Source organism: Allosphingosinicella sp., assembly GCF_036387615.1.
Taxonomy (GTDB): Bacteria; Pseudomonadota; Alphaproteobacteria; order Sphingomonadales; family Sphingomonadaceae; genus Allosphingosinicella.
This window is the reverse complement of the sequence record NZ_DASVTH010000001.1, coordinates 1-45,135: the sequence shown is the minus strand read 5'-3', so window position 1 is coordinate 45,135 and position 45,135 is coordinate 1. Positions and strand designations below refer to the sequence as shown.

General features: G+C 64.9%; 38 protein-coding genes and 1 pseudogene. 10 read left to right on the top strand and 29 right to left on the bottom strand.

Features of this window, described 5'->3' with window-relative positions:
* Positions 1-532: hypothetical protein (locus tag VF631_RS00195; RefSeq protein ID WP_431848239.1), on the bottom strand; the 532-nt coding region annotated here is incomplete at its 3' end.
* Positions 533-740: 208 nt separating this feature from the next.
* On the opposite strand from VF631_RS00195, the gene VF631_RS00190 reads away from it, so the two are divergent.
* Genes VF631_RS00190 through VF631_RS00175 form a run of 4 tightly spaced genes read left to right on the top strand, consistent with a single transcriptional unit; the run spans position 741 to position 4,338 of the window.
* Positions 741-1,448 carry a methyltransferase domain-containing protein gene (locus VF631_RS00190; RefSeq protein WP_431848238.1) on the top strand — a complete coding sequence of 236 codons (708 nt, stop codon included), beginning with the start codon at positions 741-743 and terminating at the stop codon, positions 1,446-1,448.
* A gap of 33 nt (positions 1,449-1,481) precedes the next feature.
* A complete protein-coding gene (locus VF631_RS00185; RefSeq protein WP_431848237.1) occupies positions 1,482-2,525 on the top strand; it encodes a dehydrogenase in 1,044 nt (347 codons plus the stop codon).
* Entirely contained in the window at positions 2,513-3,112 is a 600-nt protein-coding gene (locus VF631_RS00180; protein WP_431848236.1) for a D-sedoheptulose 7-phosphate isomerase, read from the top strand. Before VF631_RS00185 ends, VF631_RS00180 begins: the two co-directional genes overlap by 13 nt.
* Positions 3,109-4,338 carry an HAD-IIIA family hydrolase gene (locus tag VF631_RS00175; RefSeq protein WP_431848235.1) on the top strand — a complete coding sequence of 410 codons (1,230 nt, stop codon included), beginning with the start codon at positions 3,109-3,111 and terminating at the stop codon, positions 4,336-4,338. Before VF631_RS00180 ends, VF631_RS00175 begins: the two co-directional genes overlap by 4 nt.
* Here VF631_RS00175 and VF631_RS00170 read toward each other — a convergent pair.
* The 11 genes from VF631_RS00170 to rfbA all read right to left on the bottom strand — a co-directional run bounded on the left by VF631_RS00170 (position 4,335) and on the right by rfbA (position 15,683).
* Positions 4,335-5,567, bottom strand: coding sequence for a glycosyltransferase family 4 protein (locus VF631_RS00170; protein WP_431848234.1), 1,233 nt, complete (start codon positions 5,565-5,567; stop codon positions 4,335-4,337). The genes VF631_RS00175 and VF631_RS00170 overlap by 4 nt on opposite strands.
* Positions 5,568-5,652: 85 nt before the next feature.
* Positions 5,653-6,540 carry an FkbM family methyltransferase gene (locus VF631_RS00165; protein ID WP_431848233.1) on the bottom strand — a complete coding sequence of 296 codons (888 nt, stop codon included), beginning with the start codon at positions 6,538-6,540 and terminating at the stop codon, positions 5,653-5,655.
* Positions 6,541-6,562: 22 nt separating this feature from the next.
* A complete protein-coding gene (locus VF631_RS00160) occupies positions 6,563-7,741 on the bottom strand; it encodes a glycosyltransferase (protein ID WP_431848232.1) in 1,179 nt (392 codons plus the stop codon).
* Between the two features lie 13 nt (positions 7,742-7,754).
* On the bottom strand, positions 7,755-8,729 hold the full coding sequence (locus VF631_RS00155) for a class I SAM-dependent methyltransferase (RefSeq protein WP_431848231.1): 975 nt from the start codon (positions 8,727-8,729) through the stop codon (positions 7,755-7,757).
* A 6-nt stretch (positions 8,730-8,735) separates the two neighbouring features.
* Complete coding sequence (locus VF631_RS00150; protein ID WP_431848230.1) at positions 8,736-9,638, bottom strand: glycosyltransferase; 903 nt, start codon at positions 9,636-9,638, stop codon at positions 8,736-8,738.
* 11 nt (positions 9,639-9,649) lie between these two features.
* A complete protein-coding gene (locus tag VF631_RS00145) occupies positions 9,650-10,882 on the bottom strand; it encodes a glycosyltransferase (protein WP_431848229.1) in 1,233 nt (410 codons plus the stop codon).
* A gap of 255 nt (positions 10,883-11,137) precedes the next feature.
* Positions 11,138-12,208 carry an EpsG family protein gene (locus tag VF631_RS00140; RefSeq protein WP_431848228.1) on the bottom strand — a complete coding sequence of 357 codons (1,071 nt, stop codon included), beginning with the start codon at positions 12,206-12,208 and terminating at the stop codon, positions 11,138-11,140.
* Positions 12,209-12,266: 58 nt separating this feature from the next.
* A complete protein-coding gene (gene rfbD / locus VF631_RS00135) occupies positions 12,267-13,220 on the bottom strand; it encodes a dTDP-4-dehydrorhamnose reductase (RefSeq protein WP_431848227.1) in 954 nt (317 codons plus the stop codon).
* A complete protein-coding gene (gene rfbB, locus VF631_RS00130) occupies positions 13,178-14,248 on the bottom strand; it encodes a dTDP-glucose 4,6-dehydratase (protein WP_431848226.1) in 1,071 nt (356 codons plus the stop codon). The genes rfbD and rfbB overlap by 43 nt, the downstream gene beginning before the upstream one ends.
* Positions 14,245-14,808 carry a dTDP-4-dehydrorhamnose 3,5-epimerase gene (gene rfbC / locus VF631_RS00125; RefSeq protein WP_431848225.1) on the bottom strand — a complete coding sequence of 188 codons (564 nt, stop codon included), beginning with the start codon at positions 14,806-14,808 and terminating at the stop codon, positions 14,245-14,247. Before rfbC ends, rfbB begins: the two co-directional genes overlap by 4 nt.
* On the bottom strand, positions 14,805-15,683 hold the full coding sequence (rfbA, locus tag VF631_RS00120; protein WP_431848224.1) for a glucose-1-phosphate thymidylyltransferase RfbA: 879 nt from the start codon (positions 15,681-15,683) through the stop codon (positions 14,805-14,807). The genes rfbC and rfbA overlap by 4 nt, the downstream gene beginning before the upstream one ends.
* Positions 15,684-15,857: 174 nt before the next feature.
* Here rfbA and VF631_RS00115 point away from each other — a divergent pair, with 174 nt between their 5' ends.
* Positions 15,858-17,003 carry a glycosyltransferase family 4 protein gene (locus VF631_RS00115; RefSeq protein WP_431848223.1) on the top strand — a complete coding sequence of 382 codons (1,146 nt, stop codon included), beginning with the start codon at positions 15,858-15,860 and terminating at the stop codon, positions 17,001-17,003.
* On the opposite strand, the gene VF631_RS00110 is transcribed toward VF631_RS00115, so the two are convergent.
* Genes VF631_RS00110 through VF631_RS00090 form a run of 5 tightly spaced genes read right to left on the bottom strand, consistent with a single transcriptional unit; the run spans position 16,992 to position 23,462 of the window.
* Positions 16,992-18,353 (bottom strand): O-antigen ligase family protein, encoded by a 1,362-nt coding sequence (locus VF631_RS00110; protein WP_431848221.1) that lies wholly within the window; start codon positions 18,351-18,353, stop codon positions 16,992-16,994. The two genes, VF631_RS00115 and VF631_RS00110, sit on opposite strands and share 12 nt — an antisense overlap.
* Entirely contained in the window at positions 18,350-19,585 is a 1,236-nt protein-coding gene (locus VF631_RS00105) for a hypothetical protein (RefSeq protein ID WP_431848220.1), read from the bottom strand. Before VF631_RS00105 ends, VF631_RS00110 begins: the two co-directional genes overlap by 4 nt.
* On the bottom strand, positions 19,572-21,803 hold the full coding sequence (locus tag VF631_RS00100) for a GumC family protein (protein ID WP_431848219.1): 2,232 nt from the start codon (positions 21,801-21,803) through the stop codon (positions 19,572-19,574). The genes VF631_RS00105 and VF631_RS00100 overlap by 14 nt, the downstream gene beginning before the upstream one ends.
* A gap of 20 nt (positions 21,804-21,823) precedes the next feature.
* A complete protein-coding gene (locus tag VF631_RS00095) occupies positions 21,824-22,690 on the bottom strand; it encodes a polysaccharide biosynthesis/export family protein (protein WP_431848218.1) in 867 nt (288 codons plus the stop codon).
* A complete protein-coding gene (locus tag VF631_RS00090) occupies positions 22,662-23,462 on the bottom strand; it encodes a metallophosphoesterase family protein (protein WP_431848217.1) in 801 nt (266 codons plus the stop codon). Before VF631_RS00090 ends, VF631_RS00095 begins: the two co-directional genes overlap by 29 nt.
* Positions 23,463-23,810: 348 nt before the next feature.
* On the opposite strand from VF631_RS00090, the gene VF631_RS00085 reads away from it, so the two are divergent.
* The 5 genes from VF631_RS00085 to VF631_RS00065 are packed head-to-tail and all read left to right on the top strand — an operon-like array spanning position 23,811 to position 32,106.
* Entirely contained in the window at positions 23,811-25,919 is a 2,109-nt protein-coding gene (locus VF631_RS00085; protein ID WP_431848216.1) for an autotransporter assembly complex protein TamA, read from the top strand.
* Positions 25,919-30,151, top strand: a complete 4,233-nt coding sequence (locus VF631_RS00080) for a translocation/assembly module TamB domain-containing protein (RefSeq protein WP_431848215.1) — start codon at positions 25,919-25,921, stop codon at positions 30,149-30,151. Before VF631_RS00085 ends, VF631_RS00080 begins: the two co-directional genes overlap by 1 nt.
* A 31-nt stretch (positions 30,152-30,182) precedes the next feature.
* Entirely contained in the window at positions 30,183-30,560 is a 378-nt protein-coding gene (locus tag VF631_RS00075) for a hypothetical protein (protein WP_431848214.1), read from the top strand.
* Positions 30,561-30,598: 38 nt separating this feature from the next.
* Positions 30,599-31,618: a J domain-containing protein gene (locus VF631_RS00070; RefSeq protein ID WP_431848213.1), complete on the top strand. Its 1,020-nt coding sequence runs from the start codon at positions 30,599-30,601 to the stop codon at positions 31,616-31,618.
* The gene (locus VF631_RS00065) at positions 31,615-32,106 is read left to right on the top strand and encodes a hypothetical protein (protein WP_431848212.1); all 492 of its coding nucleotides are present in this window, start codon (positions 31,615-31,617) and stop codon (positions 32,104-32,106) included. Before VF631_RS00070 ends, VF631_RS00065 begins: the two co-directional genes overlap by 4 nt.
* Here the strand turns inward: VF631_RS00065 and VF631_RS00060 are convergent, their stop codons facing one another.
* The 12 genes and pseudogenes from VF631_RS00060 to VF631_RS00005 all read right to left on the bottom strand — a co-directional run.
* Complete coding sequence (locus tag VF631_RS00060; RefSeq protein WP_431848211.1) at positions 32,107-33,027, bottom strand: HpcH/HpaI aldolase/citrate lyase family protein; 921 nt, start codon at positions 33,025-33,027, stop codon at positions 32,107-32,109.
* Positions 33,024-34,136 carry a cysteine protease StiP domain-containing protein gene (locus VF631_RS00055; RefSeq protein ID WP_431848210.1) on the bottom strand — a complete coding sequence of 371 codons (1,113 nt, stop codon included), beginning with the start codon at positions 34,134-34,136 and terminating at the stop codon, positions 33,024-33,026. The genes VF631_RS00060 and VF631_RS00055 overlap by 4 nt, the downstream gene beginning before the upstream one ends.
* Entirely contained in the window at positions 34,126-34,875 is a 750-nt protein-coding gene (locus VF631_RS00050; protein WP_431848242.1) for a hypothetical protein, read from the bottom strand. Before VF631_RS00050 ends, VF631_RS00055 begins: the two co-directional genes overlap by 11 nt.
* Positions 34,872-35,990: a phosphoribosyltransferase domain-containing protein gene (locus VF631_RS00045; protein WP_431848209.1), complete on the bottom strand. Its 1,119-nt coding sequence runs from the start codon at positions 35,988-35,990 to the stop codon at positions 34,872-34,874. The genes VF631_RS00050 and VF631_RS00045 overlap by 4 nt, the downstream gene beginning before the upstream one ends.
* A complete protein-coding gene (locus VF631_RS00040; protein WP_431848208.1) occupies positions 35,984-37,156 on the bottom strand; it encodes a trypsin-like peptidase domain-containing protein in 1,173 nt (390 codons plus the stop codon). Before VF631_RS00040 ends, VF631_RS00045 begins: the two co-directional genes overlap by 7 nt.
* 36 nt (positions 37,157-37,192) lie before the next feature.
* Positions 37,193-37,768, bottom strand: coding sequence for a TerD family protein (locus VF631_RS00035; RefSeq protein WP_431848207.1), 576 nt, complete (start codon positions 37,766-37,768; stop codon positions 37,193-37,195).
* A 35-nt stretch (positions 37,769-37,803) separates the two neighbouring features.
* Positions 37,804-38,382: a TerD family protein gene (locus VF631_RS00030; protein WP_431848206.1), complete on the bottom strand. Its 579-nt coding sequence runs from the start codon at positions 38,380-38,382 to the stop codon at positions 37,804-37,806.
* Between the two features lie 24 nt (positions 38,383-38,406).
* Positions 38,407-39,474 carry a DUF475 domain-containing protein gene (locus VF631_RS00025; protein WP_431848241.1) on the bottom strand — a complete coding sequence of 356 codons (1,068 nt, stop codon included), beginning with the start codon at positions 39,472-39,474 and terminating at the stop codon, positions 38,407-38,409.
* Between the two features lie 13 nt (positions 39,475-39,487).
* On the bottom strand, positions 39,488-40,672 hold the full coding sequence (locus VF631_RS00020; RefSeq protein ID WP_431848240.1) for a TerD family protein: 1,185 nt from the start codon (positions 40,670-40,672) through the stop codon (positions 39,488-39,490).
* A 43-nt stretch (positions 40,673-40,715) separates the two neighbouring features.
* The gene (locus VF631_RS00015) at positions 40,716-41,297 is read right to left on the bottom strand and encodes a TerD family protein (RefSeq protein ID WP_431848205.1); all 582 of its coding nucleotides are present in this window, start codon (positions 41,295-41,297) and stop codon (positions 40,716-40,718) included.
* Between the two features lie 213 nt (positions 41,298-41,510).
* Complete coding sequence (locus tag VF631_RS00010) at positions 41,511-43,799, bottom strand: vWA domain-containing protein (RefSeq protein ID WP_431848204.1); 2,289 nt, start codon at positions 43,797-43,799, stop codon at positions 41,511-41,513.
* Between the two features lie 177 nt (positions 43,800-43,976).
* Positions 43,977-45,135, bottom strand: a pseudogene (locus VF631_RS00005) (glycosyl transferase family 1); the annotation flags it as partial.

Below are 45,135 nucleotides of genomic sequence, written 5' to 3'. Positions count from 1 at the left end.
GGGACGGATCAAGGGGCCCAAGCACGTAACCGGCAGCGACTACCAACGCGAGTAACAGAAAGCTCCGGATTGGATGCTGGTATAGCTGTGCCAGCACGAAATGGCCGCCGGCACGGAACACCATGCCTTGGGCCGTAAGGCGCGCGCTGGCGAACGCGATGGCGACGATGCTGAGCACATCCCAGGGCTGCGTCAGCCCGAACAAGCGGGACGCAGTGACGTAGGCCAAGATCAGGAAAACGGCTGCGGCCACATGCAGCGCACCCTGTACCTGAAGCACGTAGCGCGACAAGGCCCGCAGACCGTGCCCAGACGCAAATCGCTCCGGCGCGAGACGCACAACCGAAGCCTCAAGGCCGCCCGCACACACGATGGCCGTTATCATGGCCGTCGCAAGCGCAATCGAGTAGGTTCCGAACGCGCTCGCCCCAAGGTTGCGCGACAGGAAAAGGTTCGCGAGCACGCCGCCCGCCATGCCGCCCATGGACAGCAGCAGCGACACCCCGCCGCCGACGAGCAACCTCCTGAACATGAACCTGCTAACTCGATTTTGGTTTGCGGTCTGTTAGCGAATGGATGCCTGCGAGGCCAGCGCCTTGCCAGGATACCTGCTTCTTTGATAACGGCTGCCGCGAGCCAGCTTTGAGCGCTCGACCGTGGACGCTGGCGCCGGGTGTCGCGCTCCACTTTCCGGAGCTACGTCAAATATGCGGGAATGCAGCAAATCCATCGAACGACGCTTGTCCGATTCCAATTACATCAGGAAGTACTTCGTAGGTTCGGGCATCGACATTGGCGGGAAGCCCGACCCGCTGGCGCTCTACACGGAATTATTTCCGCTGATGGATTCGGTGCGGGTCTGGGATTGGGAAGACGGCGACGCTCAGTTCATGGCGGGTGTGGACGATCAAAGCTTTGATTTCGTCTTCGCCAGCCACTGCCTTGAGCATTTGGTCGACCCGCGGGAGGGGCTGCGCAACTGGATGCGCATCGTAAAGCCTGGCGGGCACCTCATCATCAACGTACCCGACGAAGACATGTACGAGCAGGGTATATTCCCTTCTACCTTCAACCGCGACCACAAGTGGACGTTCACCATCTTCAAGTCGCGCTCCTGGAGCGACCGCTCGATCAACCTCGCCGAGCTTGTGGCGGGGCTCGGCGAGGCGGCGGACGTGCGCAAGCTCGAGATGATCGATGCCGCATATCGGCATCAACTGCCGCGGTTCGACCAAACGCTGAGCCCGGTCGCCGAAGCCGCCATCGAACTTGTGATCCGCAGGCGACCGGCTGAGGAGATCGCGGCCGGCGGCCGGCTGCCGACGGGCAAGCAGCCGGATCCCAGCCTGCGGCTACACTTCAATCAATATCGCGCGGATCAGGCGACGTTGCGTGCTGCGAACGGTGACGCTCCGCCTTTCACCAATGATGGGGAGTTGAAGGCTTAATCCCTTGAGTGTGGGCTTTCTTCAAGGAACCGCATGATGAGAGCCGAAGCTAGGATTGTGCGGGCACGCGCCCCGCTTCGCCTGGGCCTTGCCGGCGGCGGGACCGACGTCGCGCCATATTGCGAGGAGCATGGCGGCGCGATCCTGAACATCACCATTCAGCGCTACGCTTATGCGTTCGTGACCGAGCGCAAGGACGACCAAGTCTGTTTCCGGTCCAGCGACCTTGATGTCACCGAACTGGAGGGCGCCTCTCCGCAGGTTGACGATAGCGGGCCTACGGCATTGTTGCGCGGGGTTTACAATCGGATAGTGCGCCAATTCCGGAATGGCTGTCCCTTGCCGGTCACCATCACAACTCAGGCCGACGCCCCTCCCGGTTCCGGCCTTGGCACCTCGTCAGCTATCGTGGTCGCGCTGGTGGACGCTTTTCGGGCGTTTCTCGAACTCCCGCTTAGTCCCTACGACGTTGCACGCCTCGCCTTCGAGATCGAGCGGCAGGACCTCGGGCTGGCCGGTGGTCGGCAGGATCAATACGCAGCGGCATTCGGCGGCGCCAACTTCATCGAGTTCCTGCCAGGCGAGCGCGTGATCGTGAACCCGCTTCGCCTCCGTCGCGGCGTCCTCGACGAGCTTGAAGCATCGATGGTCACCTGCTTCACCGGCCAGTCACGTCAGTCCAGCCGCATCATTGACGAGCAGGTCAGGCGCGTTACGTCCGGCCAGGACGACGTGGTAGCCGCGATGCATCAACTGAAAGCAGACGCGCTCGACATGAAGATTGCCCTGTTGCGGGGCGACATCGGCGGCATGGCGAACGTCCTGCGACGCTCCTGGGAGGCGAAGAAACGAACAGCGTCGGCGATCAGCAACGCTGATATCGATCAACTCTTCGAATTCGCGCTGGATCAGGGAGCGTTGGCGGGCAAGGTCTCGGGTGCGGGCGGCGGCGGGTTCGTGATGCTTCTCGCCACGCCCGAAGCTCGCCCTGCCTTGCTTCGGTCGCTGCGCGCGCGTGGGATGGCCGCGGAAGCCGTTCAGTTCACCGACAAAGGATGTGAAACGTGGACACCCTAGAATTGGAGCAAGAAACGGCTTTCCTGAACGAGAGCATTTCCACCCTGACAGCTGCCCGCAACAGCCCGGATTTCCTACAGTCCGTGCATGATATTGCCCGAGTGATCACCACCTGCTTTCGCGACGGGGGCAAGCTCCTGCTGGCGGGTAATGGCGGCAGCGCCGGAGACGCCCAGCATATCGCCGGCGAGTTCCTTTCGCGGCTGAATTTTGACCGAGCTCCCCTGCCGGCGATCGCGCTCACCACGGACACGTCCGTGCTGACCGCCATTGGAAACGATTACGGATACCAGGACGTGTTCAAGCGCCAGGTGTTGGGGCTGGGCCGACCCGGCGACGTTTTCATCGGTATTTCCACTTCCGGGCGATCGCCGAACGTGGTCGGCGCCATGCACGCCGCGCGCGAGTTGGGACTGATCACAGTGGGCTTCCTCGGCGAGGATCCGCGGGACATGGGCCCGCTATGTGATCTGATCCTCAAGGCACCTTCCGGCAGCACGCCGCTGATCCAGCAGATCCACATTGTAGCCGCGCACCTGATTTGCGGCCGGGTGGAACGGGACCTGTTCGAACCCGCCGCTCGATGACGGCGCCGCGTGTCGACCAGGCCGTCATACTCGTGGGCGGCCTGGGAACGCGCCTCGGCAACCTGACGGCGAACGCTCCCAAGCCGCTGCTGGAAATCGGCGGTCGTCCTTTTCTGGACTATTTGCTGTTCGAACTTGCCCGTCACGGCTGCCGCGAGGTGCTGCTGCTGGCGCAGTTCGAAGCCGATCAAGTCGCGGAATACGCCGCCCGAAGCGGGGTCGTAGCTCACTTCGGGCTGGACGTGGACGTGCTCGTGGAGCCGGAACGAGCCGGAACCGGTGGCGCGATCTGGCATGCGCGAGACCGACTCCGCGACCGCTTCTACCTGCTGAACGGCGATAGCTGGCTCCAGTGTAACATACTGGCCTTGCAGCATCTCGTCACTTCACCAGAAGCGGAGACGAACTGGGCTGCCGCACTGTCGTTGCGCCAAGTTCCCGACGTGCGTCGCTATGGCAAGGTGTCGCTGGCAGGCGCGCACGTGACGGAGTTCGGCGAAAAGGACCCCCACGGGCGCGAGGGGCTGATCAACGGCGGCATGGGCCTGCTTTCCCGCCGTATACTCGACGACCTCAAGCCGAATTGCTCCCTGGAGTTCGACGTCTTCCCACGCTTGGCAGAAACGGGCCGGCTGTACGGGATCGTGGTCTCCGAAGGCTACTTCGTCGACATCGGCACGCCCGATACGCTGGAAGATGCCCGACGCGACCTGCCCGAACAGTTTCGCCGTCCCGCTCTCTTCCTGGACAGGGACGGCGTGCTGAATGCGGACCACGGCTATGTCGGCTCGCCCGAGCGCTTCGAATGGCTGCCGGGGGCGCGGCAGGCGATCCGCCAGGCCAATGATCGCGGTTGGCTCGTCTTCGTTGTCTCCAATCAGGCTGGAGTCGCTCGCGGCTTTTATGGCGAGGAGCACGTGAAGGCTCTGCATGCTCACATGCAGACGGAACTCGCGCGCGAGGGAGCGCATGTGGACGATTTTCGCTATTGCCCGTTTCACCCGGACGGCTCGGTCGAGGCCTATGCGAGGGTATCCGACTGGCGAAAGCCTGCCCCTGGCATGATCGAGGACCTAATCAGGTCCTGGCCCGTAGACCGCGGCCGCTCGCTCTTGGTCGGGGATCAGCCGAGCGACATCGAGGCAGCCAGACGCGCCGACCTTCCTGGTCATCTTTACAACAGCCGCGAACCACTCGACGAGTTTATCAAGGCTCTGTTGCGCTAAGCGGCTCGGCCCCGTTTGCGGGCCAGAGTGTCGAGTACGATGTCCTCATAGCCGCGGGCATAATCGGCAATGAGCCGAGGGAGCTTGAGCTGTGCTCGCCTGCGCCGTTCCCCTTCGACCACCGGGGAATATGTCTCCGCCACGGTCGCCATGTGCCGGGCGAGTGTCACCGTGTCGTCGGGGTCGAAGAAGTGGCCATGCTCGGGCGCCTGCTCCCGAAAGACAGGAATATCAGACAGGATGATCGTCTTCCCGAGCATCCGCGCCTCAGCGACCGTTAGCCCCCAACCCTCGAAGCGCGACGCGCTCATCACCGCCACGCAATGCTGCATCAGCGTGACTGTATCGGGATACGGGATCAACCCGAGCACATGAAGCCGGTCAGCGACGCCCACGGCGTCGGCGTGCTGCATCAGCTCGTCGAAATGATTCGGCCGGCGCGGGTCATGGGTCTTGCCGGTTGAGACCACATGGGGACAGCGGCCCTCCCGCGAAAGGATCGCCATAGCTTCGACAATAGCGCCGTGATTTTTGTGTACCCAGAACTGGTTGGGTACGTAGAGGAAGTGTTCCGGTAATTTATACCGCTCGCGAACCTGGCCAAACTCCTCTTCGCTGCGTTGCCCAACCGGCTCCGACGGAATGATCGGTAGCGGCGCGGCTTTAGCCGTCGCTTCGGGAAAAAAGCGCCGGTAATCCTCGGCGACTGTGAAGCTTGGCATCATCACCGTGTCATATTGATTGAGGACCCGGCCGGTGCCGGCGTGCATCCGCTGGAAGGCAGCTTCGGGATAGAGTTTCTTCCAAGCGATATAGCCAAAATCGGCGATCTGCCCGATCGTCGGAGTCCGAGCGCGGCGGCCGAGAGAGTCGCAGTGGGAAAAGACCTCAACACCGTTGGCGCGCAGCCACCGGTCCATCAGGATGTCATTGCCCAGCAACCACTTATTTGCCCTCCGCACCAGATAGGTGCGATCGGCATGGTCCACGAGCCGCGTTCGCAACACCGGCGTCGCTGGAAGCTGGGAGAACAGCGACTCCGGCGTCCGCTGGCTTGCGATCAGAATAACCTCAATCCTGGGCTGCGGCAGAGACTTCAGGGCGTGAAGGAGGTTTCCAATCCCATTCACCCCGCCGATCCACAGATCATCAGCGAAAGAAAATTCGATACCGACGCGGACCATTCTGTTGATGCCCTTATCTGGAAGTATCCGCGCGACGCGCGTCACAGGCCTACTTAGGGGTCGAAATCGAGCCCGTTCTTTGCACAAGTGTCACTCAGGAGCAGCTATTTGCGGCTGAGCATGAGGCGTGTCAGGTCAGGAAGTCCTGAAGCCCGCTCCTCTCAAACTGCTCCTGCGTGCAAAGCAGGTTGTTCCAGTTATGCCCCCCCATGGGCAGGATCTTTTCACTGCGACGGAGTCCTGCCTGCTCGTCGATCCCAAACTTTAAATAGCTGAAGCGCTGGAGAATGTCGTCCAGCTGGGCGCCGACCGCATCGTCCAGAACTTCGATCAGCATCGCCGGCCTTGTTTTTTCGAAAATGCCGCTCATGCCTCTCAGCACCGCGGGCTCATGACCCTCCACATCGATCTTCAACAAGTCGGGAGTGGCCAACCCGGCCTCGGCGACGAACTCGTCAAGGCGAACCACGTCGACCAAGCTCTTGCTGACATTCTCCGGCACGAAGTCCGGCTCGAGAGACGCGGAATAGGAGTGCGTCCCGACTGAGTCGTAAATTGGGAGCACGCCCTGCCGATCCGAAACAGCCTTCCTTTCAAGCCTGATGCGAAAACGATTTAGCTCTATATTCTCGTTCAACCGGCCGTAGATGCGTTGAACCGGCTCAAACGAGACAACCTCCGCGGTCTTGTTCACGGACCGTGCCGTTAAGCTGTAAACTCCGGTATTCGCGCCGATGTCGACGATGCAGTTTGCGGTACGCGCCAAGCACGCCCAGATACGTAAGGATTGAGCTTCCCAGCTGTTGCCGAAGCCCGCCCAAAAGAGCTCATTCTCGACGATGAAGCCGTGGCTCATCAGCTTGAAGCTTGCCCCAGGCCCCACCTGCACGTCGAACTCGCCCCTGAAGCCCAGATGTCGATAGACGCTCTCCGGCAAAGAGACCCGGCTACGAATCATCTGGAATGCCCGCCGCTTCAAGGGGAGCGCATCGTAAATTTTATGTGCGATGGCTTTCAAGCTTAGCTCCTGCGAACAACTCTTATATGCTCTGGGCCTGTTGCGGTTGAGCACGATCACGCGCCGGATCGGTTTCGATCATCAGTTCCAGGTAGCGGTTCGATGTGGTGGCCTTGCCCGAGATCTCCTCGGCTCGGCCCTTCAAGGCATTTGCGGACGATGATTCTCCAAGAGCCTCCAGCATGGCGTCAGCCAGCGCCTGAACATCGCCGCATGGCACGAGCCGTCCAAAGCGACCACCATCAAGAATCTCGCGTGGGCCAGCTTCGCAGTCCGTGCTGACCACCGGTAGACCGCAATACATAGCCTCGACCAACACGTTGCCGAAGCCCTCATAATCTGAAGAAAGCACGAACAGCTGTGCGGAAGCATAGAAAGGCCAAGGGTCGGTATGAAAACCCGGCATCATGACGCGTTCGCTTATCCCGAGTTTAGCCGCTAGCTCCTCAAGATCCTCGCGCAGATCACCTTCGCCCAAAATCATCAAGCTCGCGGGCCGCTGCTGGTTGAGTAGCGCGATGGCCCGAATAAGAAGAGCGTGATTCTTCTGTGCCTTCAGCGTTCCCACCGTGATGATTCGGGCGCCTCCACCGGCCGGCCAGAGCGCCTCTACCTCCGCCGTAGCAACCGGCACCACGCCCGGAGCTTCGATCGGATTGTAGATGACCTGAAAAGCCGACCGGTCCATTCCCGAAAATCGAGCCATGTCCTCGGCCGCGTCTCGCGAAACCAGGATGCGAGCGTCAGCAAGTGGGTAGAACAGCCGAATCGTCCAGACCAGCAGTTGGAAGACTGCCCGGTTCGCCGCAGGGTAGTGCTTGGACAGCGCGGCATGATCACTGGTGACCATGCGCGCCTTGGATCGGGCAAGCCGGTGCGCGATGATGCCGATCACCGTCAATGGCCACATCGATACTTGAAGCGCATGCGGTCTCCGCGCGCGCAAGTACCGGATGAGCGGTGTGATCGCGGAGCGAATTCGGGCAGCCTTGAGATCCACGACGTGTACGGGAGCGGGCACCAGAGCCAATAACTCCCCTTTGGCTTCCATCAGCACCAAATCGACATCATGGCCAGCGGCCAGAAAGTCGCGGACGAGCTGGAGCGCCACTCGTTCCGCTCCTCCGCCGCGCATATCGGGCAGCAGAAAGGCGACGCGCCTGGATTGGCTCGCCGGCCACTGCTGGTCAGATTGCTTCATCAACAAGAAGCGTTCAGCCGCGTTTGACGCCGCGCACCACGGCCGACGTGGTGTCGCCCATCGTCATGAGGTCCGCATAGGTCACGCGCGCGCCGTTCCGTTCGAACATCTGGGCCACCGCGCGGACGCGCTGGGGATTGTCATATTCCGGCGAATATTGGTCGAAGGTGTCGAGCACGACCCATTCGCGCAGCTGCTCGGGCGTCAGGCCGCGGGGCAGTGTGCCTCGTATGTCGCAGATCGGCACGAAGCGGGTGAGCGCATGCAATCCCACTCCATCGAGCCGCTGGCTCAGGCGGATCAGGCGGTCGGCGTGGCGTTCGATGAGCCCGAGCAGCCTGTCGTGCGGCATGCGCTTGGTGATCGGCCGCAGCAAATATTTGGCGTGGAGCTTCGTCCAGAAGCCCTTGATCGGGTAGAAGTCGACGACGATCTCGCCGCCCGGCTTGGCCTTGGCGATCAGCGCCCGGACGGAAGCCTCGAAATCGGGCGTGTGCTGGAGAACGCCCATGCAGAACACCTTGTCGAACGCGCCGTCCGAGAACGGCAGCTCGTAGATGCTCGCCTGGAAAAGGCGAAGCCGGTCGCCGCCGATCTTGGCATTATTGGCAAGGTTCGCCTCGACTGCGCTCGAATAGTCAACCGACCAGAGCCGCGCCTGTGTTTGTTCCAGAACCACCCGGCTGAACCGGCCGGCGCCTGACCCGACTTCCAGCACATCCTGCCCGGCCATGGCTTCGGGGCTCCAGCCGGTCGCCTGGAAGAAGCGATCCTCGCTGAGCTTCAGCCCCTCTTCGGGCCTGTCCATCTGAGTGGCGGAAAAGGCGTTCCACTGCTTGCCGAAATTCTCGGTGTAATTGCTCGGCTCGCAAATGCGGGGAATGCCGTTCACAATCGGGAACACCTGGCCCTGCTCATCCTCCAGCAGGTTCCCAGCCGCCGGGCGAAGCTCCAGGCCTGAAGCCGGATTGATGATCGATATCGGCATCAGCTGTCAGGCGTTGAAATCTTGGCCGACCTGGCCTTTGAGGCCACGAAGGATTGCCTTGCGGACCAATTTGCTGCGACTTCCCACCGCAAAGGACAGGCCTTCCCTAATGCCATTGCGGGCCGTGACTCGGCCAAGCGCGGCGCCAATCGCCAGCAAGTTCCGCAAAGCGGGCCGGTTGAAGTAGCGGCGATTGATGATCATCGTATTCTTTATATAATAATAGACCTTCGCCTCGCTAAGCGGCCGCGCCGCCACGGCCGGATGGTAATGATGCGCGTCGAGGTGCGACAGGACCTTGCCGACCTTGCGCAGGCGCATCTGGTAATCGACCTCGTCGCCGAAGATGAAATATCCGGTTTCGACATTTCCGATTTTGCGAATAGCCTCAGCCGAGATCAGTGTGCCGTTGAAGAGGTGGGCAAAGCCGTAGGTCCCTTCGGACGCCCGCCCGCGAAGGGCAGTCAGATGGGTGATCTTGCGCGGCCATGTGAAAACCGCGGGAAGATTGTCCCGATCGAGCGCGGGCTGAGGAAAGACGAACTCGTCGGGATCGGTTTCGCTCAGCACCATCGATGAGATGCAAGCGACGTCGTCCGTCATCTTCTCGGTAAGTCGCTCGAGCGCCGTCGCAGCCGGGAAGCCGTCATCGTCCATCAGCCAGACCGCGTCATATCCCTGCTCCAACATGTAGGCGACTGCGCGGTTGAAGCCGCCTGCGCCCCCAAGATTGGCCTGAGTGATGAAGTCGATCCCTCGCCGGAGAAGCATCTCCTCCGTATCGTCCGTGCTGCTGTTGTTGATTACGACCAGCCCTTCAGGAGGGCGCGTCTGGGCGAGAATATGATCGATGCAGCGCTCCAGCAACTTGGAGCGATTGTAGGTGACGATCGCAGCGAGAACTTTCATGGCCATTTTGCTCAGGCAGCTTTGGATATCGGCGTTTCGGAGGACAGCGTCCGATAGATGCGGCCGTAGCGCTTCACCCCCTCTTCCAGCGAGAATCCGAAGCTCTCGCCCCGGATGCGGCCGCGCTGATCCGGTCCAAGCGCCAGCACCTGTTGAACGGCTGAGAGGAGGGTTCCCTCATCGAAGTCGGGCACCACAACCGACCCGTTGCGGCTGAACTCGATGATCTCGTCCATGTCTCCGACGCCGGCATTGGCAATCACCGGTACCCCGCATGCAAACAGCTCGGCCAGCTTGGTCGGCGAGCAGCCGGCCTTTGACTGAGTCGCCCGGATGAAGACCACGGACAGATTGGCCAGCCCGATATATTCGGGAACATGCGCGCGATCGACCGAAGCGAAGCGGATGGCATCCGCCGACACCCCAGCCGCTATGCGAGCCTGCTCAACATCGGCGGCGCTATTATTCGTCAGGAACAGGAATTTGGCATCGGGACGAAGCCGCTGCAGAGCCGCGAAAAGCTTGAACATCTCCGGCACGAGATAATCGTATCCGATGCTGCCGAGGTAGAGCAGGACGGGGCCAGCGCCCAGGTCGAGCTCGCGCCGACGCCTCTCGACCGCGGCCCGGTCAACCTTGTCCGGATCGAAATGGCTGAAATCTGCGCAGCACGGGATGATGTGGTAGCGGGAGCGATCACCACCCACGGCTTCGGGGTACCAGCTCGTCAGGATGTCCGCCGCCTTGTCGGTCAACGTCACGATCTCGTCCGCGGCGCCGAGATAATGCGGCTCGCGCCGCTTGAGATGTCGGTAGACGAACTTGAAGGGCTTCTTCTCCAACCCGACGTCAGCCCAGAAATCACGAAAGTCCACGAGCAGCTTGGCGCCGAATTCCCGCTTCAGGCGCACCGCCAGCTCGAGCGGCAGATAGGCGCGAACGTGGATCAAGCTCTGGCCCTCAGCTCGCATGACCGAGCGGGCGAGCTTGTACATGCGCCACAGCACCATGAATGAGGAGACGAGCGGCGGTCTGTTGGCATAGGGTACATGGGACCAACGGATACCCGCCGCTTCGAACAGCGCGCGATATTTGGCCATCAGCGCGGGCCGCCCAGGTTTCTCGGCGCTGACGATGTGGATCTTGTGCCCCTCCCGGCCCAGACCGAGCAGATACGGGGCGACCTGCGCTTGGCCGATATGATCGGTGATCCCGTCCTGGGTGAGATAGATTACATGCGCCATTTCGATACTCTGCGGGCTGCGATCGCAATAATGCCCGTGCTGAAAATTTCCTGTCGAGATTTCGCGCTGGTGTGGCCGGACGGCAGGTTTCCACTGCGTGGGAAACCCCTTTTAGTCAAGGCTGCCGGGGTGTCGCCTAAATCGCTCAGGAGCGCGTTCGACCGGCGGAGAAGTCCTGACTCTTGTTCCTCTCGGTGTCCGCGCGCATCTCCCTCCGATGGGCATTCACTGCTGAGCACGTCAACAACGCTGCATCTAAGCCACCGCGTCTTCCGTAAGGAGATACGCCTTGTACGGGATCCAGAACTGCGCATGCTTCGCATAGTTAAGCCAGACGAACTGCACCGCGGCCGAATAGGCGATTACGAGCAACGCAAGCTGGCCGTTGGCTCCCCCCTTGACCGGAAAGGCGTAGGCAAGGCGCGACAGCACAAAAAGCTGAAGCGGGATCAGGTAGAGCGCGACCCGATCGACCGCGGTTGACGATTCCAGCACAAACAGCAGCGCTAGGGAACCAAGGGCTGCATAGGAGAACATCCGCCAGAGTTTCTCCTCAGCGGGACTCAGCCCGAACCGCTTGCTGAAAAGCAGAAATACGAAGGCGGGAACTACATTCATGGCGATCCGGACACCGGCGCCTTCAGACTCATAGGCAGCCACCTCGTAATTCGAGATCAGGCGATCAACAGAGCTTTGCAAAAGCGCGTAATAGAGCACTATGCCGAGGAGCAAGATCAGAAGAGCGGCCGGGCCGCGTTTCTGAACGACGGAAAGCCCGACCAGAGGAAGAATCACGATTGCGCTCTTATGAAAGAGGGCCGCTAGGACGACGTAGAGCCCAAATCGAAAGATCGAATGCTTGTGGATAGTCGCCAATCCCGCGAGCAGAATGGCAATTGCAACCGCCTGCCTCGTATAACCCATCCCCACCACAATGACGAAATAAGGCACTGCGACAACAAGAACGAGCCAGGGATTGGGCTGTTGCCGCGCAAACTTAACTAAGCCCCAGGTGAACAGTACTGCGCAGGACAGGTTCACGAACCAAATGCCAGCCCCGATCTGCTGCGCAACCCAATTAAGAAGGGTGTAACCGGGATCCTGATAGAATAAGACGTCAGCGAGCTTGTTATGTCGGATTTCGTCGTAGATTTCGATATAGTTCAGCCAATCTCCGCCAACCTCGAAGCGCAAACCGATCATCAGAGCGACGAACAGGGCCGCTAACATCAGCAAGGGCCCGCCCTGGTAAGCGCGGTTAACGCGACGGCGGGATTCGAGCGCGCCGGCCGCGCAAAGGGAGAATAAAAGCCAATAGGGAAGCACGATCGCTCCGTTCCGGAATCTGGGCGGTGCTGCGCGCGAGGGCGCATTTGTTGTGTTCTTAGCGGCTTGTGCCTTCTCGGTCCAGATGGCGACGGGCAGCGATACCGGCGAGAACGGGCGGCAGGGCACGTTGCCAGCCGGGAGCTTCGAACTCGAACGCTGCTTTGAAGTCGGTGCTGTCCAATGCGGAGTGAAGGGGGCGCTTCGCCAACACCGGATAATCCGCGTTTGGAATCGGCGCAACGCGGGCTGTAGGCAGGCCAAGACGTGCCGCCTCGGCAAAGATGCCGCGCGCCAGCTCCGCCCAGCTAGCCACGTCGGCACCCGCCAAGTGCATCGTTCGCCCTAACCCGGCGTCCGATCCGCGGTCCCAGCTCGTTGCAACGGCCAGTAAGCCGTCGGCGAGGTCGATCACGGATGTGGGGGTTCCATACTGGTCGTCAACGACGCGCACCGAAGCTTGCTTCGCAGCGAGTTGAAGCATTGTGCTCACGAATCCGCCGCCAAATGGACCGTAAACCCACGACGTACGAACGATCAGGTGATCAGGTGCGGCCGCCCGCACCCGTTCCTCACCCTGCAGCTTCGATCGGCCATAAACGTTAAGCGGATCCGCCGAGTCCTCCGCGTGGTATGCCCGCCCAGCTCTCCCGTTGAACACGTAATCAGTTGAGACGTGGAGTATGCGCGCGGCCACGCGGCGAGCCGCCTCAGCCACCTCACCGGCTCCCTCTGCGTTCACCTGGAAGGCGCGTTCCGGCTCCTGCTCGGCCTTGTCTACCGCGGTATAGGCTGAAGCGTTGATCACTACGTCCGCACCCGCTTGACGGATTGCGGCAGCAGCGCTGCCCGGTCGCTCCAAGTCCAGCTCCGGCCGGCCAAGTGCGACCACCTGAAGGCCCCGCTGGGAAGCACCCCGTTCGGCCAAACTTCGAGCGAGCTGACCGCTCCGACCGACGATGACAAGCTTCACTCGCTGATGCCCAGACGGACCCCCGCATGGCGCTCGCATCGCAACGGACCCCACCACCACTCGTTTGCGAGATACCAGGCGATCGTCTCCCTAATCCCGCTTTCGAACGTACCGCTGGCACTCCACCCCAGCTCCCGTTCGATTTTACACGGATCGATCGCGTAGCGCCGGTCGTGTCCAGGCCGGTCTGCAACAAAGCTGATCAGGTCGCGCCGGCTACCAAGGCCTTGCCGCGGCCGCTTCTCGTCAAGGATATCACAAATTGTCCGCACCACTGCGAGATTGCTGCGCTCGGCTCGTCCCCCGATATTGTAACTCTCCCCAATCTGGCCGCGCATCAGTACCAGCTCCAGCGCTTGTGCATGATCTTCGACGCAGAGCCAGTCACGAACGTTCGCGCCATTGCCGTAAACCGGCAGCGCCTGCTCTTCGAGGGCGTTCAGGATAATCAACGGAATCAGCTTGTCAGGAAATTGGTAAGGTCCGTAACTGTTGGAGGAATTGGATATAACCACGGGGAGACCATAGGTCTGGTGCCATGCGCGGGCGAGGTGATCCGACGCCGCTTTGGACGCGGAATATGGTGAGGAGGGCGCGTAAGGCGACGCTTCCGTGAAGGCGCCGGATTCGAATGGGAGGTCGCCGTACACTTCGTCCGTCGACACATGGTGGAATCGGAAGCTTGCCTGGTTCGCCCCACCCAACTCACGCCAATAAGCGAGGGCTGCGTCGAGAAGGCTGAAGGTGCCGACCACATTGGTTTGCAGAAACACAGCTGGGCCGTCGATAGAACGATCAACGTGTGTTTCGGCGGCAAGATGCATGACGCGCCCGACCCGCTCCGTTCGCAGGATGTCGAGCATTCCGTTTCGATCGCAGATGTCGCCTTTGTAAAAGCGGTAGTTCGGGTTGACGTTGCAGTCCCGGACTGAATCAAGGTTGCCGGCATATGTCAGCTTATCGACGTTTACGACGCGGTAGCCGTTTCGGATGAGGTGCCTGCAAACCGCGCTTCCGATGAAGCCCGCACCCCCAGTGACCATAACCGTCAGCTTGGTTTCGCTCATTGCCAAGACGCCGGCAGTTCGGCATCTCCAAACAGCGGAGCGTCGCTGTCCTTACTGGAAAGGACGAGTTCGTCCCGACCGATCGGCCAATCGATCCCGATCGCCGGATCATCGAAGCGGATGGAGCGCTCCAGATCTGGCCGATAGGGCGCCGACACCTTGTACTGCACCTCGCTGCCATCCTCCAGCGTAACGAAGCCGTGCGCGAATCCGGCGGGGATGAATACCTGATTCCAATTCTGGGCGGACAGTATCAGACCGGTCCACCGTCCAAAGGTCGGCGAACCGAGCCGCAGGTCGACGGCCACATCGAATACGGAGCCGCGGCTGGCCCTGACCAGTCTTGCCTGTGCGGCCGGCGGCAGTTGGTAGTGCAACCCGCGCAGCACCCCAGAGCGGGATGAATAAGAGTGGTTGTCCTGCACCCAATCGACATGAACTCCTGCCGCGGCGAACAAAGAGCCGCTCCACGTTTCGGAGAAGAAGCCGCGCTCATCCCAATGGCGTTCCGGCCTGATTTCCAGGACGCTCGGCAAAGTAAGCCCGCGCACCTCGATCATCGCCCAATCTCTCGGGTTCGGCGGCGCAGGTAATCAGAATATTGCGTGTCGCCGAGGCTGTCGGCCCGGCGGAGGAGGTCGCCCGGCACCAGCCAGCCCTGCTCAAGTCCGATCTCTTCGAGGCACATGATCTTGAGCCCCTGCCGGTGCTCGATCGTTCGTACAAAGGACGACGCATCGTGAAGGCTGTCGTGAGTGCCGGTGTCGAGCCAGGTATAGCCTGAGCCAAGGCGGCAGACGTGAAGGTCGCCGCGGTCAAGATATGCGCTGTTGACGTCGGTGATTTCCAGCTCCCCTCGTGACGAGGGACGAACCGACGCTGCTATGTCGAGCACGTCGTTATCGTAGAAATAGAGGCCGGTCACCGCCCAGTTTGACTTAGGCCGGCGTGGCTTTTCCTCAATCGCAAGTGCTCGGCCTGTGTCGCAGTCGAATGAGATGACGCCGTAACGGCTCGGATCTTCGATGGGATAGGCGAAGACCGTGGCGCCGACGTTTCGTTCTGCCGCTTGCCTGCACAATTCGGGCAGCCCGGCACCGTAGAAGATATTGTCGCCTAGAATCAGCACGACCGAACTCTTCCCCACATGGTCGCGCCCGATCAGGAAGGCCTCGGCCAGACCCCCGGGGCGCGGCTGCTCGGCGTAGCTCAGCGTGATGCCGAAGAACGAGCCATCGCCGAGCAGAAGCTTGAAGCGTGGCAGGTCTGAGGGCGTGGAAATGACCAGGATCTCCCTGATGCCGGCCTGCATCAGTACGCCAAGAGGGTAGTAGATCATCGGCTTGTCATAGACCGGGAGCAATTGCTTCGAGATGGCGAGTGTGGCCGGGTACAGCCGACTCCCGTTACCGCCGGCCAAGATAATGCCTTTCATGTGCCGTCCCTTACGCCGCACCTAAGCCCGCGCTCGCCACGAGCTGACGTAGGGAGCAGGGCTGGGTCTATGGCCCGCAACTACCAGGCGCAATGTCTCTGGCAGGTAGAAAGGGCAGGACAAAGCGACTTGGCGCGCTATGGCCTGCGCACGCTTTCTCCCGCCATGGCCCCAATGCCCGTACCTCAGCCTAACATCCTCATCTCGATCAACGCCTCCTGGAACATCGTCAACTTCCGCAGGGGCTTGGTCGCGGGCCTGCAGGAAGCAGGATTTCGGGTGTCCGCGATCGCGCCGCCGGATTCGTTCACCGCCGCCGTCCGGGAACTCGGCGTCGATTTCCACCCCATCGAAATGGACAAGCAGGGCACCTCACCGGCGCGCGATCTGGCGCTTTACTTGCGCTACCGGGCCTTGCTCGGCCGCCTCCGCCCCGACGTTTTTCTCGGCTACACAATCAAGCCGAACATCTACGGCTCGCTCGCCGCCCACGCGCACGGCATACCCGTCATCAACAATGTCGCGGGCCTCGGCGTCACCTTCATGCGGCCCGGCGCCTTGAACCGGCTCGTCCGAACAATGTACAAGACTGCGCTCAGGCGCTCCCACCACGTTTTCTTCCAGAATCCCGACGACCGAGCGATCTTTACGGGAGCCGGGATCGTGCCGGAGCGAAAGACCAGCCTGCTGCCCGGCTCAGGCATCGATCTTGGCCGATTTGCGCCCGGCGCCGAGCGGCGGGCCCAGGGCCGTAGCTTCACCTTTCTCCTCGTCTCCCGCCTGCTCTGGGCCAAGGGGGTAGGCGAGTATGTCGCCGCGGCCGAGCGGTTGCGCGCCCGATCACCAGGACTGCGTTTCCAGATCGCTGGCATCTTGGAACCGGGCCGAAGCGGCGCCGTGCCGGCAGCCGAGTTGCAGCGGTGGCAGGAGCAAGGTACCATCGAATATCTCGGCGCTCTTACCGACGTTCGACCCGCAATGATCGACGCGGACTGCGTTGTCCTGCCGAGCTACTATCCCGAAGGTACACCGCGCTCGTTGCTGGAAGCCGCAGCAATGGGGAAGCCGTTGATTACCTGCGACGTTCCTGGCTGCCGCGAAATCGTGCATGATGGCGCCAACGGCTTTCTATGCAGGCCGCGCGACGTGAACGACCTCATATCCGCAATCGAACGAATTGTTGCTCTGGAGCCGGATGCGCTCGCGCGCATGGGAGAGAATAGTCGGAACGAGGCCGAGCAGCGCTTTGATGAGCAGATCGTCGTGCGCCGCTACATCGCCGCGGTCGATGCAGCCTTGGGCACCCGATCACGCCGATAGGTGTCGCGCCTGCTTTTCCGGAGGGCTTTGCTCGCCACGACGGCTCCGGGGACGTGGATTGGCCATGATCGCGCAACACATTGCGAACAGGGCGGAAATCGCCGCCGTTCTGATGGGGTAGTCGACGATGCTGTGGATCAGGATTGCAGCCGTCGCGATGCTCGCGGCGCGGGCGAAGTGATCCGGTTCGTCGCTCCGCCACGCCAGCGATAAGCGCCAGGACCACCAGATCAGAAAGAGCAATAAGAGGGGGACGGATAGCAGACCCGTTTCCAGGAACAGCTCCAGGTAATCGCTGTGGGCACGGTTGATGTAGGTCTGCTCGACGCGTGCCGGGTCCTCGTAGGTGCGATAGATCTCGATGAAAGTGCCCAGGCCCGAGCCGAACGGCAGATGCTCCTGGGCCGCCTTCGCCGTCACGAGAAAGGTCGTGTAGCGTGAGAATTGGGAGCTTTTCGCCTCGGTTGTGGTGAGATTGTTTCCAAGCGGCGTGCTGAGCGGAATGGCAAGGGCGGCGGCCGTGGCAAGCAGCATCAGGCCCGCAGCCCAGCCGGGCAGCTTGCGCTTCCCCAGCCACAACATGACGATGCTGGCGGCAATGACCGGGATCGCGATGCCGAAGCCCGCAAGCGACCCGTTCAAGGCGAGGCCAACCAGCAGGATCATCAAGACCCCGATCAGGATGACGAGCAGCCCCGACGTTCGCTTGGAAAAGCCGCCTTTGCCTCGCGAGGCCAGATACAGGGCGGAAAGGAACGGAATGGTGGATACCAGCAAGGTGGCTTGATGATTGGCGTTGGCGAAAAAGCCGACGCCGGCGCCGTAATTCGTGACCTGGTAAAAATACCAGCTAGCATCCGCGACCTGCAGCGCTCCGACGGCGGCCGAGACCACGGCGACAGCGATAATGGTCCAGGCGAGCCAGGTGAGGCGAAAGGCACCGAGCTTGGCGACCAAGAGCAGCATCGCGACCGCCGGGATGAGCCACAGCCCGGCCGCCAACGTAGAGCCGGCGGAAAGCGAGATCGGCAGCCACGGCAGCGGCTCCCCGAGCAGTCGATAGCCGGCAGCGATCCGTTCGCGTCCGCCAAGCTCGGTCCACAGGCTGGGCGGCATCGGCACGAGCTGAACGACCACCACGAGCAGCATGAGCACGACGAGCGCAATCAGCTGGCGGGCGGGCGTATCGATCGGGGTGCGCCGCTGCGCCGACAAGCTCCACGCGATCAGCGCAAGCCCGACAAGTTGGAGCAGCAGGTTGGCCCAGATCCCGGCGGCGCTCGCCCCACCGAGCAGCAGGCAGAGAAGGAGATATACGGGCGCGGCGGCGAGGCGCAGATTGTGGCTCATGAAGCGCGCCGCACCTGGAGGTCCGAGATGATGATGCTGTGCGCGGCTGGCAGCTCCGCGGTCGTGCCTTTCAGCTTCAGCCATTGCGCCGGACAGCCCGCCGGCACGTCGAACGGCAGGTTGAGGCGCTTGGGACTGTAGCTGAGATTGCTCAAGGCGAATGTCGCGACTTCGGTCTTGCTCCGCGCGCACGCCAAGGTCCACGAAACCACGCCGCCGCCCTTGGGGCTGGATCCGGACACGGTGAGCGACAGGACGTGGCGTCCGGGGGCGAGTTGGAGCAACTGGCTCGCCAGTTCGGCATCGGCGCGGCCATAATAATCGACCTGAAGCGCCGGCTGCTTGGTCGGCTCCGCCACGCCAGCACCGCTTTCCGAGAAGCGCCAGTTGAACGGCGCCGGACCGGGCGCGCGGCGGAATGCCCCGTCATAGACGCCGTAGCTCAAGGCTTCGGCGCCGAGCCCCGCAAAGCGCGACCACAAGCTTCTCGCGCGAGCGATCTCCCCCTTCTCGACAAGGGTCGCCAGCAGCAAGTTCTGCCATTCCGGCGTCTCCCCACGCGCGCCGCTGCTCGGAGCGGTGCCAGCGAGGCGCATCACCGCGTCGATCTCACCCTTTGCCGCAAGATGCGCCAGGACCTGCTCGCGGATCTTGGGATCGGGTTCGAGCGCCCGGATGAGGGCAGGAGCAGTCTTTGGATCCGCAGCGTAGCGCGCAAGCTCGGGAACCAGCAGGCGAGACGCCTCCGGCACCAGGCGGGAGATCACGGCGATCTCCGAAGCGGCTTCGTCGACTCGGCCGGCTCGCAAAACCTGGTCGAGGTAGATCAGGCGGCCGACGCGCGAGCGCGGATGGCGGCGCCGCGCTTCTGCGATCAAGGGGCCGGCAGCAGCCGGATTTTTCCCGGCAAGCTCCGCAAGCGCCGCAAACAAGAAGGGCTCCTGGGCGAGCGGCTCCTTTCTGAAGGCGGCGAGAACGCGATCGTAAGTGGCGGCGCTGACCGGCCCCTGACGCGCACGAAATTCAGCGGTGGCCAAGGTGAAGGCCACGCCCGGATCATTGGGCAGGATCGCCGCCGCCGCAGCGGGGTTGCGTCGCGCGAGCGCTTCGGACACCGCCGCCCGGACGCTCAGCCAACCCAGAAAGATCGCCCCAAGCGATATCAGGACGATCTTTGGAAGTCTGCGCCAGTCGAAGGCCTCCCCGCCGGCGCGGCGCCTACGCGTCTTCACGATGCGAAATGAGCCGGATTTCACGCTCGCGGCTGCCGATCCCGCCATATTTGTACGGCTCGTAGCCATAGCCATAGCCATAGCCATGGGACTGGTGACGGAACTTGGTCAGCACCGCGCCGACGATGTGGCTGCCCGAGGCTCGGAGACGGTTCACCGCTTCGACCGCAGCCTTGGTCCGGGTCTTGCCACTCTCGATCACCATCAGCGTACCGCGGCACACGGCGCCGAGCAGCGGAGCGTCGGCGAGCCCGAGAACCGGCGGGCCATCGACGATGACCATGTCGAACTCGTTCGCGGCCTCGGCGATGAGCGCCTTAAGCCGCGGTGAGGCCAGCAATTCCGCTGGATTGGGCGGAAGTGGACCGCAGGGGAGAAGCCACAGATTGTCGCTCTCCGTCTTCAGCACGTGATCGCGCAGCGGCTCGTGGTTCGTGAGCAGCTTGGAAAGGCCATCGAGACGGTCCACGGCGGCGACAAAGGCGGGCTTGCGCAGGTCGGCGTCGATAAGCAGCACATTGTTGCCGAGCCTGGCAAAGTTTTGTGCAAGCGCCAGCGTGGTGCTCGATTTGCCCTCGGCCGCGCGCGTGCTGGTGATCAGCAGCGTCTTGGGCGCGCCACTGTCCGTCGTGAACTGAAGCGACGTGCGCAGCGAGAAATAGGCTTCCGAAACCGGCGAGGACTGATCCTTCAGTTCCTCCGCCACGGATTCCTGGCCCTGCTTCTTCGGGATCGCCCCAAGCGCCGCGAGCTTCAGCTTGTCGCGGACATCGTCTGGCGTCTTGACCGTGTCGTTGATGAACTCAAGCGCCAGCGCCGCGCCGAGGCCGGCCAACAGACCAAGAGCCAGGCCGATCGCTAAATTCAACATCAGGTTCGGCTTGAAAGGCGCGCCCGGCACTTCGGCACGGTCTACGACCGAAACCAGATTCTTGCCGACCCCACCGGCGACGCCGACTTCCTTGTAGCGTTGAAGCAGCGCGTCATAAAGTGAGCGGTTGGTGTCCACCTCGCGCTGGAGGATGCTGTATTGGATGCTGCGGCCGCGCAGGTTCAGCACCGCCCCCTTGAGTTGATTGACCTTCGCCTGGATGGATCGCTCCGCGGCTGCGGCCGCCTGGTAGTTTGCGAGCAGTTCGTTGTTGCGGCTGCCGGTCACCTGGCTCGTCTCGCGACTGATCTGACGGCCAAGCTCGTCAATTCGCGAGCGCAGCGCCAGCATGTCCGGATATTCCGGCCGGAAGCGGCTCAGCTTGTCCTGGTACTCGGCCTCTAGCGCCGCCCGCTGCGCGCGCAGCGGCGACGTGCTTTCGGTCACGGCAGTCGTGGGGCCGACCGCACGGGACTGGCGGTAAGTCTGCTCGGCGGCGATCCGCTTCGTTTGCGCGTCAGCCAGTGCGGTGTTCAAGGCAGCAAGCGAGGCGCCCTGAAGGGAACCGGCATCACCGGAGGCGCCCACCTCAGTGGTGCCGAGGTTGATAATGCCCTGCTGCTGCGCGTACGTAACCAGTTGTCGCTCCGACCGCTCGAGATCTCGGCGAACGTTCGCGATTTGGCGTTCGAGGAACGAACGCGCGTAGGAGGACGCCTCGTAGCGACGCTCCAGATTCGAATTGATGAAATTATCGGCGAAGCTGTTCGTCACCTGAGCTGCCAACTCTGGGCTTGGCGACGTGAAGGTGATGTTGACGAGCCGGCTGAGAGGGACGGGATCAACCGCAAAGCCGCTCATCATCATGCCGGTCGCGATCTTGAGCTTGGTCGCCCGATCGGCTTCGCCCGGGATGACATCCTCATTGCCGGGCAGATTGAGTTCCTGCGCGACGCGTTGAGCCAGCGTGCGGCTCTTGAGCAGACCATATTGCGTGGCCAGGAACTCGCGGTCGTTCGGGACGACGGCCTGACCTTTCTGATTGTCCAGGATCTCCACCGACGGCGGATTGATCTCCAGGACTGCCCTCGCCTTGTAAAGCGGGGTGGTCAGAAGGGTGATGATAATCGCGCCGGCCAACCCGACGGCCACCGAGCCGAGGATCAGCCAGCGCCACTCGTTGACGATACGCAAGATCGTCTGCAGGTTGAGGTCCAGACCACCGCCGGATTCCTGCTCTGGCGCAGGCTGCGCCCAATTTCCCGGAAACGCCAGGGGGCCCCCGCCGTTGGGCGCGAGTGGCCAAATCGGCTGGGCGCCGGCGGGCTGGATGTCGTTCTTGCTCATAAACTCTCGGGTTCGCCGTATCAGCCAAAGGGCCGGAACAGGCCGATGAGGGGAAGGGTGGACAGGACCTCGCGCTGAATCGCCTTCACGTTGGATCCGTCAACCACCACGATGTCTCCGGTGTAGATACGGGGGTCCTCCATCTCGCCGCGCCGGATGCTGGTAAGATCGAAGGCGGCGGCCATGCGCTTGCCGCCGATCTGGCGGAAAACGGCGACGCGTCGCGGGTTGGCGTTCTCGTCGGTTCCCTTGGCGAGCGCGATCACCTGCATCAAGGTCGTGGGTCCCGTCACCGGGAACACGCCCGGATTGCGAACCGAACCGTCGACAGTGACGTTGCGCCGGGTGGATGACTTGATGCCGACGCTGACGTCGGGCTTTTGCAGATACTTGGCCCCAAGCTGTTGAGTTAGGCGCTGATCCAACTCCGCCGTCGTCATGTCGACCGCTTTGACGTTACCCAGCAACGGCACCGCGATGTTGCCGGTCAAGTCTACCTCAAACTCACCGGAAAGGTCGGGCACCTGGAAGACACTGACCTTCACCGTATCGAGCGGCGCGATCTTGTAATCCTCTTCGAGCGTAGCGACTGCAGGCGTGTCCGGCGCACCGAAGTTCTCGACATTGTACTGCACGGGGCCGCCGCGCCCCCCCACGCACCCGGCGACCAACACAAGGCCAATCAGGCCGCCGCCCGGACGGGCCAGCGCGCGCAGAAAGCTCCGGGCAACACCAGTGAAGGTGGCAGTCAGTTTTGGGCTGGTCACCATGAATTCCCTATTGAAATCAAACACACTGCCCATTGTTCGGACGCCCTTACCCTGAACTGAACGATAAAGCGAGACGTCCCGAAGCTGGTCAGGCCGCGAAAGATGCAGCGGACGCACCTGCCTCGCCCGCTTCGGCGCGCATGAACCACCGCCTCTCTTCCTCGATTGCGATCGCGGTAAGTATCCCGCTTTGATATGCGCCCGTGTCGATACCGATGCGGTTCGGCCGCTCCTCTACGTCCCTTACGATGGTGTGGCCATGCACGACGACGAAGCCATGCTCTTTCGCGTCCCCCAGAAAAGGCTCGCGTATCCAGCGCAGGTCCTTTCGCTCCTGATCGTCGAGCCCGACGCCGGGGCGAATCCCGGCATGGACGAACAGATACTCGCCAAATCGAAAGGTGTCCGCGAAGCTCCTGAGGAACTCGCGATGCGCGCGGGGCACCTTGTTGCGTACCAGTTCAATCGCCCGGCGCTCGTCCGTCTGCCTCAGCTGTTCGGGATCGATGCCATAGCTCTGCGCGCACTCCGCCCCGCCGAACTTCAGCCAGGCAGGCAATACCCCGAGCTTGCCGGAAAGGATATCGAGCAGCACCTCCTCATGGTTGCCGCTCAGGAAAACCAGCTCGGCTGACGGATTTCGATAGGTGCGCAGCCGTTCGATCACGCCAGCGGAGTCCGGGCCGCGGTCGATCAGGTCGCCCAGGAAGATGATGAAGGTGCGGCCTGCAGGCTGAGCCGCCATGTCGTCCTCGATCTTCGCCAGCAGGATGTCGAGGAGGTCGAGCCGGCCGTGAATGTCGCCGACCGCGTAGGCTCGGCAACCTTTCTTCCCGCGCGGCAAGCCGCTGCCCGCCGAAACCAGACCTAGTTTCTTTAGAAAACTCATCGAAAGACCTTCTTACAAGCCGGACTGCCACCCAGCCGCTCCTTATGCCTTTAAAATAAGGCCGTTCGTCGCCCGTTTCGACCAATCGCGACACTGGTCCGATCAAACCCACCGAAGCGCCCCGGAACTGCCGAGGCCCCGGCACGTGCGTCACGGCAACCTCATTGCTCAATCGCCGATCTTTGCGGCGGGACTGAGGCTCGGGAGTGTTGCGCGAACGCATCACGGTGATGCCGGAGCGCTCTTTGGATGGCGAACGCCTTTTAAAGTCGATGTTTTCGGATCAATGCTGAGACTGGTAACAAGCGGGCAACGAATTTGATCGGATCAGGCAGGTGGCTGGCGGCGGTGGCAACGGGGGCGCTTGCGTTCGGTTCCGCCGCAAGCGCCCAGCCGTCGCAGCCGGAGCCGGCGATCCCGCCCGGCTCCGAAAACTCCCGTGACCCGATCATCACGGACGACCAGTTCCAGGCCGAACTCCCCTCGCTCGATCCGGAACTCGGCAATCCGCTTGAGCCGCTGGACCAGTTCCAGGGCCCGCCCGCCCAGCCTGGCGAGACGATCCCGGATGCGCCGGTGCCGGATGATCCCGCTCTGGCCGAGCCATTGCCACCGCTCGCCACCTTCGACGTGACTACGCCGGAAGTCCCGGCTGGCGGTGAGCAGGAGCCGCCGCCGGTGCGCTACGCGCTGACAATAGAAGGTCTCGATGAGACAGACCTGACCGGCCGGTTTCGGGAACTCTCCGCGTTGGAGGATGGCGACGGAGAGGCGGTGAACGGGGCCCAGATCGCCGCGCGCGTGCGAGAGGACGAGCAATTGCTGGTCCGCCTGCTCCGCTCCGAAGGCTATTACGACGCGACAGGCACGATCACGATCGCTCAGCCGGCCGAGCCTGGCGGACAAGTGCAAGTGACCGTCACCGCCGCTCCCGGCGATCGCTACAAATTCGGTACGATCGCGATCAACGGCCCCGAGACCACTCCGCCCGGCCTGCCGCGGGAAGCGCTACCGCTTAAGACCGGCGATCCCATCGTCGCCGCTGCCGTGGAGGCGGGCGAAGCGAACATCGCGGTGCGCCTTACCCAGCAGGGCTATCCGTTCCCTGAAATTGGCCTTCGCGACATCCTGCTCGATCCGGACACGGACCTTGGCGATTACACGCTCCCGGTCGAGCCAGGCCCCCGCGCGCGGTTCGGCGGGTACACCACGGAGGGCGACCTCGCCTTCGACGCGGAGCATGTCGGGGTGCTCGCCCGCTTCAAGCGCGGCGATCTGTTCGACAGCCGCAAGGTCGACGACCTGCGCGAAGCGATGGTCGCGACAAATCTGTTCACCAGCGTTTCGGCCGAAGCGGTTCGCACTCGGGAAGTGGCTCCCGACGGCACCGAATATGTGAATATCCTCGTGCGTCAGGATGCCGGTCCGGCGCGCTCCCTGACCGCAAGCGCCGGCTATGCGACCGGGGAGGGATTTCGCCTCGAAGGCGGCTGGGAGCATCGCAACCTGTTCCCGCCTGAAGGCGCGCTTCGGGCGGCAGCCGTTGCCGGCACGAGCGAGCAATCTGTCAATGTTTCCTTCCGCCGCTCCAACGCCGGCCAGCGCGACCGCACCCTGTTGATAGCGGCCGAGGCTGGGCGGCGCGATTACGCGGCGTTCGAGGGATATACGGCGCGGCTCAGCGGGCTGATCTCGCGCGAATCGACGCCGATCTGGCAGAAGCGCTGGACCTATGCCTACGGGGCCGAACTCATCGCCACCAACGAGACCCAGTTCCGCCGCCGCGAAGCGCCGGATCCCCAGGCGACCTACTTCATCGGGGGGCTGATCGGACAGCTCGGCCATGATCGCAGCGATAATTTGCTCAACCCGACGCGCGGCTTTCGCCTGCTCGGGCGGACCAACCCGGAAGTGTCGCTTGAGGATGGAACGACCCCATATATCCGCAATCAGATCGACGGCAGCGTTTACGTACCCGCGGGGGAAAACCTGGTCGTCGCCGCCCGCGCCCGGTTCGGCTCGATCTTCGGCATCGGCCGGGACGAGCTTGCCCCGTCGCGGCGCTTCTTTGCTGGCGGCGGCGGATCGGTGCGCGGCTTCGGTTTCCAGGAGCTTGGGCCGAAGCTTGAGGTAGCCAATCCCAAATTCGATCCCGAAGACCCTGACGAGAAAGCGAACCCGACCATCCTGGTCCCGATCGGTGGCCGCAGCCTCACCGAGTTTTCACTGGAGGGCCGCTACCGGTTCGGCGATTATGGCGTGGTCGCCTTCATCGACGGCGGCCAAGTCACCGACAGCGAGACACCCGGCTTGTCCGACCTGCGCTACGGGATCGGAGTTGGCGGCCGGCTCTACACGAACTTTGGGCCGCTGCGCGTCGACGTCGCAACGCCGCTCGGCCGCCGTAGAGGCGAATCGATCGTCGCGATCTACGTCTCGATCGGGCAGGCCTTCTGATGGCCGAAGCGGTCAGCCTGGACAAACCGGCTCCGGAACCGGCTGAGCCGGGACGGCCCAGCCACCTCGGCCGCAATATCGCGATCGGGGTTGCGGGCCTGGCAGCCCTCCTCCTGCTGCTTGTCGCCGGGCTCTATTACGGCATCAACACCGAGTTCGGCCGACGCTTCGTCGTCCGCCAGATCGATCAGCTCGAATTCGCATCCGGGCTCGATATCGACATCGGCCGCATCGAGGGGTCGATCTATGGCCAGCTGATCATCCACGATCTGACCCTCAAGGATCCGAAAGGAACCTTCTTCGTCGCCCCGCGGGCCGAGCTCGACTGGCGGCCCTTCTCCTACTTCCGCGATCGGGTGGACATCCGCTCGCTCACCATTCCGCAGGCGCGGCTCGGGCGTCTGCCCGAGCTTCGGCCCGGCGACCCCAACGCGCCGTTGCTGCCCGATCTCGACATCGATGTCGGCCGGCTCCGCGTGGGCCGGCTGCTCGTCGAGCCGCCCGTCACCGGCCAGCGCCATCTCGTCTCACTCGACGGCAACGCCAAGATAGCGGACGGTCGCGCCCAGGTGGCGCTCAAGGCAGGCGCGATCGCTGCGCCGGGCTTTCCGGGCGGCGACCGGCTTGCGCTGAAGCTCGACGCCGTACCGGAAGCGGACCGCTTCGATATCGAGGCGCGGCTGCAAGGACCTGCGGGCGGCTTCGTCTCCAACCTGACCGGGCTCAAGCAGCCGATCGCGGCGCAGGTGTCCGGCCAGGGCACCTGGTCGAACTGGCGCGGCCGCACGCAGGCGATGCTCGGCGGACAAGGGCTGGCCGATCTCGCCGTAACCGGCCGCAACGGCACCTTCGAAGTGAATGGGCGAGTCCGGCCGGGGCTGATCCTCCCCAAGGGCCCGCTTGCCGAGCTGACCGCGCCGCTGGTGCAGGTCAACCTGATCACCACGCTGGCGGAACGCCGGGCTGACCTGCGGCTGCGCGCCCAGTCAGCTGCACTTGCGGTGGCCGCGGAAGGCTTGTTCGATCTTGGCCAGAGCCGGCTTCAGAACATGCGGGTCGCCGCGCGCCTGCTCCGTCCGGCGGCGATCGCGCCCAACCTGAACGGCCGCGACGTTCGGGTTGCCGCGGTGCTAAACGGCGCGCTGGCCACGCCGACCGTGCTGTACGACATCCAGGCCGCCGCGCTCGGCTTCGACAAGACGGTGCTGGAGGGCTTCCGCGCTCAGGGCCGTGCCCGCGTCGATACGGATCGAATGACGATCCCGATCTCCGCCCGTGCGCGCCGCATTACCGGCCTGCCCGAGGCGGTCGGCGGCCTGCTCACCAACGTGGCGCTGGACGGCACGCTCAACATCTCGGGCAGCCGCATCCTGTCCGACGACATGCGCATCCGCTCCGACCGGGTGAACGCGACCGCGATCATCGTCGCCGACGTCGCCAAGGGCGAATATCGCGCCGGCCTGAACGGCCGCATCAACAATTATCTGGTGCAGGGTATCGGGCTGCTCGACATCGACTCGAACGTCGATGTGGTCACCATCGGCAACGGCTTCGGCCTCAAGGGCAAAGTCGCCGTCCGCACGCGCCGGATCGACAATGCCTCCGCGCGCGACTTCCTGGGCGGCAACGCGCTGATCACGGCGGGCGTCGATATGAACCCGGCGGGCCTCATCACCATTTCCAATCTTCGCGTCGCGGCGCCCCAGCTCAAGATCAGCTCGGGCGGCGGCACCTACGCGCCGGACGGGCGACTCAATATGCGCGCGGCGGGCGTTTCGACCGCCTACGGTCCGCTCGCCGTCGAGATCACCGGCACCGCCGCCGCTCCCAACATCCGCATTCGCGCAGCCCGGCCCGGCTTCGGGATCGGCCTGGCAGGCATCGAAGCGGACATTCGCAGCGTGCCCGGCGGCTATGCGATCCGTGCGACCGGCCAGTCGCAATATGGCCCGTTCACAGCCGACCTGACGGTTCGCACCGGCGCCGGCCCGCTGACGCTCGACATTCGGCGCCTGACGATCGCCGGCTTCACATTCTCGGGTCGGGTTGTGCAGAGCGCGGCCGGCCCGTTCATCGGAACCCTGGCCGTGAATGGCCAAGGCCTCACCGGCACCGTCCGGCTAGCCGCCGCCGGCCGCTATCAACAGGCGGTGATCGCCGCGACCGCGAACGGCGCCAGCATCCCGGGTCCGACGCCTATCACGATCCAGCGCGGCATCATCAACGCCACCGTCACGCTTTATCCGAATGCGCCCTCGGTGGTCGGCGACGTTCAGGTGGCGGGCCTGCGCAGCGGTGCGACGGTGGTGGAGGCGGGCCGCGTCCGGATCAATTATCAGGGCGGCCGCGGCCAGGCGCAGTTCCTGGCGCGCGGCAATAGCGGCGTCCCCTTCCAGGTCGCCGGCAACGCCGCGATCACGCCGAGCATCATTCGCGCAAGCCTGCAGGGCAACGTCAATCGCATCCCCTTCCGGCTCGCCCGCCCGGCCGACATCCGCAAGGTCGGCCCCGACTGGGTTCTCGCCCCGGCCACGCTGGTGCTTCCGCAAGGCAATGTCCGCCTCGCCGGCCGCTACGGCCGCGGGCTGGAGATCCAGTCGCGCTTCGCCAACCTCGATCTGTCGCTGTTCAACGCCTTCTCGCCTGGGCTGGGCGTCAGGGGCCGCGCCAGCGGCAGCCTCGACTTCGCCCAGCCCAACGGCGCCACCTTCCCGCGCGCCGACGCCCGGATCACGGTCGAGAACTTCACCCGCTCGGGCCTCATCACACTGTCCGAGCCGGTCAACATCGCCTTTGCCGGGCAGCTTCGCCCCGAAGGCGGTCTCGCCAACGCGGTCATCCGCCGCCAGGGCGCTCTGATCGGCCGCGCGCAAGTGCGTCTCCAGCCGCTCGGCCCCGGCGCAGGCAGCTGGACCACGCGGCTGCTCGCCTCGCCGCTCGCTGGCGGTGTCCGTTATAACGGCCCCGCAGACGTGCTCTGGTCGCTGACCGGCATCGCCGACCGTCAGGTCTCCGGCCCGATCGGCATCGCCGCCGACTTCAGCGGCCGCGTCCAGGCGCCGCAATTCAACGGCGTCGTTCGAGCGAACAACCTGACCTTTACCGACGAGACTTTCGGCACGCGCGTCACCAACATTCAGCTCGCCGGCCAGTTCACCAGCTCGCGGCTGGAGATCACCCGCCTCACCGGACGCGCCGGCGAAGGCACGGTCACGGGCGGCGGCACCGTCGGCCTCGCAGCCAACGCCGGCTTCCCTATCGACGCGCGCCTGACTTTCGACCGCGCCCGCCTTGCCCGCGGGGACAATCTTGGAGCAACCGTCTCCGGCGATGTCGCGATCACCAACAGCCGTGCCGGGGGCGGGCTGATCAGCGGTGACCTCACTCTTCCGAACGTCCGTTATCAGGTGGTGCGCCAGGGCGCGGCGGAGGTGCTCGAGTTGCGCGGCGTCCGGCGCAAGGGCGAGCCCCTGCCCGATCCCAATGCTCGCCTCGCCGAGGAGGGCGGCATTCCCAGCATCTGGAAACTCGACCTGAGACTCCGCGCCGACAACCAGATTTTCGTCGGCGGAATGGGCCTTGAGTCCGAGTGGAAGGCGGATCTTCGCGTTCGCGGCACCTCCGCAACTCCGGAAATGATCGGCGAGGCCGAAGTGCTGCGCGGCACGATCAGCTTCAGCGGCCAGCGCTTTGAGCTGACCACCGGCCGGGTCCAGTTCACCGGCTCGCGCCCGATCAACCCGCGCCTGACCATCGCCGCGACGGCCAACGTCAAGGATGTCGACGTCACCATCAACATCACCGGGGCAGCGTTCACGCCGCAGATTACCTTCAGCTCGAATCCGGCGCTGCCTCAGGACGAGATTCTCGCGCGCGTCCTGTTCGGCGGCTCGGTCACCGAGCTGTCGGCGCTGCAGGTCGTCCAGCTCGGCGCGTCGCTCAATTCGCTGCGGGGCGGCAGCGGCGGCCTTAACCCGCTCGGCAAGCTGCGCGGCGCCTCCGGGCTCAGCCGGCTGCGCATCCTCGGCGGCGACGAGGCGCAGGGCCGCGGCACCGCGATCGCGGCCGGATTCTACCTCGGCAACGACATCTATCTCGAAGTGATCACCGACGCGCGCGGCTTCACCGCCACCCAGATCGAGATCGCCCTGTCTCGCGCGCTGAGCATCCTGACCCAGGCCGGCAGCCAGGGGAACAGCAGCCTCAACGTCCGTTACCGCAAGAACTATTGAGCGGCCGGCCGCCGCCGCTTAGGCGCGGCGCATGGACTGGTATCAATTCAAGCATATGCTGAGCCTGTTCAGCGGACTCCACATGGACGCGCTGCACATTCATGTCGGCGTGTTGGCGCAGCTCTCGGCCGCTGCCGTGATGCGCCGCAGCATCGCCAGCCCCTGGCCGTGGCTCGCGCTCCTGTTCACGCTCTGCGCCAATGAATGGTTCGATCTTGCCTACGAAATCTGGCCTGATCGCAACGAGCAATGGGCCGAAAGCATCAAGGATGGCTGGAACACGATGCTGCTGCCGACCATCCTGCTCCTCCTGGCCCGCTTCGTTCCCGGCCTGCTCGTGCAACCGAGGACCACGCCGGGCCAAGTGGCGGACACCCCCGTCACTTCACCGCAGGTCAGCCAGGGATAGCTTTGTGCGCCTCGTTTGGGCATTGTCCGCACGCCTGAATGCGCAAACATAACCGCCTCTACACTTTGCTGAATGTGCTGCCCGACGCCGAACCGGTGGTGATCGAGGCTGCCTACAAGGCGTTGATGAAACGGCACCATCCGGACATCCAGCCCGGCGGAGCCGCCGTTGGCGAGCGCACCGCCACCGAGCTGAACCAGGCTTACCAGACGCTCCGCGATCCCGAACGCCGCGCGGCTTACGATGCGCAGGAGCGTGCGCGTCAGGAGCGGGACCGGGCCGAGCTTGCCCGCGCCTTCCAACCGCCCTCCCCCCGCGCCACGCCTCCCCCGCCCCACCGGCCCGAGCCGGTGCGTGCCGGCCAGCGGGCCGCCGCCTGGATCGGGGCGGCAGGCATCCTCATGCTTGGAGGCGCCATCTACCTGCTGGCGCAGGGCAGCGGGACTCCGGCGGCGCGGGTGCCGGCTTCAAGCGGCAGAGTCGCCGCCACATCGCCTGCCCTTGCCGCGCAGGCCTTTCGCGACCAGCCCGTCAACCGCAGCCAGGTCGAGAAAGCTGTCGCGGAGTTTAGGCGCATCGCCGGCGAGGCGGGAATGCCTGGCGCAGCGGCCTATAGCGATCATTGCTTCGACGTGCAGAGCCGGACCGGGGCCGTTACCGACTTCGATCATTGCGTGGCTTTCGACCACTTGGCCAGCCGCGGCGATCTCGTCGAAAGCCAGGGCGAGGCCACTCGGCCCGCGCGGTTCCAGCCCCAGGCCTTGGTCGCTCGCCACATCCAAGCCGCCGAAGCGATCGCGCGCGACCCAAGCCTGATCGAAGCGCGGCTGTTCGAAATCCGCCGTCTCACCGACAATGAAGTCGGCCGGATCGCGACCGCCGCGCCTGCTTCACGCCCGAGCGATCGTGCGGCGACACGTCCCTTGGCGAGAGCTCCGGTCCAGCGTTCCCCCACGCCGAAGCGAGCGCGCCCGCAGCCTCGCAGTTCGCAGCGCCCGAACCCGGCTCGCAGTCCGTCCGAACAGGATTTTCTTGAGCGCGAAGGCGGGATCTATTGACCGGCAACGGCCCCGGCCTCCTTCAGCGGATCGCGGCTCTGTTCAGCGGGGCCGGGTCAGCTCCGCGCGAACCTGCCGAGCGGGCTTCGGAGGCGTCCCCGACCACGCCGCTCACGGCCGAGGATGAACGGCTGCCCAACGCCTCCCGGCCGCGTGTCGCCAAGCTGCTGGCTATGATCGCCGATATCGAGGCGCGGGTTGAAGCCGATCCGCTGCTCGCCTCCGCCATGATCGAGGTGAGGCAGATGCGCGATGTTCACCTGCCACGGCTGCTTGCAAGCTATGCCGACATCCCGCCCGCGCACCGCGCCGAAATCTTCCGCGCGACCGGCCGTTCCGCGAGCTACGAGTTCAACGCAGCGGTTGATCGCATGCTGGAGCGCGCCGCCGCGCTGTCCCGCTCACTCGCCCAGCAGGACATCAACGACTTCGCGGCCAACCTGCGCTTCATCGAGCGCCGGTACGGGAGCGACGATCCAATCCCCTGATCACGCGCTCGCATTCCTGCGGCCAATCGGAAGCGGATCCGCGACGCCGAACAGTTCCGCGCGGCGGACCAGCCTACCGGCCCAGCAGCGGTGGGTGGCCGGCTCGCACATCGCGCCCTCGCGGGCGAACACGGCGGGCGTGTCGGCGGCCAGGATGACATGCGCATCCGCGAGCTCGCCCGGAGCGACGGCGAGCGCTGCGTGGATCACCGGCACCTGCGCCGGGTGGATCGCCGTCTTGGTGAGGAGGCCATGTTCGATGTCGCGGGCCACCTCGGCCCGAAGCAGGTCCGGCGCGTCGAACCGCTCCATGACCGGCGCGCTCAGCGCGAAGCCCCACGGCAGGAATGCGCCGGCGAGGCTGGCGATCACGGCCCCGAGCGGGCCGTCATAGCAGGTCCGGGCAGTGGATCGGCGGCAGCCGAGCGCTTTCAACAAGTCGTTGCCGCCGATGCGGAGCGCGAGCACTCGATCCTGCACGGCAAGCAGCTGCTCACGAAGCCGGCGCACCTCCCAAGGGTCGAACATCTCGCGCGTTTCCAGAGTCGGCATCAACCGGTGCTCCGGGCGGAGAGGAAGCGCGAGATAGGCCGGGAGCTTGTCCGCAGTCGCCTTGGGTAGGACGAAGCCGGTCAGCCGATCCGCGCCGGGCATGCGCAAGACATGGGCAAGCATGTCGGGCCCGCGCGGCCGCACGAACAGGAGCGGCTGCGCCTGCTCGCCTCGCAATGCCAGGTGGCGGAGAAAGGCGGCGAGATTACGGAGCGCCTCCGGCACATCCTCCTCCCGAACCGCATCTTCAAGGCAGAGCACGGCGGATCGCAGCCCAGGCACCCGTCCGCCGAAGATGATCCGGCCGAGATCGCTCCGCATGGCCGGCAGGTAAAGCGTCGCCCCAAGCGCCAGCGGGTCCAGACTCATGCCCGGCCTCCACCCAGCTGCCGGATGATCGCGACCGCCCGGTAAGCGCAGTCGCCGGACAAGCGCTCAACCGGGACCTCCGCGTGCCGAGCGAGGAGAAGCAGGTGCGCGAGGTCCGGATCGCCCGCGTCCCGGAGGAAGAGCCGGTTCGGAACGCGCCGGAGGAAAGCCCGCGTGGCCTCGGCGATACCGGGCTTGATCCGGTTCCGGTCGGTGGTTCCGGTCCGCTCCATCAGCTCGGCAAGCATCGCCTCACAGGCGCGGGCGAGCCGGCCGCGCCCGGTCGCATGCCGCCCGATCGGCCTTGCCGTCGCCCCGATCGCAAGCGGCGCGACGGTGTCGACGAAGCGCCGGGAGGCATCTTCGTCACGAAGATGCGGAAAGGTGACGCAGGCGTGGAAGTCGCCCGGCCCGACCGTTTCCGCGCTCTGAATCGAGCGGCTCACCAGGCCCGATACGATCCCGCCGAGCAGCCCCGAGGCGATCAGATAATCGTCCGGGCTGGCCGCGATGTCGGCCTGTCCCGCGGGATCGGCGACGACCGCCAGGATCGGCGCGAAACCGAACGGCCGGTCGGTGAGGCTGCGGCGCAGCTCGCCCGCGATCGCGCCCTTGCCGGTCCAGCCATCGACAAACACCACGTCGGCCGGGTCGTGTCGGGCCGCAATGTGCGCCAGCGCATTGCGATCGATGCCGCGGTCACGGATGATGCTGACCGAGTAATGGACGGCGGGGCACCCACCGGCGCGAAGCGTACGCAGCAGCAGCACTCCGATCGGCGTGCCTGCGCGGGCGAGCGAAGCGATCACCACTTGCCGGCCACCGGAGCGGGCGGCCAGATGAGCGGCGAGGCTGGCGATGTCGCCGGCCAGGCGGGCTCCGTTCCGGGCAAGCGCCTCCTCGAACAGGCGGAGGTAATCCGCGCCAGGCGCCTGCTCTTCGGAGATCATTTCCGAATAGTGCCGGCGTCCCGACTGGATCAGCGCCTCCTTGTCTCGGACGTCCGTTGGCGCGAGCCTGACGGGCTTCAGCAGGAAAATCACATCGTCCGGCAGATAGCTTCCCGAGAAGGGCAGCGCGCCGGTCCCGGGCCTGCGCTCAGCAAGCATCGAGCAGTCGCTCCGAAAGCTGGGAGGCGGTCGGCAGCATCGCGAAGTCGCACAGCCGCATGAAGGCGGCATCGGTGCGGCTGTCGCCGATCCCGATCACCGGCGCCTTCGGAAAACGCTCACGCAGCGACGGCAGGATGTGCCGAACCGCGCGGTGCTTGCCGAGATGCGGTGGCAGAACAGCGACATTGTTGCCGTTGCGATGCTCGGTCCAGCCGGACGGCAGTTTCGCCAAGGCGGCATCCACGACCTTGTCGAGCGCCTGCACATCCGCATCGGGATGCTTGGCGAGCAGGTAGAGCGGAACCCCGTCTTCACTCAGCACACGCACGCTGACCGGCTCGCCGCGACGGCGGCCTTCTTCGGCGATCGCCTCCGCCATCTCGCTCAAGGCCGCGGCATGCGGCGCCGCTTGCTCCGCCATATGGGCATGCCAGCCCTGGTCGATCGCGCCCGCTTGGTCGAGGATCACGCCGCCATGCGCACAGATCGCCGCGGCGTGAGGCACGTGGACCCGGCGGAGCGCGTCCAGGCTGCGCGCCGTCACGGGCACCAGGTGCGTGGTTTCGGACAGCCACCGAAGGAAGGTCAACTGACGAGGGGTCGCGAAGCTCAGCGGCGAGCCGTCGCGGGCGAAGCCGAGCGGGGTCAATTGCTCGTCGGCAAGGTCGGGCGGGCATTTGCGCCGGGTCTGGAACAGGGTATCGTCCAGATCGACGAGCGCGATCGCGCCGATCATGCCGCCCACCGCACCAGCTCCGCGCCCAGCGCCTCCACCAGGCTCGGGTCGATGCTGCCCTCCGGCGTTTCATGGCAGAGCCAGTTGGCGCGACCGTCGTCGAGGTCGGCGTTGTAAAGGAAATTCGGAACGCCGGTCTCGTAATTGTCGCGGAAGCGGAGCCCCGTGCCCATCGCGCCGCCAAGCCGCGCGGGGCTCCGGCTTGTGGCCTGGACCACGACGTCATGCCCCGCCCGCTGGAGCCGCTCGGCAAGCAGAAACGGCGGATAGGTGAACTCGCCGGTGCCGATGATCCGGACCGGGCCTCTCGCATCCGGCGTCGCGATGGGTTGCGGGGAGACCGGAGCACGAAGCCCGAGCCGTCCGGAACTGGGATGCGCCGTCAGTTCACCGAGTGCGGACGCCCGGTTCTCGAACCCGGTGCAGGGCGAGCGCTCGGCCGTCGGGGCCCAGGTCAGCCGTCCGCTCAGCAGCGCGACCGCCGAGCCCGGGCGCGGCATCCGTTCAAGCCACTCGCCATCGGACCAGTCGGTGAGCGAAGCGGCTACGATTATTTCGACACCCGGCCAGACCCCTACCAGCGCGCTGCCCGCATTGATGAGCGTGCGTCCCGTCGAGACTTCATCATCGATCAGCACCAGGCTTTGCGGAGGCGCGAAGTCTGCCACCGCCGGCCGATAGACGAGGTGGGCCGAGGCATGGCTGTGCGGTTCCTCGAACCGGCAGAGCAGCGGGTGATCGATCCGCTGACGAGTCGAGTGCAGGAAGAAGATGTCGTCGCGCCCGGTGCGGCGACGAAGCTCTTCATGCACGGTTTGCGCCAGGCAGATCGCCGTTTCGGCGAGCCCGAAGACAAGTACCGGTCCGGGCAGGTCGTCGGGGACGAGCGCCGCCAGATCGCGAGCGCAGGCCCGCATCAGATCCGGCGGGGCAGGCAAGTGGCGGCCTAGCACACGCGAGACGACGAGGAAGCCGCGCTTCGGATTGTTCCTTGCAGCGAACCCGCACAAGTCGTCGAGCTGCCACGGCCCGGCTTCGGCCTCGAGCCGGAGAATACCTGTCGGCAGCACCACCGTTCGGGCTTCGCCGGCAGCTCGTTCACTGGAGCTCAGCACGTGCAGCCGATCCGATAGATCGTCGCGCGCGCCTGCCGGACCATTTCGGCGCGGCCGATCGGGGCCGATGGGCCGGCCAGCTGCGGCTCGATCCCGAACGCGTCCAGGAAGCTGCGTACGATTGCGCCCTTGACCCCGAAATTGATGTTCTCGGCATTGCCGCCCGCGGCACGGATCCGATCGATGTTCAGCGAGGAACAGACCAGTCCGAGCAGATGGCCGGAATTATCGAAGATCGGACCGCCGCTATTGCCGCTCGCGATCGGTGCGGTGAACTGGAAAACGCTGCTGTCATTGCCGATCCCGCACAGCCCGGCGATGTTGCCGGCGCTCGCCTGCGGCCCCGATCCGAGCAGGCCCTGCAGCGGGAAGCCGAGCGCGACCACATCCTCGCCAAGGTGAAGATCGAGTCCCGCCCGGAAGCGGGCGAGCGCCGGCAACGGCTGTTCTACCCTCAGCAGCGCCAGGTCGTTTCGAGGATCGGCGAAGACGAGTTCCGCGGCCTGGCTGCGCCCGTCGCCGAGCACCGCGATCCCCTTCGCCTCCTCGACCACATGGGCGTTGCTCAGCACATGACGAGCATCCACAGCGACGCCGCTACCGGACGATTGCGAGCCCACCCGACCCCGCTCCGGGCCGACCTCGTCCCGCGTCGCCGGCGCATGCAGCAGTCGCCGCGCCCAGCCACCCTCGATGGCGAACGCCTCCGCTACGCCTGCCAGGCCCTGCACGGAACCGCCGCCATTCGCGGCCAGTCGCCAGCCGCCCCCGTGCCGGTATAGCTCGGCCAGGATCAGCGCCGTGTCCGGCCGATCGTTGAGATCGACGCGAAAGCGCACCGAGCCGCCCAGCAAGGTGAGCGCGCCATAATCCCGGAAGCTCAGCCCGCCCCCAGGCCCGCTCGCCAGGAAGGCAACAATGGCGAGCCGATCCACCTCGCCGGGCATCTGCCCCAGCCAGAGGGAAAGACGCCCGCCCTCCTCGAAGCGTGCTGCCGGCCGCATCTCCCGGTTGGCGGAGTCGATGGGCTCGAAGGCGCGGCTCGCCTTGCGCGAACGGTCGAGCGCGACCAGGGCCAGCATCAGCGGCGGGCGCAGCGGTTCCAGAAGCCCGAGCGAAAGCTCCTCGTCGACGGCGGCACGCTCGCCGGCCACAAGATCGCGCATCGCGATTGCCCGGTCAGAGCGGGGCTGACGCGGCGGTCAGATGTTGACGCCGAATGAGCGGGCGAGCGGCGCCAGCCCGCCGGCAAAGCCCTGACCGATCGCCTTGAACTTCCACTCCGCCCCGTTGCGGTAGAGCTCGCCGAAGATCATCGCGGTCTCCGTGGAGGCGTCCTCCGACAGGTCATAGCGCGCGATCTCGGTCCCGCCGTCGGCGTTGACGACGCGAATGAAGGCGTTGCTGACCATGCCGAAATTCTGACGTCTGCCGTCCGCCTCGTGGATGGTGACGGCGAAGCTCAGCTTCTGCACATCCGACGGCAGCCGATCGAGCCCGACCAGCACCACCTCGTCGTCGCCCTCGCCTTCGCCGGTCAGGTTGTCGCCCTGATGGTCGACAGCGCCGCCCGCACCCCTTGGATTGTTGTAGAAGATGAAGTCCGCGTCGGACCGCACCTTACCGCCGTCATTCAGCACGAACACGCTGGCGTCGAGATCGAACCCGCTGCCGTCGGTCACGCGCGTGTCCCAGCCGAGGCCGACCCGAATGCTCTTCAGGCCGGGCGCCGCCTTGCTGAGGCTGACATTCCCGCCCTTGGTAAGGGAAACCGCCATGTAAATTGCTCCTCCAGGATGATTGGGACAGCCGCTCAGCCGACGTTGACGCCGTAGTTGCGGGCGAGCGGACCGAGGCCGCCCTTGTAGCCCTGGCCGACGGCGCGGAACTTCCACTCGGCATTGTGCCGGTAAACCTCGCCGAAGATCATCGCGGTCTCGGTCGAGGCGTCTTCCGAAAGATCGTAGCGGGCGATCTCGCGCCCGGTCGTATCGTTGACCACGCGGATAAAGGCGTTCGAGACCATGCCGAAGCTCTGCCGCCGCGCCTCGCCGTCATGGATCGTGACCGCGACAGCGATCTTCTGCACCTGCTGCGGGACGCGCGAGAGATCGACTTTCAAGGACTCGTCGTCCCCTTCGCCCTCGCCGGTGCGGTTGTCGCCGGTATGCTCGACCGAGCCATCGCCCGAGCGCAGGTTGTTGTAGAAGATGAAGTCTTCGTCGCTGCGCACCCGGTCGCCGAGGGCCAGCAGGAAAGCGCTGGCGTCCAGGTCGAAGTCGGCTCCGTCGGTGGTGCGGGTATCCCAGCCGAGGCCAATCAGCAGTTTGCTGAGGCCGGGATCCTCCTTTGACAGGCTGACGTTGCCGCCCTTGGACAGGCTTACGGACATGAATCCCTCCCGCGTTTTCGGTGATCAGATGTTGAGCCGCTCGCCGGTGGGCGCGACCGGTTCCGGTTCGGCCGCCCCGTCGGCGCGGTTGCTGCGGACCGAAGCCCAGAAAGCGAGCCCGATCAGCACCGCGCCGATCAGGCCGGTGATGGTTTCCGGGATGTGGAAGCGGGCCGACAGGAGCATGATCGCGGCCAGCGCGATGATCGCGTAGAAGGCGCCATGCTCCAGGAACCGGTACTCGGTGAGGGTGCCGCGTTCGACCAGCATAACGGTCATCGACCGGACGAACATCGCGCCGATGCCGAGCCCCAGGGCGATGATGAACAGGTTGTTGGACAGCGCGAACGCGCCGATCACGCCGTCGAACGAGAAGGAGGCGTCCAGCACTTCGAGATAGAGAAAGCCGCCGAGCCCGGCCATGGCCGCGCCGGCTTTGCCCCTCGCCTCCAGGAGCCCGTTGAAAATCTCTACACCGATGAAGGTCAGCAGTCCGAAAATGCCAGCGACGAGGAACGTCATGGCCTCGTCGGGCTCGAGCAGACGCCCAATCCCATAGAGAGTCAGCAGCACAATGCCGATCGCCAGGCCGTTGATGCCGGACAGACCCTTACAAGGGCGCTCGATCAGGCCGATCCAATGCACCTCCTTTTCCTCGTCGAGGAAGAAGGTGAGGCCGACCATGGCGAGAAAGGCGCCGCCGAACCCGGCAATGCCGGTGTGTGCGCCGCGGATGATCTCCTCGTAGCGGGCGGGGTCGGTCGCGGCGAGCATGACGGCGTCGATCGGGCCCATCTTTGCCGCAATCGCGACGATCGCCAGCGGAAACACGATCCGCATCCCGAACACCGCGATCAGGATGCCCCAGGTCAGGAAACGCTGCCGCCAGACCGGCGTCATGCCGCGCAGGACGGTCGCGTTCACCACGGCATTGTCGAAGGACAAGGAGGTCTCGAGCACGCCCAGCACCATCACGATCCACAGGATGCCTAGCATGCCGATCACGTTGCCGGTCAGCGACCAACCGAGCCAGCCGGCAAGCGCCAGGCAGATGCCGGTGAAGATGAAGGAGCCTTTATAGTAGCGCAGCAGCACGTTCGTCCCCCTAATCCTTGCTTCCCGCGGTCCAGCGCAGGCCCCAGCCCAGAGCCTCGTCGAGCACTTGCTGGTCGCGGAAATAGTCGACGATCCGGGTCGCCTTGAGCCGCCCGCCGTCATTCTCGATCAGCACGATGCCGCACAGGCGCTGGTCGTTGCGCCCTTCCGTCATGCGCACTTCGATCGGCGGCTGGTCGGGCATGGTGACCAGCACCACCCCGTCCGTCTGCTGCCAGTTCGGAACGCCGGAGTAGATGTTGGCGAAGATCGCGATCCGGCGAAGCTCGCTCCAGCGCGCGCCGTTGATCCGCAGCGTTTCGCCTGCCGCGACGTCGCCGGTCCGGTCGTCGCCCGACAGCGCGATGAAGGGCGGCTGCTCGAATGATCCGAACACGTTGCCGAGCGCCTGCACGACACCCTTGCGGCTGTCGGCGAGCTCGAACAGGCAGCCCAGATCGAGGTCGATTGCGGTGCCGCCGCCGAAGAAGCCGCCGCGCTTGCCGCGCGACCAGTTCAGGTTGACGACGATCTCGCCGAAGCTCGCCCCCTTCTTCTCCAGGCTGACCGTCTGGCCGCGCTTCTCCAGCGTCACCTTGGTTAGACGGACGGGCGCGGCGGCCGGCGGAGGGGCGGCAGGCTTCGGCGCTGGAGCGGCGGCAGGCTGGTCGGCCACGTCGATGCCGAACGAGCGCGCCAACGGGCCGAGCCCGCCGTTGAAGCCCTGCCCCACAGCCCGAAACTTCCACTGACCGTTGCGGCGGTAGAGCTCGCCGAACGTCATCGCCGCTTCGCGTGCATCCGCAAGCGCCGGGCGGAAGCGGAGCGAGGCCGGTCGTCCGATCGGACCGACGAGGATCTCCGCTCCGTCGAGCAGGGCGAGGGTCTGGCCCGTCGCCTGCGCCGCGTCCAGGGTGACGCAGAAGACGATCCGCTCGATTTCGCCGGGCACCAGCCCCAGATCGACCTCGAAGCTGCCCCGCCCATCGCCGTTGCCGGGATTGAAACGGATCGCCCCGCCGGCACCTTCCGGCTGATTGTAGAAGATCATGTCGTGGTCGCCGCGAACTTCGCCGGCGGCGGTCAGCAGGTAGCTCGACGGGTCGGCGGCTGCACCACGACCGCCCGCCGCCGCCAGATCAAGGGCGATGACGAGGCGGCTCTCCGGAACGGGGGCATTGCCGCCTTGCTGCATCTCGGTCACGTCGGGTTCCTGTTCACGCGTCAGCCGGCCAGCGTCAGAGCGCCGCGGTGATGGCGTCCATCATGTCGTGGAAAGTCTGGCCGCGGGTCCGGACGCCCAGCGCCTTCATCTCCCAGGCGCCGCCGGCTCGGTTCATCTGCGCCATCACCTGCCCGGTATGCGGACCGGCGCCGGTCAGATCGTAGCGCGCCAGTTCGGCGCTGGTGGTCGCATCGACCAATCGGCAATAGGCGTTCTCGATGCGGTCGAACGTGTCGCCCCGAAAGCTGTTCACCGTGAACACCAGAGCCGTCACGGAGGCAGGCAGGCGCGTCAGGTCGACCGTGATCATCTCGTCGTCGCCGTCGCCGGCGCCGGTCAGATTGTCGCCCGAATGGACGATGCTGCCGTCGCTGCTCTTGAGCTGGCGAAACCAGACCTGGTCAGTGAGCCTGCGCGCGCCGTCGAACAGCAGGCAGGAGGCGTCGAGATCGATGTCACCGCCACCCCCGCCGAACAGGCCGAACAGGCCCTTGGATTTGCGAACGTCCCAGCCGAGCCCCATGGTGACCCGGGTCAGCGCGCCGCCGCCGCGTTTTTCCAGTGGGACGGTTTGCCCCTTGACGAGACTGACCACTTCTGCTCCCCCATGCCCTTGCCAGGCTTGGAGAAAACTAGCCGGGCACCGTGGACCGGTCTCGCTGGATAAGGTCCGTTATGGAGGCAATTAGCTCCGCATCGTCAGGCTATCCCCGGCCGGCCAGCCGGTAGGCTGCGGACGCCCTGCCCGTCCTTGCCACCGGAAATTGGACTATGTGACCATGGGCCTGGCTGCGGCCGGCGCTTCCCCTCAGGCCTGAAGCGGCGGTGCGCCGAAATGGCGCTGGCGCAGGAAACTCTGGTGCCCGTCCATCCGCTGAACGTCGCGACTGGTCTGCTGATCGAGCAACTCGGCCAGGCGCGTGGACAGGATCTCCAGCGCGGCGCGGAGATTGCGTTCCAGCTCCGCCTCGCGTCCGTCGGCGGCGCGAGCGCGGGCAGCCGCATACTCGCGCAGATACCCCGGCGCATGACGCTCCGCGATCGCGTCGATCTCCGCGGTGACGTCGGCGTCGCATCCTTGAAGCATGCGGGCGCGGGTCAGCAGCTTAGTAAAGTGGGCGATCGTGGTCCTGGTGTCGGCATCGCTGCTCAGCGCGGCCGCCCGGTCGGCTTCGGCGACCGCCGGGCAAGATGATGGACCATCGTTGAAGTTTGCCGTTCCAACCGACGCAGCCCGTATCGAGCTCCGCAAGATGAACGCGAAGGCCGCCCCGAGAATGAGGACGAGAAAGGCCAGTATCGCTCCGGACGCGCCTTCGCTTTCGGCCTGATCGGACTGGCTATGCGGAGCGGCGAGGGGAGGATCGATGCCGGCCCCGGGCGACGCGGGCAGGCCGCGAACCAGGTCGAGGAACTCGCGGCGGAGCGGATCGCGCTGCGGGCCGGCCAGGCCCAGGATTTCGGACCGGCCGAACCCGACGATAGCGGGATCGCCCCTGAGATGCTGGCCGAACGCGGCCACTGCGGCAGCAAAGGCGGTGTCACCGGCCGGTTCGCGCGCTCGCGTCATCAGCTCGCCCGAAACCGCCTGCTCGAGCAGGAGCGAACGCCCGCCCGACGGATCCTTGTAACGAACCTTGACGAACAGCGCCTCTGGGACCGCGTTCGTCTGGCCGCCCGCGGCCCGGTTGGCGGCGTAGCGCCGATGCGAGGCGACATTCCCCGTCGTCGGCGTAATCTCGTAAAGCGCCGTGACCTGGTGACCCGCCCCGACATCACCCGCATCGATGCGATCGTCGCCGAAATCGCGTTCGGCGAGCTGGCGGTTCTCATAGCCGATCTGGCGATAGGATTGAATTGCGTCCGGATTGAACTCGACCTGAGCCTTCACGTCCTTCGCGACGACCTGAAGCGTCCCGGACAGCTCGCGCCCGAGCACCTTGCGGATTTCGGCGTCGCCATCGATGAACGAAGCATTCCCATCGCCGGCATCCGCGAGCGTCTCCATCAGCCGGTCGTTATACTCGCCCACCCCCAAGGTGGAGAGCGTGACGCCACGATCACGCTCTCGCTCGACCAGCATCTTCAGCGCGGCGGGATCGCTGACGCCCACATTGAAGTCGCCATCGGTCGCGAGCACGACCCGGTTTATGCCGCCCGAGACGAAGGCGAGCCGCGCCTGTTGGTAGGCGAGCGCAATGCCTTCTCCACCGGCGGTGGCGCCGCCGGATCGAAGCCTGGCGACCGCACGCTTGATGCGCGCGCGGTCGCTGGTGGGTGGCAACGCGACGGCCGAGCCGTCGGCGTAGGTGACGATCGCAACACGATCTTGGGGCCGCACCTGCTCGGCGAGCGCGGAAAGCGCCCGCTTTACCAGCTCGAGCCTGTCCGGAGGCGACATAGACCCGGACACGTCGACTAGAAACACGAGGTTGGCGGCCGGTCGCGCGGATGGCGGCACGTCGCGGGCTGCCAGCGCCACGCGCAAAAGCAGCGTCCGGTCGTTCCAGGGCGTGCGGACGACGTCGGTGGTGATCGCCACCGGCGCGCCCTGCTGAGGAAGCGCCAGATCATAGCGAAAATAGTTCAGCATCTCCTCGACGCGAACGGCCTCCGGCGGGACGGCTTCTCCGGCGCGGACGATGCGGCGAATGTTGGCGTAGGACGCCGTGTCCACGTCCACCGAGAAGGTCGAGACCGGCGCACGGGTCACCGCCGTCTCGCGGTTGGTTTGCAGCTCTTGAAAGCGACTATTCTCGGGATAAACTGCGGAGACCGGTGGAGCAGGCTTCATGCTCAGTAGCGGAGGGGGCGCGACCAGGCCCGGAAGCGGGGCCGGCATCGGCTCCGGCGCGACTTCGGGCTGCTCAGCGGAAACAATCTCCCCGGCCGTCAACCGTGGCGTTTCCGCAGGAACGCTTTCGTGGACAGGCTGGAAAGCCTTCGCGCCGAACGACTCGCTGACATCGAATGTCTTGAGATCTTCCCGCGTCGTGAAGGAATGGCTGGACATCAATCCGGCAAGGAGCGTCGCCACTACAGAGACTGCGAGAATTCCGGACAGCAGCTTCGACGCGTTTGCCTTCAGCAAAGTCATATCCGCCTCCATCGATGTCGAGGAAGTCTGCCTGAACGGCAAAGAACGTCAAGGGAAATGTTATCTCATTTCATGTTGATCTGTTCCACAGTGGTCAAGGCTAGAAGGCCCGGCCGAACGCCCAATCAGGCAGACCCTTGCTCTGGAGCGTAGCCTGGCACGACGCCCAGACGGCGCTCAGCGGCCGGCGGCGCGCCGGACTTCAGGGCTGCGCTCGCGCTCGAGCAGTTCCTGCTGGCGCGCGAGCTCGGCCGCCAGGGGCTGATAGGCGTCGCGTTGGCCGTGCGCGCGCGGGACGCTGAACAGGCCGAACTGCCTGTGGCGCTCGTCGTCCCAGCCGGGAAAGCTGGCGATTGGGTAGATGCAGACGCCCTGCACCGGAACGCCCTGCCGGATCGCTTCGCGCACCTCGTCACAGACATAATGGAACCAGGCGGGGCGGGCGGAGCCTTCGGCGCCGGTTTCCGAAATGAGCAGCGGACGCCCGTAGCGCTGGTACGTCTCGACCAGCATGTCGGCAAGCGGGCGGTAGTCGTGGCGGCCGAGCGGGATCGTCGAGCCGTCCAGATACCATTGATTGTCCGAGTAGAAATTGATCCCGACTGCATCCAGCCAGTCAGGCGAGCCGCCGAGTTCGGGCGCCGTGCGGCCGCTCAGCATGTCATAGGCGTGATATTGGCTGAGCCTTTTGGCCTCGGCGGCGTCGGCCTCGACGGTAGTTTTGGGACGGACGTTGATCAGCGGCTCCGCCCAGATGAAGCGGCAATCGGGATCGACCTCCCGCATCGCGCGCATGCCGGCGATCGCGGTGCCGACCAGGTGGCGCCCCAGCCAGCCCGCCTGCTCGCCGGCGCCGATGGCGGGGAACACGCCGTTGTTCGCCGCCCAGGTGAGGAAGGAGATTTCGTTCAAGGGGCAGACGATCGCGGCCGTGCCGGTCACCTCCCGGTGGAGCCGCACCGCCGCCGCCGCGAAGCGGGCATAGGAACGGGTGAACTCCGCACTGCCCTGGTCGAGATGGTCGGGCGAGCCGTAGTGGAAGAGGTCCCACATCACCTGCACCCCGCTCTCGGCCGCCGCTTCCAGCATGGGCAACCAGCTCGACCAGTCGTAGCGGCCCGGCTCGCGCTCGATCAGGTGCCAGCGCAGGCCGTCGCGGATGGTGAGCAGGCCATGCCGCGCGCAGCTCCGATAATCCTCCCGGACCAGCCGGTCGTGCCCGGTGCTGGCGATCAGATCGAGACGGACGCCGTCGCCCAGGCGGCGGTGCGACGAACATTCGAAGCCCGCCATGATGAAGGATTTGAAGGAGATATCAGCCATTGCCTGCCAATCC

Excerpts from the sequence above, each read along its gene's own strand:
- VF631_RS00185 (WP_431848237.1), top strand. The coding sequence starts at position 1,482 with ATGATGAGAGCCGAAGCTAGGATTGTGCGGGCACGCGCCCCGCTTCGC.
- VF631_RS00175 (WP_431848235.1), top strand. The coding sequence starts at position 3,109 with ATGACGGCGCCGCGTGTCGACCAGGCCGTCATACTCGTGGGCGGCCTG.
- VF631_RS00160 (WP_431848232.1), bottom strand. The coding sequence starts at position 7,741 with ATGAAGCAATCTGACCAGCAGTGGCCGGCGAGCCAATCCAGGCGCGTC.
- VF631_RS00155 (WP_431848231.1), bottom strand. The coding sequence starts at position 8,729 with ATGCCGATATCGATCATCAATCCGGCTTCAGGCCTGGAGCTTCGCCCG.
- VF631_RS00150 (WP_431848230.1), bottom strand. The coding sequence starts at position 9,638 with ATGAAAGTTCTCGCTGCGATCGTCACCTACAATCGCTCCAAGTTGCTG.
- VF631_RS00145 (WP_431848229.1), bottom strand. The coding sequence starts at position 10,882 with ATGGCGCATGTAATCTATCTCACCCAGGACGGGATCACCGATCATATC.
- rfbD (WP_431848227.1), bottom strand. The coding sequence starts at position 13,220 with ATGCGAGCGCCATGCGGGGGTCCGTCTGGGCATCAGCGAGTGAAGCTT.
- rfbB (WP_431848226.1), bottom strand. The coding sequence starts at position 14,248 with ATGAGCGAAACCAAGCTGACGGTTATGGTCACTGGGGGTGCGGGCTTC.
- rfbC (WP_431848225.1), bottom strand. The coding sequence starts at position 14,808 with ATGATCGAGGTGCGCGGGCTTACTTTGCCGAGCGTCCTGGAAATCAGG.
- rfbA (WP_431848224.1), bottom strand. The coding sequence starts at position 15,683 with ATGAAAGGCATTATCTTGGCCGGCGGTAACGGGAGTCGGCTGTACCCG.
- VF631_RS00115 (WP_431848223.1), top strand. The coding sequence starts at position 15,858 with ATGCCCGTACCTCAGCCTAACATCCTCATCTCGATCAACGCCTCCTGG.
- VF631_RS00110 (WP_431848221.1), bottom strand. The coding sequence starts at position 18,353 with ATGAGCCACAATCTGCGCCTCGCCGCCGCGCCCGTATATCTCCTTCTC.
- VF631_RS00100 (WP_431848219.1), bottom strand. The coding sequence starts at position 21,803 with ATGAGCAAGAACGACATCCAGCCCGCCGGCGCCCAGCCGATTTGGCCA.
- VF631_RS00090 (WP_431848217.1), bottom strand. The coding sequence starts at position 23,462 with ATGAGTTTTCTAAAGAAACTAGGTCTGGTTTCGGCGGGCAGCGGCTTG.
- VF631_RS00080 (WP_431848215.1), top strand. The coding sequence starts at position 25,919 with ATGGCCGAAGCGGTCAGCCTGGACAAACCGGCTCCGGAACCGGCTGAG.
- VF631_RS00075 (WP_431848214.1), top strand. The coding sequence starts at position 30,183 with ATGGACTGGTATCAATTCAAGCATATGCTGAGCCTGTTCAGCGGACTC.
- VF631_RS00070 (WP_431848213.1), top strand. The coding sequence starts at position 30,599 with ATGCGCAAACATAACCGCCTCTACACTTTGCTGAATGTGCTGCCCGAC.
- VF631_RS00060 (WP_431848211.1), bottom strand. The coding sequence starts at position 33,027 with ATGAGTCTGGACCCGCTGGCGCTTGGGGCGACGCTTTACCTGCCGGCC.
- VF631_RS00055 (WP_431848210.1), bottom strand. The coding sequence starts at position 34,136 with ATGCTTGCTGAGCGCAGGCCCGGGACCGGCGCGCTGCCCTTCTCGGGA.
- VF631_RS00050 (WP_431848242.1), bottom strand. The coding sequence starts at position 34,875 with ATGATCGGCGCGATCGCGCTCGTCGATCTGGACGATACCCTGTTCCAG.
- VF631_RS00040 (WP_431848208.1), bottom strand. The coding sequence starts at position 37,156 with ATGCGCGATCTTGTGGCCGGCGAGCGTGCCGCCGTCGACGAGGAGCTT.
- VF631_RS00035 (WP_431848207.1), bottom strand. The coding sequence starts at position 37,768 with ATGGCGGTTTCCCTTACCAAGGGCGGGAATGTCAGCCTCAGCAAGGCG.
- VF631_RS00030 (WP_431848206.1), bottom strand. The coding sequence starts at position 38,382 with ATGTCCGTAAGCCTGTCCAAGGGCGGCAACGTCAGCCTGTCAAAGGAG.
- VF631_RS00020 (WP_431848240.1), bottom strand. The coding sequence starts at position 40,672 with ATGCAGCAAGGCGGCAATGCCCCCGTTCCGGAGAGCCGCCTCGTCATC.
- VF631_RS00010 (WP_431848204.1), bottom strand. The coding sequence starts at position 43,799 with ATGACTTTGCTGAAGGCAAACGCGTCGAAGCTGCTGTCCGGAATTCTC.